At 59.5% G+C, this 41,788-nt stretch carries 40 protein-coding genes; 29 read left to right on the forward strand and 11 right to left on the reverse strand.

Going from position 1 to position 41,788, the window contains the following annotated elements:
* The first annotated feature begins 198 nt into the window (after positions 1-198).
* The 20 genes from ACUTJJ_RS12230 (at position 199) to trmB (ending at position 22,773) form a co-directional block, all read left to right on the forward strand.
* Positions 199-1,080 carry a GNAT family N-acetyltransferase gene (locus ACUTJJ_RS12230; protein WP_063949535.1) on the forward strand — a complete coding sequence of 294 codons (882 nt, stop codon included), beginning with the start codon at positions 199-201 and terminating at the stop codon, positions 1,078-1,080.
* Between the two features lie 190 nt (positions 1,081-1,270).
* Positions 1,271-3,922, forward strand: coding sequence for a DNA mismatch repair protein MutS (mutS, locus tag ACUTJJ_RS12235; RefSeq protein WP_445542367.1), 2,652 nt, complete (start codon positions 1,271-1,273; stop codon positions 3,920-3,922).
* Positions 3,923-4,018: 96 nt separating this feature from the next.
* Positions 4,019-6,847: a [protein-PII] uridylyltransferase gene (locus tag ACUTJJ_RS12240; protein WP_063949537.1), complete on the forward strand. Its 2,829-nt coding sequence runs from the start codon at positions 4,019-4,021 to the stop codon at positions 6,845-6,847.
* 7 nt (positions 6,848-6,854) lie between these two features.
* On the forward strand, positions 6,855-8,444 hold the full coding sequence (gene murJ / locus ACUTJJ_RS12245) for a murein biosynthesis integral membrane protein MurJ (RefSeq protein WP_445542347.1): 1,590 nt from the start codon (positions 6,855-6,857) through the stop codon (positions 8,442-8,444).
* A complete protein-coding gene (locus ACUTJJ_RS12250; protein ID WP_445542348.1) occupies positions 8,444-8,851 on the forward strand; it encodes a VOC family protein in 408 nt (135 codons plus the stop codon). The genes murJ and ACUTJJ_RS12250 overlap by 1 nt, the downstream gene beginning before the upstream one ends.
* Before the next feature lie 99 nt (positions 8,852-8,950).
* A complete protein-coding gene (gene trpS, locus ACUTJJ_RS12255) occupies positions 8,951-10,015 on the forward strand; it encodes a tryptophan--tRNA ligase (RefSeq protein ID WP_445542349.1) in 1,065 nt (354 codons plus the stop codon).
* A 114-nt stretch (positions 10,016-10,129) separates the two neighbouring features.
* Positions 10,130-10,621: a universal stress protein gene (locus tag ACUTJJ_RS12260; RefSeq protein ID WP_063949541.1), complete on the forward strand. Its 492-nt coding sequence runs from the start codon at positions 10,130-10,132 to the stop codon at positions 10,619-10,621.
* A gap of 142 nt (positions 10,622-10,763) precedes the next feature.
* Positions 10,764-11,327 carry a NifU family protein gene (locus ACUTJJ_RS12265; RefSeq protein ID WP_063949542.1) on the forward strand — a complete coding sequence of 188 codons (564 nt, stop codon included), beginning with the start codon at positions 10,764-10,766 and terminating at the stop codon, positions 11,325-11,327.
* Between the two features lie 21 nt (positions 11,328-11,348).
* Positions 11,349-12,017 carry a tRNA (adenosine(37)-N6)-threonylcarbamoyltransferase complex dimerization subunit type 1 TsaB gene (gene tsaB, locus ACUTJJ_RS12270; protein ID WP_445542350.1) on the forward strand — a complete coding sequence of 223 codons (669 nt, stop codon included), beginning with the start codon at positions 11,349-11,351 and terminating at the stop codon, positions 12,015-12,017.
* Between the two features lie 43 nt (positions 12,018-12,060).
* Positions 12,061-12,555, forward strand: a complete 495-nt coding sequence (locus ACUTJJ_RS12275) for a GNAT family N-acetyltransferase (RefSeq protein ID WP_209085771.1) — start codon at positions 12,061-12,063, stop codon at positions 12,553-12,555.
* A 64-nt stretch (positions 12,556-12,619) separates the two neighbouring features.
* Complete coding sequence (locus tag ACUTJJ_RS12280; protein ID WP_063949545.1) at positions 12,620-13,048, forward strand: Fur family transcriptional regulator; 429 nt, start codon at positions 12,620-12,622, stop codon at positions 13,046-13,048.
* Positions 13,049-13,078: 30 nt separating this feature from the next.
* Complete coding sequence (locus tag ACUTJJ_RS12285) at positions 13,079-13,873, forward strand: lysophospholipid acyltransferase family protein (protein WP_445542351.1); 795 nt, start codon at positions 13,079-13,081, stop codon at positions 13,871-13,873.
* A 66-nt stretch (positions 13,874-13,939) separates the two neighbouring features.
* Complete coding sequence (miaB, locus tag ACUTJJ_RS12290; RefSeq protein WP_445542352.1) at positions 13,940-15,343, forward strand: tRNA (N6-isopentenyl adenosine(37)-C2)-methylthiotransferase MiaB; 1,404 nt, start codon at positions 13,940-13,942, stop codon at positions 15,341-15,343.
* Positions 15,344-15,383: 40 nt separating this feature from the next.
* Complete coding sequence (locus ACUTJJ_RS12295) at positions 15,384-16,439, forward strand: PhoH family protein (RefSeq protein ID WP_063949548.1); 1,056 nt, start codon at positions 15,384-15,386, stop codon at positions 16,437-16,439.
* A 10-nt stretch (positions 16,440-16,449) separates the two neighbouring features.
* On the forward strand, positions 16,450-16,956 hold the full coding sequence (gene ybeY, locus ACUTJJ_RS12300) for an rRNA maturation RNase YbeY (protein ID WP_144576060.1): 507 nt from the start codon (positions 16,450-16,452) through the stop codon (positions 16,954-16,956).
* 15 nt (positions 16,957-16,971) lie between these two features.
* Positions 16,972-18,111 (forward strand): hemolysin family protein, encoded by a 1,140-nt coding sequence (locus tag ACUTJJ_RS12305; RefSeq protein ID WP_445542353.1) that lies wholly within the window; start codon positions 16,972-16,974, stop codon positions 18,109-18,111.
* A gap of 201 nt (positions 18,112-18,312) precedes the next feature.
* On the forward strand, positions 18,313-19,902 hold the full coding sequence (lnt, locus tag ACUTJJ_RS12310) for an apolipoprotein N-acyltransferase (RefSeq protein ID WP_445542354.1): 1,590 nt from the start codon (positions 18,313-18,315) through the stop codon (positions 19,900-19,902).
* Positions 19,903-20,036: 134 nt separating this feature from the next.
* Positions 20,037-20,456 carry a helix-turn-helix domain-containing protein gene (locus ACUTJJ_RS12315; RefSeq protein ID WP_063949808.1) on the forward strand — a complete coding sequence of 140 codons (420 nt, stop codon included), beginning with the start codon at positions 20,037-20,039 and terminating at the stop codon, positions 20,454-20,456.
* 186 nt (positions 20,457-20,642) lie between these two features.
* Positions 20,643-21,905, forward strand: coding sequence for a methionine adenosyltransferase (metK, locus tag ACUTJJ_RS12320; RefSeq protein ID WP_445542355.1), 1,263 nt, complete (start codon positions 20,643-20,645; stop codon positions 21,903-21,905).
* 169 nt (positions 21,906-22,074) lie between these two features.
* Complete coding sequence (trmB, locus tag ACUTJJ_RS12325) at positions 22,075-22,773, forward strand: tRNA (guanosine(46)-N7)-methyltransferase TrmB (RefSeq protein ID WP_445542356.1); 699 nt, start codon at positions 22,075-22,077, stop codon at positions 22,771-22,773.
* A 63-nt stretch (positions 22,774-22,836) separates the two neighbouring features.
* Here the strand turns inward: trmB and ACUTJJ_RS12330 are convergent, their stop codons facing one another.
* Together ACUTJJ_RS12330 and ACUTJJ_RS12335 are read right to left on the reverse strand one after the other, a co-directional pair.
* Positions 22,837-23,736: a ribokinase gene (locus ACUTJJ_RS12330; protein ID WP_445542357.1), complete on the reverse strand. Its 900-nt coding sequence runs from the start codon at positions 23,734-23,736 to the stop codon at positions 22,837-22,839.
* Positions 23,737-23,790: 54 nt separating this feature from the next.
* Positions 23,791-24,984 (reverse strand): DNA recombination protein RmuC, encoded by a 1,194-nt coding sequence (locus ACUTJJ_RS12335; protein WP_445542358.1) that lies wholly within the window; start codon positions 24,982-24,984, stop codon positions 23,791-23,793.
* Positions 24,985-25,133: 149 nt separating this feature from the next.
* Between ACUTJJ_RS12335 and def the strand changes: the two genes are divergently transcribed.
* From def to truA, 3 genes are read left to right on the forward strand one after another with little or no spacing between them, the layout of a single operon-like run.
* Positions 25,134-25,646 carry a peptide deformylase gene (gene def / locus ACUTJJ_RS12340; RefSeq protein WP_063949556.1) on the forward strand — a complete coding sequence of 171 codons (513 nt, stop codon included), beginning with the start codon at positions 25,134-25,136 and terminating at the stop codon, positions 25,644-25,646.
* A gap of 45 nt (positions 25,647-25,691) precedes the next feature.
* Positions 25,692-26,627, forward strand: coding sequence for a methionyl-tRNA formyltransferase (gene fmt / locus ACUTJJ_RS12345; protein WP_445542359.1), 936 nt, complete (start codon positions 25,692-25,694; stop codon positions 26,625-26,627).
* Complete coding sequence (gene truA / locus ACUTJJ_RS12350; protein ID WP_445542360.1) at positions 26,627-27,427, forward strand: tRNA pseudouridine(38-40) synthase TruA; 801 nt, start codon at positions 26,627-26,629, stop codon at positions 27,425-27,427. The genes fmt and truA overlap by 1 nt, the downstream gene beginning before the upstream one ends.
* A 17-nt stretch (positions 27,428-27,444) precedes the next feature.
* Here the strand turns inward: truA and ACUTJJ_RS12355 are convergent, their stop codons facing one another.
* The 3 genes from ACUTJJ_RS12355 to dapD are packed head-to-tail and all read right to left on the reverse strand — an operon-like array spanning position 27,445 to position 30,090.
* Positions 27,445-28,041 carry a hypothetical protein gene (locus ACUTJJ_RS12355; RefSeq protein WP_063949559.1) on the reverse strand — a complete coding sequence of 199 codons (597 nt, stop codon included), beginning with the start codon at positions 28,039-28,041 and terminating at the stop codon, positions 27,445-27,447.
* Positions 28,025-29,221, reverse strand: coding sequence for a succinyl-diaminopimelate desuccinylase (dapE, locus tag ACUTJJ_RS12360; protein ID WP_445542361.1), 1,197 nt, complete (start codon positions 29,219-29,221; stop codon positions 28,025-28,027). Before dapE ends, ACUTJJ_RS12355 begins: the two co-directional genes overlap by 17 nt.
* 14 nt (positions 29,222-29,235) lie before the next feature.
* Entirely contained in the window at positions 29,236-30,090 is an 855-nt protein-coding gene (gene dapD / locus ACUTJJ_RS12365; protein ID WP_063949809.1) for a 2,3,4,5-tetrahydropyridine-2,6-dicarboxylate N-succinyltransferase, read from the reverse strand.
* A gap of 142 nt (positions 30,091-30,232) precedes the next feature.
* Here dapD and ACUTJJ_RS12370 point away from each other — a divergent pair, with 142 nt between their 5' ends.
* Both ACUTJJ_RS12370 and ACUTJJ_RS12375 read left to right on the forward strand, forming a co-directional pair.
* On the forward strand, positions 30,233-31,093 hold the full coding sequence (locus ACUTJJ_RS12370; protein ID WP_445542362.1) for an LOG family protein: 861 nt from the start codon (positions 30,233-30,235) through the stop codon (positions 31,091-31,093).
* 167 nt (positions 31,094-31,260) lie between these two features.
* Positions 31,261-33,591 (forward strand): methyl-accepting chemotaxis protein, encoded by a 2,331-nt coding sequence (locus ACUTJJ_RS12375; RefSeq protein WP_445542363.1) that lies wholly within the window; start codon positions 31,261-31,263, stop codon positions 33,589-33,591.
* A 63-nt stretch (positions 33,592-33,654) separates the two neighbouring features.
* Here ACUTJJ_RS12375 and ACUTJJ_RS12380 read toward each other — a convergent pair whose 3' ends face one another.
* Positions 33,655-34,599, reverse strand: coding sequence for a nucleoside hydrolase (locus ACUTJJ_RS12380; RefSeq protein ID WP_445542364.1), 945 nt, complete (start codon positions 34,597-34,599; stop codon positions 33,655-33,657).
* A gap of 205 nt (positions 34,600-34,804) precedes the next feature.
* Here ACUTJJ_RS12380 and ACUTJJ_RS12385 point away from each other — a divergent pair, with 205 nt between their 5' ends.
* Together ACUTJJ_RS12385 and ACUTJJ_RS12390 are read left to right on the forward strand one after the other, a co-directional pair.
* Positions 34,805-35,230, forward strand: coding sequence for an Hsp20 family protein (locus ACUTJJ_RS12385; protein WP_063949562.1), 426 nt, complete (start codon positions 34,805-34,807; stop codon positions 35,228-35,230).
* A gap of 56 nt (positions 35,231-35,286) precedes the next feature.
* On the forward strand, positions 35,287-35,544 hold the full coding sequence (locus ACUTJJ_RS12390; RefSeq protein WP_003503706.1) for a BQ00720 family protein: 258 nt from the start codon (positions 35,287-35,289) through the stop codon (positions 35,542-35,544).
* Positions 35,545-35,585: 41 nt separating this feature from the next.
* Here the strand turns inward: ACUTJJ_RS12390 and ACUTJJ_RS12395 are convergent, their stop codons facing one another.
* Both ACUTJJ_RS12395 and ACUTJJ_RS12400 read right to left on the reverse strand, forming a co-directional pair.
* Positions 35,586-36,182 carry an EF-hand domain-containing protein gene (locus ACUTJJ_RS12395; protein ID WP_445542365.1) on the reverse strand — a complete coding sequence of 199 codons (597 nt, stop codon included), beginning with the start codon at positions 36,180-36,182 and terminating at the stop codon, positions 35,586-35,588.
* Between the two features lie 100 nt (positions 36,183-36,282).
* Positions 36,283-36,996 carry a pyrimidine 5'-nucleotidase gene (locus tag ACUTJJ_RS12400; protein WP_144576036.1) on the reverse strand — a complete coding sequence of 238 codons (714 nt, stop codon included), beginning with the start codon at positions 36,994-36,996 and terminating at the stop codon, positions 36,283-36,285.
* Positions 36,997-37,103: 107 nt separating this feature from the next.
* On the opposite strand from ACUTJJ_RS12400, the gene ACUTJJ_RS12405 reads away from it, so the two are divergent.
* Complete coding sequence (locus ACUTJJ_RS12405; RefSeq protein WP_445542368.1) at positions 37,104-38,021, forward strand: EamA family transporter; 918 nt, start codon at positions 37,104-37,106, stop codon at positions 38,019-38,021.
* A 45-nt stretch (positions 38,022-38,066) separates the two neighbouring features.
* On the opposite strand, the gene argB is transcribed toward ACUTJJ_RS12405, so the two are convergent.
* The gene (argB, locus tag ACUTJJ_RS12410) at positions 38,067-38,951 is read right to left on the reverse strand and encodes an acetylglutamate kinase (RefSeq protein WP_004439672.1); all 885 of its coding nucleotides are present in this window, start codon (positions 38,949-38,951) and stop codon (positions 38,067-38,069) included.
* Between the two features lie 250 nt (positions 38,952-39,201).
* Here argB and ACUTJJ_RS12415 point away from each other — a divergent pair, with 250 nt between their 5' ends.
* Positions 39,202-39,579 (forward strand): hypothetical protein, encoded by a 378-nt coding sequence (locus tag ACUTJJ_RS12415; RefSeq protein WP_063949565.1) that lies wholly within the window; start codon positions 39,202-39,204, stop codon positions 39,577-39,579.
* Positions 39,580-39,591: 12 nt separating this feature from the next.
* Here the strand turns inward: ACUTJJ_RS12415 and yihA are convergent, their stop codons facing one another.
* Positions 39,592-40,245 carry a ribosome biogenesis GTP-binding protein YihA/YsxC gene (gene yihA / locus ACUTJJ_RS12420; protein ID WP_063949566.1) on the reverse strand — a complete coding sequence of 218 codons (654 nt, stop codon included), beginning with the start codon at positions 40,243-40,245 and terminating at the stop codon, positions 39,592-39,594.
* Positions 40,242-41,788 (reverse strand): membrane protein insertase YidC (gene yidC / locus ACUTJJ_RS12425; RefSeq protein WP_445542366.1); only part of this gene is annotated, 1,547 nt, incomplete at its 5' end. The genes yidC and yihA, both read right to left, overlap by 4 nt.

The following is a 41,788-nucleotide window of genomic DNA, read 5'->3' on the forward strand; positions in this document are numbered from 1 at the left end:
TGACAGCCGGCGCCGGCGCCGTGCTTGCCAAGCCTGCCGATCCAGGCGGGCTGGTTGAGGAAATTCACCGGCTACTGAAGGCAAAACGTCCGTCGCTAATATGAAACGGCGGACTCGCGCTGGTCGCATTTTGTCACTATTCTGTCGTCAAATAGTGATTTATGACAGGAAAATTCTTTGGTGGCGGAGCGATTCCCCATGGTTGCCGAAATCCTCAATCATGACATTTGCGAGAACAATGTCGTCATTCCTGCTCGTCCGGACATAGCTCAGGACAATGAGGGTCTTTTCGGGCGTATCGGCAAGCTGGAAACACGGCTGGCAAGAAACGAGCGAGAGATCGATGCCGCGCAATCCGTGCGTTACCGGGTCTTTGTGGACGAGATGAAGGCGCGCCTTCCCGCAGAAGCGATGCGGCGCCAGCGCGACTTCGACGCCTGGGACAGCGTTTGCGATCATCTGCTTGTTCTCGACAAGTCGATCGAAGGCGACAGCGAGGACCAGATCGTCGGTACCTATCGCCTGCTGCGGCAGGATATCGCGATGGCAAATAACGGCTTTTATTCAGCCAGCGAATTCGACATCGCTGGCCTCGTCGCACGTCATCCCGGCAAGCGCTTCATGGAACTTGGCCGCTCCTGCGTGCTGCCGGAATATCGCACCAAACGCACCGTCGAGCTTCTGTGGCAGGGCAACTGGTCTTACGCGGTCAAACACCGCATGGACGCGATGATCGGCTGCGCCTCATTCCCCGGCGTGCAGCCGGAAGCGCACGCGCTCGCCTTGTCCTTCCTGCACCATAATTGCCTGGCAAAGGGAGAGTGGGAAGCGGTCGCGCTCCCCGAACTCTACCACGAAATGGACCTCGTCCCGGCAGAGGCGCTCAACGCCCGCAAGGCGCTGAATGCCATGCCGCCGCTGATCAAGGGTTACATGCGTCTCGGGGCCATGTTTGGCGCTGGCGCGGTCGTTGATCATGCTTTCAACACGACCGATGTCCTGGTGGTTCTGCCGGTATCATCCATCGCCGGCCGTTACATCAGCTATTATGGCGGCGAGGCCGAACGCATCAACGGTTGATCGGTTTTTGATCTGCGCCATCAGGATGTTCCTGTGGGCAGCGCATCCGCGTCTGTTGTCTTGGGGCGGCCATTCCCGCTAGTGTCGGCGCTCATTTTCCGCAACACGATATGACATCGGCAGGCCATTGACGGACGTTCTGACAACCGCTTCCCTGATCTCGGAAGAAAGCCGCGCGACGGCCACTCCGATGATGGAGCAATATATCGAGATCAAGGCGAACAATCCCGGTTCGCTGCTGTTCTACCGCATGGGCGATTTTTACGAATTGTTTTTTGACGATGCGGTGGAAGCCTCCCGCGCTCTCGGTATCACCCTGACGAAACGCGGCCAGCATATGGGTCACGATATTCCCATGTGTGGCGTTCCCGTTCACGCGGCGGATGACTATCTCCAGAAGCTTATCATGCGCGGTTATCGCGTGGCGGTCTGCGAACAGGTCGAGGATCCGGCAGAAGCCAAGAAGCGCGGCTCGAAATCCGTGGTCAAGCGCGATGTGGTGCGGCTCGTCACACCAGGCACGCTGACGGAAGAAAAACTGCTGTCGCCGACGGAATCCAACTATCTGATGGCGCTGGCGCGTATTCGCGGCAGTGTAGAAGCACAGTTCGCGCTCGCCTGGATCGATATTTCCACCGGCGTTTTCCGTCTGGCGGAGACGACGCTTACCCGGCTTCTCGCCGATATCTGGCGCATCGATCCGCGCGAGTTGATCGTCGCTGACAGCCTGTTCCACGATGATGAACTTCGGCCGGTTTTCGATATGCTGGGCCGCGTGGCGGTGCCGCAGCCGGCCATTCTCTTCGATAGCGCGACAGCGGAAGGGCGCATCGCGCGTTATTTCAACGTCTCCACGCTCGACGGATTCGGCACGTTTTCACGCGTGGAAATGGCCGCTGCCGCTGCTGCGGTTGCCTATGTCGAAAAGACGCAGATTGCCGAGCGCCCGCCACTTGGCGCACCTGAGCGGGAAAGTGCCGCCTCCACGCTGTTCATCGATCCCGCCACCCGCGCCAACTTGGAGCTCGTAAAAACGCTGTCGGGTGACAGGGACGGCTCGTTGCTGCATGCGCTGAACCGAACGGTCACCGGCGGCGGCGCGCGGCTTCTCGCCGAGCGGCTGATGTCACCCTTGACCGATCCGGAGAGGATCAATGCCCGTCTCGACGCGGTCGCTTATCTCATCGACGATGTCTCTCTCTGCGACGGCCTGCGCGATGCGCTGAAGCAGGTTGCCGATATGCCGCGTGCGCTCTCTCGTCTTGCGCTGGAGCGCGGCGGCCCACGCGATCTCGGCGCGATTAGACAGGGTTTGGCGTCGGCCGAGAGAATTGCCGCCGTTCTTGATCAGGGGCTGTTGCCGGAGGAGCTTGCCTCGGCCCTTGCCGATCTGAAAGCCTTGCCGCGCGGACTGGAAGCCATGCTCGGCTCGATGCTGGCCGACGATCTGCCGCTTCTGAAGCGCGATGGCGGCTTCCTGCGTGAGGGCGCCAATCCCGAACTCGATGAGGTGCGGGCGCTGCGCGATCAGTCGCGCCGGGTGATCGCGGGGTTGCAGCTGCAATATGCCGAGGAAACCGGGATCAAGTCCCTCAAGATCAAGCACAACAACGTGCTTGGTTATTTCATCGAGGTGACGGCAGGCAATGCCGATGTGATGACGGCGACCGATGAGGCGAAGGCGCGCTTCATTCACCGCCAGACCATGGCCGGAGCCATGCGCTTTACCACCACCGAACTTGCCGATCTCGAAAGCCGCATCGCCAATGCCGCGGCTGAAGCTCTGACCATGGAGCTGGAAGCCTTCGAGCGGATGGTTGAGGCAGTGGTAAAGCAGGCGGAGGCGATCAAGGAGGGTGCGCTGGCACTAGCGGTCATCGATGTCGCCTCAAGCCTTGCTTATCTCGCGACCGAACAGGCCTATTGCCGGCCGATTGTTGATGCCTCCATGACCTTTGCGATCACAGGCGGGCGCCACCCGGTTGTAGAACAGGCGCTGCGGCGGCAGTCCGCCGGGCCGTTCATTGCAAATAATTGCGATCTATCGGCAGTCAATGGTGGCAAGAATGGTGCGATCTGGCTGCTGACCGGCCCCAACATGGGCGGTAAATCCACGTTCCTGCGCCAGAATGCTCTGATCGCCATCCTCGCGCAGATCGGTTCTTTCGTGCCGGCGGAAGCCGCCCATATCGGCGTCGTTGACCGGCTGTTTTCGCGTGTCGGCGCGTCTGACGATCTGGCGCGTGGCCGCTCGACCTTCATGGTGGAGATGGTGGAAACTGCCGCCATTCTCAATCAGGCGACGGATCGCTCGCTGGTCATCCTGGACGAGATCGGCCGGGGTACGGCGACCTTCGACGGACTTTCCATCGCCTGGGCGTCGGTGGAGCACCTGCATGAGGTCAACCGCTGCCGCGGCCTTTTTGCCACCCATTTCCATGAGCTCACCGTCCTGTCGGAAAAGCTAGGCCGCCTTTCCAATGCCACGATGCGGGTAAAAGAGTGGGAAGGCGATGTTATCTTCCTGCACGAAGTCGGACCCGGTGCTGCGGATCGTTCCTACGGCATTCAGGTGGCGCGGCTTGCGGGCTTACCGGCATCGGTGGTGGAGCGGGCCCGCGAGGTACTGACGAAGCTGGAGGATGCCGATCGCAAGAACCCGGCAAGCCAGCTGATCGATGATCTGCCGCTGTTCCAGATCGCGGTTCGCCGCGAGGAAACGCGCAAGGCAGGACCATCAAAGGTGGAGGAAGCCCTGAAAAGCTTCAACCCGGACGAAATGACCCCGCGTGAGGCATTGGACGCGCTCTATGCGCTAAAGAAAGAACTTGGCAAGGCTTGAAGGGATAGAGTGCCTGTCCATAGCCTCTGAAACTCTTTATAGGACACTCCCAACGCAAGCGGTGGGATCTCCCACAGGACATGGATACCGGCATAGATGGCCATCAAGGACCTGGATTTTTCCGACATTCTCGATGTATCGGCGCTGAAGCGAGACTGCGACGTCATCTTCAGGGAAGACGGCAAGCGCATCGCCGACATCAGGTCCGATCTGCTGCCGATCTTCCGCAAGGCCAGCACGGAAGGTCGGGAGAAGGTGCGGGAGCTTTTGAAGGCGGATGGCAGTGGCATCGATTGCGCCCGACGCATCTCCTGGCTGCAGGACCGGCTGATCGAAACCCTCTATGATCTCGCCTGCCAATATGTCTATCCGAAGGATGCGCCGCAGATCGCGGTCGCCGCGGTTGGCGGTTATGGACGCGGCACACTGGCGCCGGGATCGGATATCGACCTCCTGTTCCTGCTTCCTCCGAAGAACACGCCTGACATGCACAAGGCCGTGGAGTTCGTGCTCTATCTCCTCTGGGATCTCGGCTTCAAGGTCGGCCACGCCACCCGCACCGTGGATGAGTGCATTCGGCTTTCAAAATCCGACATGACGATCCGCACCGCCATTCTGGAAGTGCGGGCGATCTGCGGCAAAAAATCCCTGACTGACGATCTCGAAAAACGTTTCGAGTCGGAGGTCGTCACCGGAACCGGCCCGGAATTCATCGCCGCCAAGCTCGCCGAGCGTGACCAGCGCCACCGCAAGGCCGGCGATACGCGTTATCTGGTGGAGCCCAACGTCAAGGAAGGCAAGGGCGGGTTGCGCGACCTGCACACACTGTTCTGGATCGCCAAATATTATTACCACGTCCGCGACACGGCCGATCTCGTCAAACTCGGCGTTTTGTCAAGGTCGGAACTGAAGCTGTTCGAAAAGGCCGATGATTTTCTCTGGGCCGTCCGTTGCCAGATGCATTTCATCACCGGCAAGGCGGAAGAACGCCTTTCCTTCGATATTCAGCGCGAAATTGCCGATGCGCTGAACTATCAGCCGCGCCCCGGCCTCTCTGCCGTCGAGCGCTTCATGAAGCACTATTTCCTTGTCGCAAAAGATGTCGGTGATCTCACCCGCATCGTCTGCGCCGGTCTGGAGGACAGGCAGGCGAAGGACGTGCCTGGCCTTTCCGGCGTGCTCAGCCGCTTCGCCCACCGCGTTCGCAAGATTCCGGGTTCCGTGGAGTTCGTGGAAGACCGGGGCCGCATCGCGCTCGCCAAACCCGATGTGTTCAAGAACGATCCGGTCAATCTCATCCGGCTCTTCCATATCGCCGATATCAACAATCTCGAACTGCACCCCGATGCCTTGCGCGTCGTCACTCGTTCGCTTTCGCTCATCAATGACGAGCTGCGGGAAAACGAGGAGGCAAATCGGCTTTTCCTGTCGATCCTGACCTCGCGGCGCGATCCGGCGCTGACGCTGCGGCGCATGAATGAGGCCGGTGTGCTCGGCAAATTCATCCCCGAATTTGGCAAGATCGTCGCGATGATGCAGTTCAACATGTATCATCATTACACGGTGGACGAGCATCTGATCCGCTCCGTCGGCGTGCTGTCGGAAGTGGACAAGGGAACAGCGGTCGATGCCCACCCGCTCGCCAATCAGCTGATGCCCGGCGTCGAGGAACGCGAGGCGCTTTATGTGGCGGTACTGCTGCACGATGTCGCCAAGGGCCGGCAGGAAGATCACTCCATTGCCGGCGCGCGTGTGGCGCGCAAGCTCTGCCAGCGCTTCCGTCTCACCGGCAAGCAGACTGAAACGGTTGTCTGGCTGATCGAGCAGCATCTTCTGATGTCCATGGTCGCCCAGACGCGAGACCTGCACGACCGCAAGACCATCACCGATTTCGCCGACAAGGTGCAATCCATGGAGCGGCTGAAGATGCTGCTCATCCTGACCGTCTGCGATATCAGGGCTGTCGGTCCGGGTGTGTGGAACGGCTGGAAGGGACAGTTACTGCGCTCGCTGTATTATGAGACCGAACTGCTTCTGTCAGGCGGCTTCTCGGAAGTCTCCCGCAAGGAGCGCGCGCAGATTGCCCGCCAAGCGCTCTACGATGCCCTTGACGACTGGGGCCAGAAGGCGCGGCGCAAATATACAAAGCTGCATTACGAGCCCTACCTGCTGACTGTGGCGCTGGAAGACCAGGTGCGCCACACCCGCTTCATCCGCGAGGCCGACAAGCAGGAGAAGGCGCTCTCGACCATGGTGCGCACCCATTCCTTCCACGCCATCACGGAAATCACCGTTTTGGCGCCCGACCACCCGCGCCTGCTTTCGATCATAACCGGCGCATGCGCCGCGGCTGGCGCCAACATTGCCGACGCGCAGATTTTCACCACCTCCGATGGGCGGGCGCTCGATACGATCCTCATCAACCGCGAATTTCCGATCGACGAGGACGAGACGCGGCGCGGCAACAATGTCGGCAAGCTCATCGAAGAAGTTCTCTCCGGCAAGCAGCGCCTGCCGGAAATGATCGCCACCCGCACCAAGAGCCGGAAGAAAAAGAGCGCCTTCACCATTCCGCCTTCGGTGACGATCTCGAATGGTCTGTCCAACAAGTTCACCGTGATCGAGGTCGAGTGCCTCGACCGGCCGGGGCTTCTGGCCGACATGACGGCGGTCATCGCCGACCTGTCACTCGACATTCACTCCGCCCGCATAACCACCTTCGGCGAGAAAGTCATCGACACCTTCTACGTGACCGACCTGTTCGGCCAGAAGGTGACGACGGACAACCGGCAGGCCAGCATCGCGCAACGCCTGAAGGCTGTGATGAGCGAGCAGGAAGACGAATTGCGCGACCGCATGCCGAACGGCATCATCGCCCACCCAGACGTGGCGGCCCTGCCGGCCGCGCGCACGGCAAAGGCTTGATAGTCCCATGAGTCTGATCGGCAAGTTCGCCACCGTCGGCACCGCCACGCTCGGCAGCCGCATTTTCGGCTTTCTGCGCGAAACGCTGATGGCAGCCGCCGTCGGCACCGGACCGGTAGCCGATGCCTTCAACGCCGCATTCCGATTTCCCAATACCTTTCGGCGGCTTTTTGCCGAGGGTGCATTCAACTCTGCCTTCGTGCCGCTTTTCGCCAAGGAAATCGAAGCGAATGGCATGGAGGGTGCAAGGCGCTTTTCCGAGGAGGTCTTCGGCGTCCTGTTCACGGTGCTCCTGGCCCTGACAATTTTGATGGAATTGTCGATGCCGTTCATCGTCCGCACCGTCATCGCGCCGGGCTTCCTCGAAGATCCGGTGAAGTTTGATAACACTGTCCGCCTTGCGACGATCATGTTTCCCTATCTGGCCTGCATGTCGCTCGCGGCGATGATGGGCGGCATGCTGAACTCGCTGCACCGTTATTTCGCGGCGGCGATCGCACCGGTTTTCCTCAATATCATTCTCATCGGCGTGCTGGCGCTGGCCTGGTGGAAAAATTACGATCCGCTTCAAGTCGGTTACGCGCTCTCATGGGGCGTGATGGCGGCAGGTCTCGTGCAGCTCGCCATCGTCTGGATTGCAGTGCGCAATGCCGGCATGCGCATTGGTTTCCGCAGACCACGGCTGACGAAGAATGTGCAGCGCCTTCTGGTCCTTGCCCTGCCGGCAGCAATCACCGGGGGCATCACCCAGATCAATCTGCTCATCAACACCAACATCGCGTCCGGCGGCGAAGGTGTCATATCCTCCCTTGCCTATGCGGACCGCATCTATCAACTGCCGCTCGGTGTCGTCGGCATCGCTGTTGCCACGGTGCTCCTGCCGGAACTGGCGCGCGCGCTGCGCGGCGGCCATATGGTGGAGGCCGGAAGCCTGCAGAACCGCTCGGTCGAGTTCGTGCTGTTCCTGACCCTGCCCGCTGCCGCGGCACTTCTCGTCATGGCCGAACCCATCGTTCGTTTCCTGTACGAGCGCGGCAATTTCGCGCCGTCCGCAACGATCACCGTTTCACAAATCCTCGGCATCTACGGTTTGGGCCTTCCCGCTTTCGTGCTGATCAAGGCCTTCATTCCCGGTTTCTTCGCGCGCGAGGACACCCGCACGCCAATGATCTTCGCGGCGATTTCCGTTGTCGTGAATGTCTCGCTGGCGCTTACGCTTTTCCCGCGCCTCGGCGGTCCCGGCATCGCGATCGCGGAAATCACCGCAGGCTGGGTCAACGCCGCGCTGCTGTTTGGCATGCTCCTGTGGCGTGGTCACTGGCATCTGGATATTCCGCTGCTCACCCGTATCCCGCGCCTGCTCTTGGCCGCGGCGCTGATGGCCGTATTTGTGCATTATGCGCTGACGTGGCTGACCTTCGAGCTGTCTTCCGCCTCGTCCATCTTCGTGCGTGCCGGCACGATCATGGGCCTCGTCTTTGCCGCCATGCTGGTTTATTTCGTCCTGGCTTTCCTATCTGGAGGTGCCGACATCGGGATGGTGAAGCGGGCCGTCCGCAAGCGCGGTAAAAAGACTGCCGAAACGGAGGCTGGCTGATGTCCTTTGCTGAAAACCGCCGCATCGCCATGGTTACCCTCGTGGTCGATGACTACGATCGGGCGAAGGCGTTTTATTGCGATGTTCTCGGCTTCGAGTGCCTCTCCGATGAGCCACTTGACGACGGCAAAAGGTGGCTGGTGGTCAAGCCGCAGGGCGCTGACGGTGGCGCCCTTCTGCTTGCCGAGGCGGATGGCGAAGAGCAGCGACGTTCCATCGGCAACCAGACCGGCGGCCGTGTTGGATTTTTCCTGCATACCGACGATTTCGCCCGCGACCATGAAACCATGATTGCACGCGGCGTGCGCTTTCTGGAAGAGCCGCACCATGAGGCTTATGGTTACGTCGCGGTCTTTGCCGACCCTTACGGAAATCGCTGGGACCTTCTTCAGCCGCGCCGTGGATAGCCTTGAAACCGCTTGATTGCAAGGGGCTGCGGGTGCATAAGCGCGCGTGCAATTGCAAACACGGGGCGGGGACCTCCACAAGCCTTTTCGAGGACGACAATGAACGCATTCAAGCCGCTGGTTTTCTCGGGCGTCCAGCCGACCGGCAATCTGCATCTCGGCAATTATCTGGGCGCGATCCGCAAATTCGTGGCGTTGCAGGAAGATAATGACTGCATCTATTGCGTCGTTGATATGCACGCCATCACCGCCCAGCTCGTTCACTCGGACCTGAAGGCGCAGACCCGTTCGATCGCGGCCGCCTTCATCGCTTCGGGCATCGATCCGGTGAAGCACATCGTCTTTAACCAGTCGGCCGTGCCGCAGCATGCGGAACTGGCATGGGTGTTCAACTGCGTGGCGCGCATCGGCTGGATGGAGCGCATGACGCAGTTCAAGGACAAGTCCGGCAAGAATACCGAACAGGTCTCGCTCGGCCTGCTCGCCTATCCGAGCCTGATGGCTGCCGACATTCTCGTCTATCGCGCCACCCACGTTCCTGTCGGCGATGATCAGAAACAGCATCTGGAGCTTGCCCGCGACATTGCCCAGAAATTCAATATCGATTTCGGAGACCATATCCGCAAGACGGGCCTTGGGCTCGACATTACGGTTGGCGATGAGCCGGTGCACGCTTATTTCCCAATGGTGGAACCGCTGATCGGCGGGCCGGCACCGCGCGTCATGTCCTTGAAGGACGGCACCAAAAAGATGTCGAAGTCCGATCCTTCCGATCTGTCGCGCATCAACCTTATGGATGACGTCGACGCGATCTCGAAGAAGATCAAGAAGGCAAAGACCGATCCCGACGCGCTGCCGAGCGAACTGGAAGGTCTGAAAGGCCGTCCGGAGGCCGAAAACCTCGTCGGCATCTATGCAGCCCTGTCAGACAAGACCAAGGCGGATGTCCTTGCCGAGTTCGGTGGCCAGCAGTTCTCAACATTCAAGCCGGCTCTCGTCGAGCTTGCCGTCAATGTGCTGGCGCCCGTCAATAACGAGATGCGTCGTCTTCTCGATGACCCGACCCATATCGATGCCATCCTCAGCCAAGGTGGTGAGCGGGCGCGTGCCACCGCGGAAAAGACGATGAACGAGGTGCGCGATATCATCGGCTTCCTGCGCTGACAGGTCGCTGCCACGCGAGTGCGGCGGGCGGTTTGCGCCTGCCGTGATTTGATATAATCTCCGCTCGAACCGTCGGGCGGTTTTTCGGATCACGGCGGATTTTGGGAGTACAGAATGGTTTCAACACGGCTGTCGCGTCTGGAAGGGCATCGCCGCAAGTTTCTCGCTGTAATCGATGACACACCGGAATGCGAAAGGGCCGTGCATTATGCCGGTCGTCGCGCCAAGAATTCCAATGGCGGTCTGGTACTGCTTTACATGATCCCGGAAGGCGATTTCCAGCAATGGCTGGGTGTCGAGCAGATCATGCGGGCCGAAGCGCGTGAGGAAGCGGAAGCCACGCTCGCCAAGATCGCCCAGAAGGTACGCGAAACGATCGGCATAGAGCCGGAATCCGTCATTCGGGAAGGCAGCGCGACCGAGCAGATTCACGGGTTGATCGAGGAAGATCGCGATATCGCCATTCTCGTATTGGCTGCCGGATCAACGAAAGAAGGGCCGGGACCGCTGGTTTCCTCCATCGCCGGACGTGGTGCGGCCTTCCCGATCCCAGTCACCGTTCTACCCGACACCTTGTCGGATGAGGAAATCGACGCACTTTGCTGACCCTCCAAGGGTTGGATTGAAGAGTTGGCGATTTCTTGAATGTAATTATCATGTCAGGGCTTGAAGTGTAGCGTCGCCGGGCGTATTTTTGGAAGAATTCTAAATTGCGGGGCGTGAACGGCGACCTCGAAGGAGACAGACAATGTTCATTCAGACGGAAGCGACGCCGAATCCCGCTACGCTCAAGTTCCTGCCTGGCAAGGTGGTGCTGGAAAGCGGGACCGCTGAGTTTCTCAACCCCTCGCAGGCGCAGGCCTCGCCGCTCGCTGAAAGGCTCTTCACCATTCCGGGTGTGACCGGCGTCTATTTCGGTTTCGACTTCATCACCGTTACCAAGGATGATGCCGAGTGGCAGCATCTGAAGCCTGCCATTCTCGGCTCGATCATGGAACATTTCATGTCCGGCCGGCCGATCATGGGCACGGCGATTGCGGCCGAAGTTTCGGACGAGGAAGGTGAGTTCTTCGAAGAGGGTGACGAAACCATCGTCGCCACCATCAAGGAACTGCTGGAAACTCGCGTGCGCCCTGCCGTGGCGCAGGATGGCGGCGACATCACCTTCCGCGGTTTCCGTGATGGCACGGTGTTCCTGAACATGAAGGGCGCCTGCTCGGGTTGCCCATCCTCCACCGCCACGCTGAAGCACGGCGTTCAGAACCTGCTCCGCCATTTCGTGCCGGAAGTGCTCGAAGTCGAAGCGGTATGACGTTCTAAGCCAGGCCCCGCCATGATTGTTCTCGCACTCGACACGTCAGGTGTTGATTGTTCCGCCTGCGTTTATGACAGTGCCTCCGACAAGGTGCTCGGCGACGTGTGCGAAACGATCGGCAAGGGCCATGCCGAAAGGTTGATGGCCGTCATCGACGGTGCCCTGCAGCAGGCGCAATTGCCGCTGCAGCAAATCGAGCGCATTGCTGTGACCATCGGTCCGGGGTCCTTTACGGGCATCCGGGTCGGTGTCGCGGCAGCGCGAGGTTTTGCTCTGTCGCTTGGCGTCGATGCGGTTGGTGTCACCACGCTCGAGACGATCGCTTTGCATCATCTCCTCGAAAACCCGGGCCACCCCGTGGCGGTAGGGCTCGATGCGAAACGTGGCGAGGCCTATCTCCAGACATTTGCAGCCGATGGATCGCCGCTCCGTGAAGCGGTCCTGCTTTCTCTCGATGATGCAAAAGCGGCTCTTTCGGGTTTCGATGGCGCCGTCATCGGCTCGGCCGCACCGCTCTTTGCAGGGCAGGAAAACGGCGCGGGCCCGGATCATTTTCCGATTGCCGCTGTCGCTCGAGCCGGTGCCCGCAAACCGGCTGGCCAGCCCAAACCCGCGCCGCTTTACCTGCGTGGACCGGATGCCCGGCCACAGACAGGTTTTGCGCTGGCACGCCGGGACGTTGCCTGATACGGCATGCGTCAGTGCATGTTTCTGATTCCCGATATTGGCGATGTTTGACGATTACCTGAGCTGGAAACCCTATTTCGAGATCGTGCCGATGCAGCACGAGGATTGCGCTGCCGTGGCGGACTTGCATGCCCTGCGCTTCCCGCGTCCCTGGAATGATGGAGAGTTCTCAGGCCTGCTGACTCAGGGCTCGGTTTTCGGCGCTGTCGCCCGCCAGACTAACGCTTTTTTCAGCAAGCCGCTGGGTGGTTTCATATTGGCGCGTGAAGTGGCCGGCGAGGCGGAAATCCTCACCGTTGCGGTGTCGGAAAAATTCGCGCGCGCCGGTCTTGGCTGGCGGCTGATGCAGTCGGCCATCCGCGAGGCGATGATGCGTGGCGCCGAAACCATGTTCCTCGAGGTGGATAATAACAACGCCTCTGCCGTCGGACTTTACAGGAAGCTGGGCTTCAAGACGGTTGCGGAACGGAAGGCCTATTATACGGCCAAGGATGGATCGAAGTCGACGGCGCTTGTCATGCGCCGCGATCTTCGCTAGTTCCCTGCGACAGGCATTTTTTCGGCGAAAGCCGCAAACCGGAATTCTCAAAAGGCCAGAAGACGTGACAGACCTTTCGAAAACGCTGGAGGAGCTCTGCGCCGAGCGCGGCATGCGCATGACGGACCAGCGCCGCGTCATCGCCCGTGTTCTTCAGGAATCGGCGGATCATCCCGATGTCGAGGAGCTCTATCGCCGTTCCTCCGCCGTCGATCCGCGCATCTCGATTTCCACGGTCTATCGAACGGTCAAGCTGTTCGAAGATGCAGGGATTATCGAGCGGCACGATTTTCGCGACGGTCGCTCGCGTTACGAGACGGTTCCAGAAGAACATCATGATCATCTGATCGACCTCAAGAACAGCGTCGTGATCGAATTTCACTCGCCCGAAATCGAGGCGCTTCAGGAAAAGATCGCCCGCGAGCATGGCTTCAAGCTGGTGGATCACCGTCTGGAACTTTACGGCGTGCCTCTGAAACCAGAAGAACGCTGAGGCCCATGTGAGCAGGCGGGCGTTCTCATTATGATGTGGTTGCGCACGGCCTATATTGCGGTCGTTCTCCTGGTCGTCACGCTGGTCCTGCTGCCGCTGCAACTCCTGGGGCTTGCGTTCAACTGGCATCTGCGCCGCCGCATCCCACGCATCTGGCACCGCATCGCCTGCCACGTCCTCGGCATTCGTGTCCATGTCCACGGCGACGTCGAGCGCGCAAAGCCGCTCATGCTGGCAGTGAACCACGCCTCGTGGAAGGATATCCTCGTTCTGGGCAGCATCGCCGACGTGGTGTTCATTGCCAAAACCGAGGTGCGGGACTGGCCGGTCTTCGGCTGGCTCGCTCGGTTGCAGAAAAGCATTTTCGTTCAGCGGGAGCAGAAGCGCAGCACCGGCGCCCAGGTCAGCGAGATTGCCAGCCGCATGGCGGACGGGGAAATCGTCGTCCTGTTTCCGGAAGGCACGACGTCGGACGGAAACCGCGTGCTCCCCGTCAAATCTTCGCTGTTCGGCGCAGCTTCCACCGCAGCCGATCAGGTTCCCGGAAAGCTGGTATACGTCCAGCCCGTGGCGATTGCCTATACCCGGGTGCAGGGCATGTCCATGGGACGCTACCACCGCGTCATTGCCGCCTGGCCGGGCAGCATCACGCTCGTGCCGCATCTGCTCGGTATCATCAAGGCGGGCAACATCGATGTCGACGTGACATTCGGCGACAGTATCCCCTTTCACAACACGGATAACCGCAAGCGCCTCACAACCGATATCACGGCTACAATCCGCTCCATGCTGGCATTCAGCCTGCGCGGCGGCTGGCGCGATTAGCAGATGTGTTCGCCTTTCCGGCATTTTTCTGTTTAATCTGGCCGGGAAAAACACTAGATAGCCGCCATGACCCAGGAAACGCTTGGCCTCGAAGCCCTACCCGTAAACGCCAGTGAAGGCGCAAACAGCCGCAAGGTTTTCATCAAGACCTATGGCTGCCAGATGAACGTCTACGATTCCGTCCGCATGAGCGATGCGTTGGCGAAGGATGGGTACGTTCAGACGGAGGATATGGGCGAGGCGGATCTGGTTCTCTTGAACACCTGTCACATCCGCGAAAAGGCAGCAGAGAAGGTTTACTCCGCGCTCGGCCGTCTGCGAGATATGAAAAAGTCGCGCGAAGAGCAGGGCCGCGAATTCATGATCGGTGTTGCCGGCTGTGTGGCGCAGGCGGAAGGCGAGGAAATCCTGCGCCGTGCCCCCGCCGTCGACGTCGTCATCGGACCGCAGACCTATCACCGCCTGCCGGACGCTTTGAAGCGCGTGCGCGGTGGCGAGCGTGTCATCGAGACGGAGTATGCGGTCGAGGATAAGTTCGAGCACCTGCCAGTTGCTGAGAAAGCGACATTGCGCACACGCGGCGTCACCGCGTTCCTGACGGTGCAGGAAGGCTGCGACAAATTCTGCACTTTCTGTGTCGTGCCGTACACCCGCGGTTCGGAGGTTTCCCGTCCCGTGCGCCAGATCGTCGATGAGGCGATGAAGCTTGTCGATGCCGGCGTGCGTGAGATCACGCTGCTCGGCCAGAACGTCAACGCCTGGCAGGGCGAAGGCGCGAAGGGCGAAAAATGGGGCCTTGCCGAACTGCTTTACCGTCTGGCGGAGATTCCCGGGCTCGCGCGGCTTCGTTACACCACCAGTCACCCGCGTGACATGGATGATCGCCTGATCGGCGCGCATCGCGATCTGCGCATTCTCATGCCCTATCTGCACCTGCCGGTACAGTCGGGCTCTGACCGCATCCTGAAGGCGATGAACCGCCGTCACACCGGTGAGGAATATATCAGGCTGATCGACAAGATTCGCTCCGCCCGCCCTGATATCGCCATGTCCGGGGACTTTATTGTGGGTTTCCCCGGTGAGACCGCTCGCGATTTCGAAGACACGATGGCGATGGTCGAAACGGTCAAATACGCGCAGGCCTTCTCGTTCAAATATTCGACCCGCCCCGGCACGCCGGGCGCCGATCTGAGCGATCAGGTCGATGAGGACGTCAAGGCCGAGCGGTTGGAAAGATTGCAGGCTCTGTTGCTGCGGCAGCAGAAGGAATTTGCGGAGTCGCTCGTCGGAAAAACGATGGATGTGCTGCTGGAAAAGCCCGGTCGCATGCCTGAACAGTTGATAGGTCGCTCTCCGTGGCTGCAATCCGTGAATCTTGATGCAAAGACTTTGAAAATCGGTGACATTGTTAATGTACGAATCACCGCAACGGGTCCAAACAGCTTGTTTGCCGAGGTGGCAGGGAGTTAGAGTGGGGAGCCGACACTGATTGGGACAGGAGCCTGACCGCTTGAACGCACACGAATTGGTATCAAATTCATCGCGCCAGCCACGCCCAGCCGCGACCGACGCCAATCACTTCGTCCTCACGTTCGAGAATAACAGGATAGCGGGAGAGCTATTCGGTCAGTTCGATCAGAACCTGAAGCTCCTGGAGCAGCGCCTCAATATTGACGCCCGCCCCCGCGGCAACTCCGTCGCCATCACCGGCGATGTGGTTTCCACCAACCAGGCCCGTCGCGCGCTTGATTTCCTTTATGAGCGTTTGCTTAAAGGTGGCGCCGTCGAGCTTTCTGACGTGGAGGGGGCAATCCGCATGGCCGTCGCAGCTGACGACCAGCTGACGCTGCCGACCATGGAGCGCAAGGCGAAAATTTCCATGGCGCAGATTTCAACGCGTAAGAAGACCATTTCGGCACGGACGCCCACGCAGGACGTCTATATGCGAGCGTTGGAACAATCAGAACTCGTATTTGGTGTTGGCCCCGCTGGCACGGGCAAGACCTATCTGGCTGTGGCGCACGCGGCGCAGCTTCTGGAGCGCGGCGCGGTCGATCGCATCATCCTTTCGCGTCCGGCCGTCGAAGCGGGCGAGCGTCTGGGCTTCCTGCCCGGCGACATGAAGGAAAAGGTCGATCCGTATCTCCGCCCGCTTTACGACGCGCTGTATGACATGATGCCGGGTGACAAGGTGGAGCGCGCCATCCAGGCGGGTGTCATCGAAATTGCGCCGCTCGCCTTCATGCGTGGTCGCACACTCGCCAACGCCGCGGTCATTCTGGACGAAGCCCAGAACACGACAACGATGCAGATGAAAATGTTCCTGACACGCCTTGGCGAAAACGGCCGCATGATTGTGACCGGTGACCCAAGCCAGGTGGACTTGCCGCGCGGCGTGAAGTCCGGCCTCGTGGAAGCCCTGCAGATCCTGACGGAGGTGGAAGGCGTGTCCGTTGTGCGGTTCAAGGATGTGGATGTTGTCCGTCACCCGATGGTGGCGCGCATTGTCCGGGCCTATGAATCCCATACGGCCGTCCCGGATGAGAGCCTGCTGAAGGGCGACTGACGAAAAGACAATGACAGCTCTGGATATTCAAATCAGCGTCGAGGCCGAAGGCTGGTCCTCGGAAGAGGACCTGTCTGCCTTTGCGTCAAAGGTGCTGGATGCGGCGGTCGATTTTCTGAAGCGAGAAGAGGATCAACCCTTTCCGAAAATGCCCGTCGAACTCTCGCTGGTCTTCACCGACGATGAAAATATCCGGGAAATCAACGCCGAATGGCGTGACAAGGACAAGGCGACCAACGTCTTGTCTTTCCCTGCTTTTCCGCTGGAACCGGGCGGAATGCCGGGCCCGATGCTGGGCGATATCGTCATCGCACGTGAGACGGTTGAGCGCGAGGCTCTTGAACTTGACAAGAGTTTCGAGGATCATCTGACCCATCTGCTCGTTCATGGGTTCCTGCATTTGTTCGGTTATGACCACATGGACGAGGAAGAAGCGGAAGAAATGGAGTCGCTTGAGACTCGCATTTTGGCGGTGCTTGGCCTATCTGATCCCTACGCGGGTCAAGAACCGCTTTAAATATTGTCTGGAGCCATGAACGAACATTCTGCACGACCTGCCAATGAGGGCAGAGAAAACGGCGAGCAGTCCTCTTCGGAGGAGGGCAGTAGTCACTTACGTCAGGACTACAATGCCAAACCGAGATCGACCATCTGGTCACGCATCGCGCGGTTGCTGAAACCATCCCAGGGCGAACGCCTGCGCGAGGATTTGACCGACGCACTGATGGACGACACCGAAATCGGTGCGGCCTTCACGCCCGAAGAACGGGCGATGCTGCACAATATCCTCCGTTTCCGGGAAGTCCGCGTTGAAGATATCATGATCCCTCGGGTAGATATCGACGGTCTGGACCAGAACATGACGATCGGCGATGCGCTGATCCTCTTCGAGGAAACCGGGCGCTCCCGCATGCCCGTCTATGACGAGACGCTGGATGACCCCAAGGGCATGATCCATATCCGCGACCTCCTGGCCTACGTCGCCAAGCAGGCACGCAACAAGCGTCGGGCCGGATCGCGCAGCGTCACCTACACAGAAGTGAAGTCGCCCCGTTCGCCGCGTCCCAATTTCGATCTGGCGCGGGTTGATCTCGAAAAAACGGTTGCCGATGCGGGTCTCGTGCGCAAGATCCTCTTCGCACCGCCGTCCATGCTTGCCTCTGATCTCCTGAAAACCATGCAGGCGCAGAGAACGCAGCTCGCTCTCGTCATCGATGAGTATGGTGGCACCGACGGTCTCGTCAGCCACGAAGACATCGTTGAGATGGTCATCGGTGACATCGATGACGAGCACGACAAGGATGAGGCGATGTTTTCGCGCCTTTCCGCCGATGTGCTTGTTGCCGATGCCCGCGCGGAGCTTACCGAACTTGCCGATGCCATCGGCCCGGATTTCGACGTGCGGGAACATCTGGAAGAAATCGATACACTGGGCGGGCTCATCTTCTTCGCGCTTGGCCGTATCCCGACCAAGGGTGAGGTCGTCAGGGCCGTCCCGGGCTTCGAGTTCCAGATCCTCGACGCAGACAGCCGGCGCATCAAGGGCGTCCGTATCGTCCGCAATCACGGGTCCGAGGGTGAGGATGATCGAGCTCCGGAAGATGCAGGCGCCGTCATTGCGCTGCCGGCTCCTGATGTGCGTCTGATCACACATCAACAGAACGCGGAATAATGGGGCGACGGGATATCCCGTCACCTTCCGATTGTTCGACATCGGTGGGGTGATGCGCGAAAGGCCTGAGAAAGTGGCTGGCGTCATCCCTTGTGTGGACTGCGAATCTTTTTTCCTTTACGTCGATTCCAGGGGAATTTTCGCGGGCGCAGCAGCCTTGCCGCGAGCGGGCGCTGCCGAATTGGCATTAACGGAGTTGGCATGGAGCGTCTTGCAGGCAGGTTAATGCTGGCCAGCGGCATGAGCCGCGCGTTGATCGCGATCGCCGCCGGCGCGATCGGGGCGCTCGCCCTACCACCATTCGGTTTTTTTGCCGCACTGTTCCTGTCTTTCACACTGCTTGTCTGGCTTATCGATGGTTGCACCGCAAAGCCTGGTGGTGGCCTCTTCAATCGCGCCCTGCCGGCCTTCTGTATAGGCTGGTGCTTCGGCCTTGGTTATTTCGTGGCCGGGCTGTGGTGGCTGGGCAATGCGCTGCTTCTCGAAGCAGATGAATTCGCCTGGGCTCTGCCGCTTGCCATCCTCGGCCTGCCGGCATTTCTGGCGCTGTTTTACGGTTTTGCGGTTGCGGCTGCCAATCTCCTCTGGTCCGATGGCTTGGGCCGCATTGCGGCGCTGGCGGCTGCCTTTGGTCTGACGGAATGGTTGCGTAGTTTTCTGGCGACCGGCTTTCCCTGGAACGCCATCGGCTACGGCATCATGCCTATTCCTGTCATGATGCAATCTGTGCACTTGCTGGGGCTTTTCAGCATAACGACGCTTGCCGTCTTCATTTTTGCCTCGCCGGCGTTGATTGCGACGAAAAAAGGCATGGCGCCGGGTCTCGCAATTGCTGGCCTCTTATTGGCGGGTCATGTTGGTTACGGCCTTTACCGCCTACAGACACCGGCCGAGACGCCGGCGGATGCGCTGACCGTCCGCATTGTCCAGCCGTCCATCGATCAATCGCGCAAGATGCTGAATGGTGACCGCGCGGAAATTTTCGCAGAGCACCTGCGACTATCCGCGCTGCCACCGGGAGACGGCAAGAAGCGCCCCGACATCATCGTCTGGCCGGAAACCTCTGTCCCGTTCATCTTGACGCAGAATCCAGACGCGCTGACGGAAATCGCCAAAACGCTTGATGATGGCCAAGTGCTGTTTACCGGCGCCGTCCGAATGGAGGATCAGGGCGCCGGGCGACCGCCGCGCTATTACAATTCGGTCTATGCGATCGATAGTCAGGGGGAGATCATCGGAGCGGCCGACAAGGTGCATCTGACCCCCTTTGGTGAATATGTTCCCTTTGAGAATGTGCTGCGCGAATTCGGCATCGATAACGTCATTGCCCTGCCGGGTGGCTTTTCCGCTGCGTCATCCCGCACGTCGCTGACCCTGCCATCTGGCAAGAGGTTCTACCCGCTGATCTGCTACGAGATCATTTTTCCCGGCGAGATGACAGCCGAGCTTCAAGGGGCAACAGCTATCCTGAATGTGACCAATGATGGCTGGTTTGGCGATACGCCTGGGCCCTATCAACATTTTCTACAGGCACGCATACGGGCTGTTGAAACGGGCGTACCGGTGATTCGCGGTGCCAATACCGGCATCTCGGCCGTCATTGACCCCTATGGCCGCATCGTTGCTGGTCTTGACTATGGTCAAGTCGGCACTATTGACGCCACCTTGAGTGGTGGGTCTCGTGATGCTATCGGTTACGACACACATCGGACGTATTTCTGGTTGATTTTTTCTTTGATGATCATTGTTGCGGCGGGCGGTGCGTGGAGTTTTGCGCGCGGCCGGAATTGACCGCGCACCCCCCACAATTGCATAGTGAATAGGTCAGTCGTAAAACAAGTTTGGCCGTTGTCCCAATACCGGCTTATTTCTTAGAATATTAGTGAAGCACTATATCAACCCTTTCCGAGTGTCAGGACCGCATGATGACCGAAAATAAGAAAAAGCCTAACCCCATCGACATTCATGTCGGCAGCCGAATTCGCCTTCGCCGGACCATGCTCGGCATGAGCCAGGAAAAGCTCGGTGAGAGTCTTGGAATTACCTTTCAGCAAATCCAGAAATACGAAAAGGGCACGAACCGTGTTGGCGCCAGCCGCCTGCAGAATATTTCGGCAATCCTGAACGTACCCGTTTCCTTTTTCTTCGAAGATGCACCCGGCGATCAGCCTGGCGGAACGCCCGGAATGGCGGAAGCGTCCAGCTCCAACTACGTGGTAGACTTCCTGTCGTCTGCCGAAGGTCTGCAACTGAACCGGGCTTTCGTGAAGATCGCCGATCCAAAGGTTCGTCGCCGCCTTGTCGATCTTGTCAAGGCGCTCGCCGCCGAGGGTGACGCGGAGTAATCTGCGCTTTCGCCATAATATTTCCGGCACGGGATGCCGGGCACTCAACGGTCCGCGAGGACCGTTTTTTTGTGTCGAATTAGAAAGGAATTCTCACATAAAGATATATTTATGTGGTTGTGTCCTTGTTTTTCGTGGCCGAAATGACTAACAAATCTGGAGACCGTTCTTTGAGGGGAATCCCGCATGCGTGCCAATTACCTGTTCACCAGCGAGTCCGTGGCCGAGGGTCATCCGGACAAGGTTTGTGATCGTATTTCCGATGAAATCGTGGATCTCGTTTATCGTGAAGCGGCCAAGACGGGCGTTGACCCGTGGACCGTGCGCATCGCTTGTGAAACGCTTGCCACGACCAATCGCGTCATTATCGCGGGTGAGGTTCGCGTTCCCGACACGCTGCTGAAGAAGGACAAGGACGGCAAGATCGTCAAGGATGCTTCCGGGCATCCGGTCATCAACCCTTCCAAGTTTAAGTCCGCCGCCCGCAAAGCGATCCGCGACATCGGATATGAACAGGACGGTTTCCACTGGAAGACCGCCAAGATCGACGTTCTCCTGCATCCGCAGTCTGCCGATATCGCACAGGGCGTGGACAACGCTTCCGATAAACAGGGTGACGAGGGTGCGGGCGACCAGGGCATCATGTTCGGCTACGCCTGCAAGGAAACACCGGATTTGATGCCGGCGCCGATCTATTATTCCCACCGCATCCTGCAACTGCTCGCCACGGCCCGTAAGAGCGGCGAGGGTGAGGCAGCAAAGCTCGGCCCCGATGCCAAGAGCCAGGTAACCGTGCGCTACGTCGACGGCAAGCCTGCCGAAGCGGTGTCCATCGTTCTCTCCACGCAGCATCTGGATGCCAACTGGGATTCCAAGAAGGTTCGTGCCGTCGTCGAGCCCTATATCCGTGACGCTCTCGGCGACCTGAAGATCGCCGACGATTGCCAGTGGTATATCAACCCGACGGGCAAGTTCGTTATTGGTGGTCCGGACGGTGACGCCGGCCTGACGGGCCGCAAGATCATCGTCGACACCTATGGTGGTGCGGCCCCCCATGGTGGCGGTGCATTCTCCGGCAAGGATACGACCAAGGTCGACCGTTCCGCAGCCTATGCGGCGCGCTACCTCGCAAAGAACGTCGTTGCTGCCGGCTTTGCTGATCGCTGCACGATCCAGATTTCTTACGCCATCGGCATCGCCCAGCCGCTGTCGATCTATGTCGATCTGCACGGAACGGGCAAGGTCAGCGAAGATCAGGTCGAGGCTGCGATCCGCAAGGTCATGGACCTTTCGCCGTCGGGCATTCGCCGCCATCTCGATCTCAACAAGCCAATATACGCCAAGACGTCTTCCTACGGCCATTTCGGCCGCAAGGCCGGTCGTGATGGCTCCTTCTCCTGGGAGAAGCTCGATCTGGTGAAGCCGCTCAAGGAAGCTTTGAGCGCTTAAGCATTTCCAGTAAAAGTGCGTAGCGGTTTTACGTCTGGAAAATGCGTCAACTAGATATCGCGCTTGTTATTTGGCGGCGATTGAGAGATACCGTCTGCAACTTTGTAACCCGCACAGTGCCTCACGGGGTGCTGTGCGGGTTAAGTCTATTTGGTCTTGAGAGTATGAGATGACGGAAGAACGGCGTTCGCGCGCGACGGAAGCGTTTTTTGGCAGGCGCAAGGGCAAGCCCCTGCGCCATCAGCAGGTCGATACGATTGAGAACCTGCTGCCTTTGCTGAAACTCGATCTGGAAAGCGTGCCCCCGTCAAATCTCGTCACTCTTTTTCCGGCTGACGTCCGATCGATCCGGCTGGAGATCGGTTTTGGCGGCGGTGAGCATCTCGCCCATCGCGCCGTCGAAAACCCCGAAACGGGTTTTATCGGCGTCGAGCCCTTCGTGAACTCCATGGCCAAGCTGCTTGCCACCGTGCGTGAGCGTGAGCTCATGAACATCAGGCTCTACGACGATGATGCGACGCAATTGCTGGATTGGTTGCCGGAAGGGTCGATCGATCACATCGATCTGCTTTATCCCGATCCCTGGCCGAAGAAGAAGCACTGGAAGCGTCGCTTCGTGTCAGACGTCAATTTCACCCGCTTTCACCGCGTGTTGAAACCCGGCGGCAAGTTCTGCTTTGCCTCTGACATCGATACTTACGTCAACTGGACGCTGCAGCATTGCGCCCGGCATGGCGGCTTTCAATGGACGGCGACAAGCGCTGATGACTGGCGCACGCCCTATGCCAACTGGCCAGGCACGCGTTACGAGAACAAGGCAAAACGAGAAGGCCGCAGCTCGGCCTATCTCACCTTCATCCGTCGATAAAGCATTTCCAGAAAATGCGCGCCGCGGATTTACGTCCGGTAAATGCGCAGGCGGTAAGCCCCCTCAGAGCGCCGCGTCCACTTCCGCCGCCAGCGGAATGGAAGGCTGGGCGCCGGCGCGCGTGCAGGCGAGCGAGCCTGCGACTGCAGCCCGCTTCAATGCACGTTCGAAGTCGATGCCCTGATCGAGGCTGGCGGCAAGGTAACCACAGAAGGTATCACCCGCGCCAACCGTGTCGAGCGGCTCGATCTTGAGGCCCGACGACCTGTAGACCTTGCCATTACGAATGGCGATCACGCCGTCGGCTCCAAGCGTGACGATCAATGTCTGGCCGGTCGTCTCGTGAAGGGCCTTGAGTTCGGTTTCCCGCCCGTCGCTGGAGAGGCCATTCTTGCCGATCAGCAGCTCGAACTCAGTTTCATTGGCAATGACGATATCGGCAAGAGCGCTAAGGCGCGGTGCGTCTGCGGTCAGCGGCGCGGTGTTGATGATTGTGGTGATGCGTTTCGCCTTGGCAGCCGTCAGCGCCGCTTCGATCGCTGCAGCCGGAATTTCGAACTGCAGCATCAGAATATCGCCCGCAGCCATTTCGGATATGGTTCTTGTGGCATCGGATGCGGAAACCTCGCCATTGGCGGCAGGGATGACAGAGATCATGTTCTCTCCGCCTTCACCGATCAGGATCACCGCCGTACCCGTGGGGCCAGGCGCGGTTTTGACCAATGACAGATCGGTCCCTGCGTCACGCAGCAAGGTCAGTGCCGGAGCGGCAAAGGTGTCATCGCCCGCAGCGCCCGCCATCTTGACCGTGGCGCCCGCGCGCCGCGCAGCCAGAGCCTGATTGGCTCCCTTGCCGCCGGCGGCCGTGGAGAATGTCTCTCCCGTCACGGTTTCACCGGGCTTGGGCAGGCGTTTGGCGGTCGCGACGAGGTCCATGTTGATGGAGCCGAAAACAGTAATCATGGGGCGCTGGGTCCGTATGAAATTTAAGCAAGGCGGCGACTTTGCCCGAGACGATCACTCGTCGTCAACTACCCGCAATTTCGCCGCACCGGCTCGGTTTTCCGCAAAGCGCCGGGCCTGGTCGATTTCTCCATGCGGCGCGTCTTTTTCCGTTGATGAGAAATCGAGGCCCTCGATTTTCTGTCCGCGCGCCAATACCTTGTCAGAGGAGATGAGCATCATGTCGACGTCTTTCTGCGCAAGCCCGAAATGGGCCTGCAACTTGCGCGTCCGATCGTCCAGACGCCGCACATCATCCATCAGCAACGCCACTTCACCCTGAATGAGATGCGCCTGTTCGCGCATGCGCTGATCTTTGAGCACGGACTGGATGACCTGCACCGACAGCATCAAAAGCGATGGCGAAACGATGACGACGCGGGCGCGGTGGGCGCGCTGCACCAGATATTCGAAATGCTGGTGAATATCGGCGAAGATCGATTCCGACGGCACGAAGATGAAAGCGGTATCCTGGGTCTCGCCGCGAATGAGATATTTCTCGGCGACATCGCGAATATGCACCTCCATGTCCCGGCGGAACTGCTGCACGGCGGCGCGTTTGGTTTCAGGCGTCTCGTCCGCCTTGATGGCGTTCCAGGCTTCCAGCGGGAACTTCGCGTCGATGACGAGCGGCGGCGCATTGTTCGGCATCTTGATGGTGCAGTCGGGCCGATAACCGTTCGAAAGCGTCGGCTGCAGCTGGAAGGCGCCCGGCGGCAGGGCGTCGGCGATCAGCGTCTCCATCCGTGCCTGTCCGAAGGCTCCGCGCGTCTGCTTGTTGGAAAGTATCGCCTGAAGCCCCACCACGTCCTTGGCCAGATCCTGAATATTGCCCTGCGCGGCATCGATGACCGCGAGGCGCTCCTGCAGGCGGCTTAGATTCTCATGGGTCGACCGGGTCTGCTCCGTCAGCGTTTCGCCAAGACGCTGCGACATGCCATCAAGCCGCTGGTTGAGCGTCTGGCTCATCTCGCTCTGGCGCGTGCCAAGCGTTTCCGCCATAGCCGCGATGCGTCCATGCAATTCGGACTGGGTTTTCAGGAGATCAGAGATTTCACCATCGGCTCCCGCCTTATTCGACCGGTTTGTGGTCACAAGCCATGTCACCGCGAGGCCGAAAACCACCGCAGCAAGCAGCGCGCCGAAGCTGATATCGACGGAGCCGGCCCGAAGCGCGGGCTCAAGGAGAACGGAGAAGTCTATGCTCATGACTAAATCTAGCAGATTTCCGATGATTCGTAAGATCAAACCAAGAACATTCCTGCGGCGGAAATGAGTCCGGCAGAGCGGATGCCGCCCGCCCTTTTCATCGTCGTGTTTTTTATTTCCTCTGCGCGAGAGATACGTTATGGGAAGCCATGACCATCAAACCGCTTATCATTTTGCCCGATCCCGTGCTGCGCCAGCAATCCAAGCCCATCGAACAGGTGGATGCCGAGGTGCTGCGTCTTGCCGACGACATGCTTGAAACCATGTATGATGCACCGGGGATCGGGCTTGCTGCCATCCAGATCGGCGTGCCGCGCCGGATGCTGGTGATCGATGTTGCGCGTGAAGGCGAAGAAAAGAACCCGATCGTCTTCATCAATCCGGAAATCCTCAAGGTTTCGGACGATATCTCCACCTATGAGGAAGGCTGTCTCTCGATTCCCGATTATTACGCTGAAGTGGAGCGCCCTGCGTCCCTCACCGTGCAATATGTCGGGCGTGACGGCAAGCAGCAGACGGTCGAGGCGGACGGCCTGCTCGCAACCTGTCTCCAGCACGAGATCGATCACCTGAATGGTGTTCTGTTCATCGACCATATTTCGCGATTGAAGCGTGACATGGTCATCAAGAAATTCACGAAAGCAGCCCGCGCAAAAGTCTGATCCGGCACACAGCTGACCGGGCGGAAGACAGGGCAGGGGGCGATCATGGCTCTTCGCATCATATTCATGGGCACGCCGGAATTTTCCGTTCCGACGTTGCGTGCACTGGTGGAAGCCGGTCACGAGATCGCCGCCGTCTACACCCAGCCGCCGCGTCCCGGCGGTCGTCGCGGCCTTGATCTGCAGAAATCGCCGGTACACCAGACTGCGGAACTGCTGGGTTTGTCTGTGTTCACACCCGTAAATTTCAAAGCCGAAGAGGATCGCCAGCAGTTCCGGGATTTCAACGCCGATGTAGCTGTTGTCGTGGCTTACGGACTGCTGCTACCTGAAGCGATTCTCTCCGGCACGCGTCTTGGCTGCTACAATGGTCACGCTTCGCTGCTTCCGCGCTGGCGCGGAGCTGCCCCCATCCAGCGGGCGATCATGGCTGGCGACACCGAAACCGGCATGATGGTCATGAAGATGGAAAAGGGGCTCGATACCGGCCCCGTCGCGCTTACCGCAAAGGTGGCGATCGACGAAAATATGACGGCCGGCGCGCTGCATGACAGCCTGATGCTGGCAGGTGCGCGGTTGATGCGGCAGGCGATGGGCAAGCTGGAAGCAGATGAGCTGCCCCTCGTCGAGCAGGCGGAAGAAGGCGTTCTCTACGCCGCGAAAATCGACAAAGGCGAGACCCGCATCGATTTTTCAAGACCGGCGCAGGATGTGCATAATCATATTCGTGGCCTCTCGCCGTTCCCCGGCGCATGGCTGGAGATGGAGATCGGCGGCAAGCCCGAGCGCGTCAAGGTACTGGCGTCCGAGCTGGCGAGCGGTATGGGCGAGGCAGGCAGCGCATTGGATGACGTTCTCACCATTGCCTGCGGCAGCGGCGCCGTGCGGCTCACCCGTTTGCAGAAGGCGGGCGGCAAGCCGATGTCGGCCGCCGATTTCGTGCGCGGCACGCCGGTTCCCGCCACCACGAGGCTTGGCTGATGCCACGGTTTCGCATGACCGTCGAATATGACGGCACGCCCTATTATGGCTGGCAGAGACAGGAAAACGGCCCCTCGGTTCAGGGTGCGCTGGAGGCTGCGGTTCGGTCGCTGACCGGCGAGAGCGTTTCCATTCGCGGCGCTGGCCGCACCGATTCCGGCGTGCATGCCGTTGGCCAGGTCGTTCACGTCGATCTCTCGCGAGACTGGGAGCCCTACAAGCTACGCAATGCCCTCAATGCGCACCTCGCCATGGCGGGTGAGGCCGTGGCCGTGCTCGATGCTGCCGCTGTGACCGAGGATTTTGACGCCCGTTTCTCCGCCCTTCGTCGGCACTATCTCTACCGCATCATTTGCCGCAAGGCCCGACTGGCGCTGGAGCACAAGCGGGCTTGGTGGGTGTCGAAGGACCTGGACCACGAGCGCATGCATGAGGCCGCGCAGATGCTGGTCGGCCGGCATGATTTCACGACCTTTCGCTCAGTCCATTGTCAGGCGAACAGCCCCGTGCGCACGCTCGACCGGCTGGACGTGACGCGCAACGGCGATCTCATTGAGATTCGTGCCACCGCGCAAAGCTTCCTGCATAACCAGATCCGCTCTTTCGCCGGCACGTTGAAGCTGGCGGGCGAAGGCGGCATGACCCCTGACGACGTGCGTGCTGCACTTGAGGCGCGGGATCGCAAGGCCTGCGGCCCGGTGGCGCCGCCTGACGGTCTTTATTTCATGCAGGTCGATTATCCCGACGTCATTCCCCCGCGCCGTCGTCTCGACGCTGACGTTGTGGAAGATGAGGGCTGAGGCGAGCGTGTCGCCGCTCAGGCGGGGTAGACGCCTAGAAAACGCTGCAATGCTTCCGACAGCAGCATGGCGGGCACCAGCAACGTCATGACGATTGCCGAGACGAGCAGCATCTGGTCGCGGATGAAGAATCTGACGATCCGTGAAAAGGCGAAGACCAGCGACAGAAGCAGCGCCAGCCACAAAATCGCGATCAACCCCTGCAACGGCGGTAGGAAGAACGCAATCAGGATCAGAACGGCGTAAGCGTATGAAAAGGGCAGGGACAACCAGTTCATGGTCGTTACGAGCGGCGCGAATTTCTCGCGTGCACCGAAAACATATAGCAACATGCCCGTCAGAAGCAGCGGCACGATCCAGCAGATCGCTTCGACCATGGCCAGCCGGAAGAAGAAGATGAGGCCAGTTCCGGTTCCCGGCGGGTAGCTCGCGAGAAACGCTGCCCGCAGCCATAGCCAGGAAACCAGCATGGCTGGCAGGCACCAGAGCGCGGAATAAAAGGATCGCCACATGCCGCGATCGCTGAGGTCAAGATATCGCGCGCCATTGTGGTCGCCGATGAGCAGCAGCCACAGGCCCGTCAGATAAAGCCTGACTTCACTTACCGTCGGCATGGGCGAACCAGCGTTCGATAAAGGTCTCGTAGATGCGCGTCAGCGTTTCGAGATCGGCAACGGCCACGCGCTCATCGACCATATGCATGGTCTGCCCGACGAGACCGAACTCCACGACAGGGCAATAATCCTTGATGAAGCGCGCATCCGAAGTGCCGCCGGTGGTCGAAAGCTTCGGCTCTTTGCCGGTGACGGTTTCAACCGCGCCTGACAGCGATGAGATGAGGGCGTTGTTCCGTGTCAGGAACACATGGCTCGGACGATCTGCCCAGACGAGTTCGTATTTGACCGGGGCGCGGTCGGGACGGAGCTCGCCTTCCGCTGCGGCGGCATCGAGGCGGCGGATGATTTCCGCCCGAAGGGTCTCTGCGGTCCAGGTGTCGTTAAAACGGATGTTAAAGGCCGCCGTCGCCCGCGCCGGGATGACATTGGTCGCGGCATTGCCGGTGTCAACAGTCGTCACTTCGAGATTGGAAGGCTGGAAATCATCCGTGCCGTGGTCAAAGGGCGGATGCATCAGCGCATGCGTCAACTGCAGAAGACCACGGATGGGGTTGTCGGCAAGATGCGGATAGGCAGCATGGCCCTGCACACCATGGACCGTGATGCGGCCGGAAAGCGAGCCGCGGCGGCCGATCTTGATCATGTCGCCCAACTGGTCGGGGTTGGTGGGTTCGCCCACAACGCAGGCATCCCACGTCTCGCCCCTTGCAGCAGCCCATTCCAGAAGTTTGGACGTGCCGTTGATCGACGGGCCCTCTTCGTCACCGGTGATCAGGAAGGAAACGGAGCCCCCAGGTTTGCCATGCTTTTCGATATGGCGGGCGATGGCGGCCACGAAACAGGCGATGCCGCCTTTCATGTCTACCGCGCCGCGGCCGTACATTTCGCCACTGACAATTGCCGCCGAGAAGGGCGGATGGCTCCATGCGGCCTCGTCGCCCACAGGCACGACATCCGTATGGCCCGCAAACATCAGATGCGGACCTTCAGTGCCGAGCCGGGCATAAAGGTTTTCCACGTCGGGCGTTCCCGCCTCGCTGGCCACCATCCTGTCCACCTTAAAGCCAAGCGGCGAAAGCAAGGAGTCGAGCAAGGAAAGCGCACCGCCTTCCGCAGGCGTCACCGAAGGGCAACGGATAAGGGCGGCGAGATTGGCAACGGGATCGGTCGTGGTCATGGTATCAGCTTTTATCAGTCGCGCAGCAGCTCGTTGATGCCCGTCTTGGAGCGGGTCTTCTCATCGACGCGCTTGACGATCACGGCGCAATAGAGGCTGGGACCCGGCTCGCCATTAGGGAACGGCTTGCCCGGCATGGTGCCGGCGACGACGACGGAATAGGGCGGAACCTCGCCATAGGTGATTTCGCCGGTGGCGCGGTCAACGATCTTGGTGGACTTGCCGATGAATACGCCCATGCCGAGAACAGCGCCCTCGCGCACGATGCAGCCTTCAACGACTTCCGAACGGGCGCCGATGAAGCAATTGTCCTCGATGATCGTCGGGCCCGCCTGCAGCGGCTCCAGAACGCCGCCGATCCCGACGCCGCCGGAGAGGTGCACATTCTTGCCGATCTGCGCGCAGGAGCCGACCGTTGCCCAGGTATCGACCATGGTGCCTTCATCGACGTAGGCGCCGAGATTGACGAAGGAGGGCATCAGCACGACGTTCTTGGCGACGTAAGCCGAGCGGCGGACGACGGCGTTCGGCACCGCACGGAAGCCGGCGGCGCGGAACTGGTTTTCACCCCAGTTTTCGAACTTCGACGGCACCTTGTCCCACCAGGTGGCTTCGCCCGGCCCACCGGTCACGATTTCCATGTCGTTCAGGCGGAAGGAGAGAAGAACGGCCTTTTTCAGCCACTGGTTCACCTTCCAGCTTCCGTCAGCCTGCTTCTCGGCCACGCGCGCCTCACCGCTGTCGAGAAGTTGAAGAGATGTGTCCACGGCGTCGCGAACCTCGCCCTTCGTCGATACATTCACGCCATCGCGGTTGTCGAAGGCGGTTTCGATGATGGTTTCGAGGGAAGAGAGATCCGTAAGGCTCATGGAAAATTCCTTGAATGTCGCGTGTGGTCTGGTCACGGAAGGCCCGCGCCGCTGGAAGGCTTTGGCCATTTGATCTAAGGGAGTGTTGGAAAGGCGTCAATGTGATTTGGGTGATTTGGCGCTTCAGACGAAAGGCATGGAAATGGCACGACTGAAAAATGGCAAGTTGCGGCGCAAGGACGGGGTCTGGGATCCTTTGAAGCGCAGCGCTGTAGACAAGCAGCAGGCCGAGGTCGTGCCGAAAACACCGCAGTCGGATTCCCCCTCCTATCGCCTCGCTTACGTGGACACGGATTTCCTATGCCGTGAGGAGTTGCGCCCCGTCAGACTCCAGCTTGAGCTTTTGAAGACCGAAATGGCGCTCAGCGAGCGCGGCATCAAATCCACGGTCGTGATGTTCGGCGGCGCGCGCATTCCAGAACCCGGCGGTGCGGCCTGGGCGGCGCGCAACGAAACGCAGAAGCGCAATCTGGAGCAATCCTCGGTCTATTATGATGAGGCGCGGAAATTTGCTCACCTCTGCACGGATTATGCGGCGAAATCCGATCACCTGGAATATGTCGTGGTCACCGGTGGCGGTCCCGGCGTCATGGAGGCGGGCAATCGCGGCGCCGTGGATGCAGGTGGCCCCTCCATCGGGCTGAATATCGTTTTGCCGCATGAGCAGGCACCCAACGCCTATGTAACGCCGGAGCTGAGCTTCAACTTCCATTATTTCGCCATCCGGAAAATGCATTTCCTCATGCGGGCAAAGGCCGTTGTGGTGTTCCCCGGCGGGTTCGGCACGCTTGATGAGCTTTTCGAAGCCTTGACGCTGATCCAGACAAAGCGCATGGCGCCCATTCCGCTCATTCTTTTTGGTGAAAAATTCTGGCGTTCCGTCGTCAATTTCGAGTTCCTGGCGGATTTCGGCACCATTGCTCCAGAAGATATGGATCTCCTGCATTTTGCCGAAACGGCGGATGACGCCTGGAAGATCATCGCTGACTACTACGAGCACTGAAGAAGGCTGGGCGCGACGAAGTAATATTAGGTCTTAATTAGCAATCATATTCTAATTTTGCCTCGTCGCGCTGCAGCGCACTGTCCCTTGCGGACGGGCCTCCATGACGGAGATTGTCATCCGTTTACGTCAGCTCTTTCGGGTTGACGATCTCCATTGGGGCCGAAATGTTCAATCTCAAAGTGAAGTCGCTTGCGACCAAACTCATCCTCGTGACCGGCTGTGCCATTACCACGGTTCTCGTTGCATCCAATTCCTTCCTCATCTTCCAGACAAGCGAGCGCGTCCATGCGCTGACCATGGATCAGGCCAATACGGAAGCCCGGGCCATCGCCAATGTCATCGCCGCGGATGTCGGCGAACTCGGCAGCGCGGCGCGCTCCATGGCGGGTGTGATCGGCCGGGCGCATCAGGCAAAATCGATGGATCGACCCGGCATCGTCAACATCCTCAAGGCGAATGTCGAACAGAACGCCTTCGCCTTCGGTAGCTGGTTCTGCGAGCAGCTCGGCCTTTTCGATGGCCAGTCGACGGAGATTGCGGGCAGGCTGGATCTCGGAACCAATGCGAAAGGCGCGTTTGCCCCTTACTGGTCCAAGACACAGAAGGGCGATATTCAGTACTCGACTTTTGATAATGACTATGCTGCGGAATGGTATGCGCTCGCAGCCAAAACCGGTAAGGGCGCGATCACGCAGCCTTATCTTGCGCAAGGCACGGAAGTCCCGACCACGATGACGTCGCTTGCCTATCCCGTCATGTCTGATGGAAAGATGATCGGCGTGGCAGGTGTCGATATTTCGCTCGCATCGCTTACCCAGAAGCTGCAGGCCCTGCATCCTTTCGAAACCGGCCGGGTCACGCTCGTTTCTCAGGGCGGCCAGTGGCTGGTTCCGCCGACGCCCGAGCAGAATATGAAAGCCTATGACGGAGAAGGCGCAACAACGGTCCAGACCGCGATTGCCTCCGGCAAGCAGGGTCTCATCGAAAATCTCGGGCTAGATACCGACGCGCCTTACAACCGTCTCGTTTACCCATTCTCCGTTCCGGGTCTTAACGCCACCTGGGTCGTTCTTATCGATATTCCCCATCAGGCCTTGAATGCACCGGTTCAGGAGCAGACGTATCTGATGATCATCGGCGCGATCGTCATTCTTGCCGCCGTCATCGCAGCGCTTTATTTTGCCGTCCGCTATTTCGTTCGTAACCCGCTTGCGTCCCTCGTCGCAGACGTCAGGACGCTGAGCGACGGTCGCTACGATGTGCCTGTTTCCGGTCAGGACCGTCAGGATGAAACGGGTTCGGTTGCGACTGCGCTTGAAGGTTTCCGCGCCAAGCTTGCGGGCATTCGTGAGATGGAGGCCGAGGCCGACGCCCAGCGTGGTCACGCCGAGACGGAACGCCAGCGCTCTGAATTCGAGCGCAATGAAAACAGCCGCATGCAGCAGCACATCGTCAGCGTTCTCGGCTCCGGTCTGAATGCTTTGTCGCAGGGCAATCTGACCTACCGCATCCAAGAGGAGTTCCCCGGCGAATATGCGAAGCTGCGGGAGGATTTCAACTCGGCGCTCGCTAGCCTCGAGGAAACGGTTTCCACGGTCAACGCCACCGTCGTCAGCATTGGCAACGGCACGGGCGAAATCACCCGCGCCGCCAGCGATCTTTCTCACCGCACGGAGCAGCAGGCCGCAAGCCTCGAGGAAACCGCCGCCGCACTTAACGAGCTGACCGCACAGGTCAATTCCAGCGCGGAGAATGCCGCAGAGGCAGCCGGCGCCGTCAGCCATGCCTGTGACGATGCGGGCAAGTCTGGGGAGGTCGTGCAGCAGGCCGTGAACTCCATGCAGGGCATTGCCCAATCTTCCGCGGAAATCTCGCGCATTATCGGCGTCATCGACGAGATCGCCTTCCAGACAAACCTTCTCGCGCTGAATGCCGGTGTGGAGGCAGCACGCGCCGGGGATGCCGGCAAAGGCTTTGCGGTCGTGGCGCAGGAAGTGCGTGAACTGGCGCAACGTTCTGCAACTGCCGCCAAGGAGATCAAGGGGCTCATCAACACGTCGGCCACGCAGGTTGGCGAGGGTGTTCAACTGGTCGGCAAGGCTGGTGAGACGATGAAGAGGATCGCCGATCAGGTCCTGCAGATCAACCAGCTGATACGCCAGATCTCCGCCTCCGCCAGCGAGCAGGCTGTCGGTCTGAAGGAGATCAACTCTGCCGTTACCCAGATGGACCAGGTCACACAGCAGAACGCTGCGATGGTGGAAGAAACCACGGCGGCCAGCGTGACGCTGAACAGCGAGGCCGAAACGCTGAAGTCGCTCGTCGCTGGTTTTGTGGTTTCAGGCGGTCAGCCCAGCCAGCAATTGCGCGCCGCCGCTGCAGCGATGCGCGCGCCGACCGCTACCCAGACGTCTGCCCGTCCGGCCGCGCCCCGTGCCCGCCCCAGAACGAGCGGCGCGAATGCACTAGCGCAGGATGACTGGACGGAGTTCTGATCGGCAGTTGCCGCTCGAACTGAAACGGGCCGCTGGTATCGCCAGCGGCCCTTTTTGATTCCGTCAAAGACGGGCGAAACGTTCGGTCAGCAACTCGAAGAAGCCGTCGGCATCCACATTGCGCATCACGCGGGCATTGGCGGGACGGTCAGTCACCCGCCACCAGTCCACCACGGTCATGCCCATGGTGAGTTCAGAAAGGACCTCGATCTCGACATTGCACTCGCGGCCTTCAAACAGTTCGGGCTTGAGGAGATAGGCAATGACGCTCGGATCATGCAGCGGGCCGCCATCCGAACCATATTTCTCGATGTCGAAACGCTCGAAAAACTCCAGCATTTCCGCCATGGCGATCGCTGGCTTCGTGCCGATTTCGCGAATGCGATTGACCCGCGCCTTGGTCGTCAGCAACTGATGCGTGACATCGAGCGGCATCATGACGATGGGCATGCCGGAGCGGAAGACGATATCTGCGGCCTGCGGATCCACATAGATGTTGAATTCCGCCGCGGGTGTGATGTTGCCGCCTTCGAAGAAGCCGCCGCCCATCATCACCAGTTCCTTGACGCGATCAGCGATCTCCGGCGCCTTGAGGAGCGCCAGCGCCACGTTGGTCAAGGCTCCGAGAGTGCAGAGCGTCACGGTGCCCTCGGGCTCCCGCATCACGGTTTCGATGATGAAATCGACCGCATGCTGCTTCTGTGCCTCCATGGTCGGTTCGTCGAGGACCGGCCCATTGAGGCCGGTGCTGCCGTGCACATGTTCGGCGGTGATGGGCTTGCGCACCAGCGGCTTTTCCGCGCCCTCGTAAACGGGAATGTCGGTGCGGCCGCACAATTCGCAGATGATGCGAATGTTACGGCTGGTCAGCTTCAAGGGAACATTGCCGGCAACGGCGCACAGTCCGAGAATGTCTATTTCGTCAGGGCTGCCGAAGGCCAGCATGATCGCCGCTGCGTCGTCCTGTCCCGGATCGGTGTCGATGATGATTTTTCTGCGTTCTGCCATGTCTTGCCCGCCGTTGAGATGAGCGCTTTTTTCGAGCGGCGGGTGCTTACTTGTCAAGCCTCATTCCGCCCGCGGGCCGCTGCCGCCCCTTGTGACTTGCGCAAGGCGGGGCGGCTTCCCATATTGCTGGAGCCGGTGCGATTGACCGGCGGGCCGCCGGAAGCGGGGCCGCGAAACGTCGCTTGGTTGCAAGGACAGAAGAGATATGAGCCGCATGACGCCATTCACGCACCCGCTTTTGCTGGGTTTTGATGCCATGGAAAAAACGCTGGAGCGCATGGCGAAGGCCAATGACGGTTATCCTCCCTATAACATAGAGCGTCTGCCCGGCAGCGACGATATCCCCGAGCGCCTGCGGATCACCATCGCGGTGGCCGGCTTTTCGCAGGATGATCTTGATGTGACGACGGCGGACAACCAGCTCGTCATCCGGGGTCGCCAGCAGGAACAGGAAAAGCGGGATTTTCTCTATCGGGGCATTGCAGCGCGGCAATTCCAGCGGGTCTTCGTGCTTGCCGACGGCATGCAGGTGCGGGAAGCGCGGCTGCGCAACGGTCTTCTTTCCATCGATCTGGTCCGGCCCGAAATTTCAAACGTGGTAAAGAAAATTAATATTTCCGTCTCAGAGTAGACCATGAACGCCGGAATCGGACACGAATCGCTCGGCGTGAAGAAGGAGGCTGAAATATGCTTTTAAAAGAAGCGCATGCGCGTCTCACGCAGTCCCAGCTCGCTCATATTGGCGAAGGAGAAGTGGGATATATTCGCAAGATCCGTGCAGAAGACGTTAGCCGCTGTTTTCCCGAAGCGCCCGATCTTGATCCGCAACTCGATCTCTGGGCCTTGTTCGGGGCGGATGGGACGCCCATTCTCCTCACAGACAATCGCTCGAGCACCTTTTTCAAGGCGGCGGAAGACGATCTTAAAACAGTCAGTCTGCATTAGGAAAAAGCCCGCCTGTTGAGCGGGCTTTCTGCTCTTTTGGATTAGAGGAAGGGGCGGTCCGGCATGTCATCGATGGAGATGACGCCATCCTTGTTCCGGTCGAGCCGCTCGAACATCTTTTCGCCGGCTGCGGTGAATTCCGCTTTGCTGACCTGACCGTTCTCGTCGGTATCGGCCCAGCGGATCATTCCCAAGCCGCCACCCTTGCCGCCGTGCCGGCCCCAGCCCTGATGACCGGAAAGGCCGCCGTGATCGCGCTCGGCGCGTTTACCCTCGCGGGCGTTGGCCTCATCCGCCTTGGCGTCTTCCCGCTCAGGGCGCGGGTTGGCGGCGCGGAAAGCTTCCATCTTCGCCTTGCGATATTCGCGCATTTCCTTTGGCGTAATCGAGCCGTCCTTGTCCTTGTCGATCTCAGCGAAAAGCGCATCCTGGCGGGCGACGAACTCTTCCTTCGTGATCTTGCCGTCCTTATTGGTATCGGCCACCTTCAAGAGGTGCACGAATGCCGCTTCCGGCCGGATCGGCATGCGATCCTTGTGGCCCTTGCCGGGCGCAGCAAAACTGGCCGTTGCGGCAGTGCTCAGCAAAAGGGCTGCGCCAAGAGCAGACAGGGCGATTTTGCGTGTGGTCATCGTCATTACCTTTCTTTGGTGTCCCTGAAGAAAAGATAATGACGTGCGGCAGGCCCCACCACTTAAACATCCGTAAGGTGGATGAAGCTTCGGTAATGTTGAAGGTTCAGCGAGCAATCGCCCTCATCAGGAAACCGGTAAGGTCGTCGGTAATGTAGTCGATATGCTCATCCGTCACGGCAGGAATTTCCCAGCGTTCCATGATGACGCCCTCGAGATTGGAGGGTACGAGCAGCACGGTCTTCATGCCGAGCGCCTTCGGAGCCGCCAGATTGCGCGGCAAATCCTCGAACATCGCAGCCTTTTTTGTATCCAGTTTCGTAAGCGCTGCGAATTTCTCATAGGTCGCACTTGCCGGCTTCGGCAGGTAGTCCGCGGCGACGATATCGAAGATGTCCTCGAAATGGTCGAGAATGCCGAGCGCACCGGCGGCGGCCTGCGCATGTTTGACGCTGCCATTGGTGAGGATGAACTTTCGGCCTGGCAGAGCCTTGATGGCTTCACCCAGTTCCGGATGTGGTTTCAGCGCCGAATAGTCGATGGCATGGGCACGTTCCAGAAACTCGTCGGGGCTGATACCATAATTGATCATCAAGCCCTGCAACGTCGTGCCATGGTCGTGATAATAACGCTTCTGCAAGACGCGGGCTTCTTCGGGGTCGAGCTTCAGGAGCTCGGCCACATAGGCCGTCATGTTGCGGTCGATCTGGGAAAACAGATTGACGTGATGCGGATAGAGCGTGTTGTCGAGATCGAAGACCCATTCGCTGACGTGGGCGAAATCGGCGGCGTCGGGCAGGTTTTTCGGCTTTGTATCCATGCGCTGCTTTATGCCTGTTTCAAATGCCGAAGAAAATCGAAAAAGGCGACGATTGCGCAGATAATCGCACTTGGCTGCGCGCTTGCGCGCATGGTACCGCCAAATCCATGGAACTCTGGATAGGCATTACATTCGCGAGCGCGTTCCTGCAGAACCTGCGCTCGACATTGCAAAAGCACCTGAAGGGCATGATGGGCACGACGGGCGCGACCTTTGTGCGCTTCGTGTTCGGCATGCCTTTCGCTCTCGCCTATCTTGCATTCCTGCATCTCGGGCTTGGCCGCCCGCTGCCGATGCCCAACATGTCGTTTGCCCTCTGGGCGACGGTCGGGGCCATGGCGCAGATCGCCGCCACATTCCTGCTGGTGCACCTGTTCTCTTTCCGCAATTTCGCAGTGGGAACGGCTTATTCACGCACGGAGCCGGCACAGGCGGCGCTGTTTGCTCTCATCTTCATCGGTGAAAGCGTCACGGGCGCTACATTGGCGGCGATAGCGATTTCGGTCGCCGGCGTCATGCTGATTTCCGTGGCGCGCACGGAAGTAACGCCAACATCTTTCCTCACCTCGATTTTTAGCCGAACGGCGGGTATTGGTCTTGCCTCGGGTGCCTTCTTCGGCCTGTCATCGGTCGCCTACCGATCGGCATCGCTGGCGCTTGCGCCGAGCCTGCCTGCCCCGGATGCGATGATGCAGGCGGGTTTCACCCTCGTCGTCGTCATCGTCATGCAAACGCTGTCGATGTTTCTCTGGATTCTCTGGCGAGAGCGGGAAGAATTGCGGAGCATCGTTAAGGTGTGGAAACCGTCGCTTGCGGTCGGTTTCGTGGGGGCCACGGCCTCATTCGGCTGGTTCACGGCGATGACCCTGCAGCAGGCTGCCGTGGTGAAGGCCCTGGCGCAGGTGGAGATGCTGTTCGCCTTCGCCTCTACCGTGCTGTTCTTCAAGGAGAAGATCAACCGGCTCGAACTCTCTGGCTGCCTGCTGATCGTGGTCGGGGTGCTTTCGCTTCTGGCATTCGGATGAATGCCTGTGTGGCGGACAGGTCAGCCATCCGCCACCTGAAGCACATCAGGGCACGATGAGCGTGCCGGCACCTTCGGTGAAGATTTCCAGAAGAACGGAGTGGGGCGTCTTGCCGTTCAGGATCACCACACCCTGAACGCCGGCCTTGATGGCGTCGATGCAGGTCTCGACCTTCGGGATCATGCCGCCGGAAATCGTGCCGTCCTTGATGAGGGCGCGTGCCTGCGAAACGGTGAGTTCCTTGATGAGTTCCTTGTTCTTGTCGAGAACGCCGGGAACATCCGTGAGAAACAACAGACGCGAGGCGTGAAGCGCACCGGCAATGGCGCCGGCAAATGTATCGGCGTTGATGTTGTAGGTTGCGCCATCGCGGCCGGGCGCGACGGGGGCGATGACCGGAATCATCTCCGATTTGGCAAGCAGATCGAGCAGGGTGCGGTCGACTTCCACGACTTCGCCGACAAAACCGAGGTCGAGCACGCGCTCAATGTTGCTGTCGGGGTCGATCACGGTCTTTTTTGCCTTTTCGGCGAAGACCATGTTGCCATCCTTACCGCACAGGCCGATAGCCCATTCGCCGGTCTGGTTGATGAGGGCGACGATTTCCTTGTTGATCGAGCCGGCCAGAACCATTTCAACGATCTCGACCGTCTTGGCGTCGGTAACGCGCAAGCCGCCCTCGAACTTCGATTCAATGCCCATCTTGCTCAGCATCGCACCGATCTGCGGACCGCCGCCATGCACGACGATGGGGTTGATGCCGGATTGCTTCAAAAGGGCGATGTCTTCCGCGAAAGCCTTTCCGAGCGTGGAATCACCCATGGCGTGACCGCCATATTTTACCACGATGGTCTTGTTTTCGTATTTCTGCATGAAAGGCAGAGCCTGTGCGAGCAGCCGCGCCTGAGTTTCGCTTTCGGAAGACGTCATCTAAAAACCTCGGTCTGTGGTTGCGGCCGTTGAAGCCTGTCACCGCTCTAAAGCAAGTTTTCAACGGATGAAATAACCTCCGGGCCTTATTGTGTCGCAGCGATCAAATTTCTTTTTTTAGTCTCCGAAGCATTGTTATGAGATTGACATAAACGGCCAATGGGACCAGCCTTGTAACGGAAGGGGAGGATCAATCAGGCCATGGTGCGTGCTTAACGTGCGGGTCTGAACGCGAGGAGATGTGAGCGACATGCCGGCACCCGATAAAGACAAGCAAAGCGGCTTACAGGACGAGGTTCTTGCCGGGAAATTTGTGTTGGGTGCCCTCCCGCCGGAAAATATGGCGGAACTGACCAAGCGGCTGAAGCGCGACCGTCAGTTCGCGGCAATGGTCAGGCGGTGGCGTGAAAATCTTGCGGAAACCGATCATCGTGAGAAGGCCGCGGTGGCAAGCCTGCTCCAGCGCAACCCGCTGGCCGAAGGTCTTCCCTTCAGGGGGCAGCCGCTGCGCACGGGGTCGCTGTTGGGAGCGATGCTCGTGGAAATCTGGAATTCTGTTCGCTTCTGGCGACTGCTGGCATTGACGGCGATGGTGTGGACCGCCGCTCTCCTTTTCACCATCGCCTGATCGCGACTGTTTCTAAAGGGAAATCGTTCTGACGATTTCCGCCCGCAGGCTGTCGAGGCCGACGGATTTTTCCGACGATGTGGCCAGAACCTCCGGATAGGCCGCCGGGCGCTTGCGGATTTTCTCCAGTGTCTCGTTGATCAGCCGAGGCACGCCAGCTTCCTTGATCTTGTCCGTCTTCGTCAGCACGATCTGGTAGGATACGGCCGCCTTGTCGAGGAGGGTCAGCACTTCCTCGTCATTTTTTTTCACGCCGTGGCGGGAATCGATCAGCACATAGACGCGCTTCAGTGTCGCCCGCCCGCGCAGATAATCGAAGACGAGCTTGGTCCAGGCATCGACCTGATCCTTGGGAGCCTGCGCGTAACCATAGCCGGGCATGTCGACCAGCGCCATTGGCGGCAGATCACCCGCTTCACCGGAATAACCGTCAGGAACGAAGTAGTTGAGTTCCTGAGTCCGTCCCGGCGTGTTGGAGGTGCGGGCAAGGCCCTTGTGACCCACCAGTGCGTTGATGAGCGAGGACTTGCCGACATTTGAACGACCGGCAAAAGCAATCTCCGGCGGCCCCTCGGGCGGCAGGAATTTCATCGCGGGAACGCCGCGAATGAAAATCCAGGGTCGCCCGAACAGGGGCTTTTCGGTTGCTGTGCCGGTGTCACTCATTTCGATTGCACCGGCTTTCGCTTGAACAGCCCCTTGAGATTGTCGAACAGTTCGATCTTGGCGCCGTGACGCTTCATGATGACGGCCTGCTGGCTGATGGAAAGCGTGTTGTTCCATGCCCAGTAGATGACCAGACCTGCCGGGAAGGAGGCCAGCATGAAGGTGAAGATCAGCGGCATCCAGGTGAAGATCATGGCCTGTGTCGGATCGGGCGGTGTCGGGTTCATGCGCATCTGCAGGAACATCGTGATGCCCATGATCAACGGCCAGACGCCGATCATCAGGAAGTGCGGCACGTCGTAGGGCAGAAGGCCGAACAGGTTGAACAGCGAGGTCGGATCCGGCGCGGAAAGGTCGTGGATCCAGCCGAAGAACGGTGCATGCCGCATTTCGATGGTGACGTAGATGACCTTGTAAAGCGCAAAGAAGACCGGGATCTGCAGCAGCATCGGCCAGCAGCCGGCAACCGGATTGATCTTCTCTTCCTTGTAGAGCTGCATCATCGCCTGTTGCATGGCCATGCGGTCATCGCCATGCTTGGCCTTCAGCTCTTCCATCTTCGGCTGCACGCGCTTCATGTTGGCCATGGAAGCGTATTGCTTGCTGGCAAGCGGGAAGAACAGCGCCTTGACGACGATGGTGGTGAGCAGGATGGCCACGCCGAAGTTGCCAAAATAACGGAAGAAGAAATCCATCAGTTTGAACATCGGCTTGGTGATGAAATAGAACCAGCCCCAGTCGATCAGAAGGTCGAACTTCGGAATGGCATAGGCCGTCTCGTAACCGTCAACCAGCGGAACTTCCTTGGCGCCGGCAAAGACCAGGCTTTTCAACTCGATGGACTGGCCCGGTTCAACCGTGAGCGCATCGCTCTTGAAGTCGGCCTGATAGCTCGGCTGATTGCCGGTAATGTGAGAATAACGCGTCTCGAACGGGGTCGTCTGCGGCGGAACGATGGCTGCGGCCCAGTATTTATCGGTGATGCCGAGCCAGCCGCCGGTGGCCTTCGCAACCGTCACCGGCGCTTCTTCGACGTCCTTGTATTTTTCTTCCGTCAGGCTGCCATCCTTGCCGGCCACGCCAAGGAAACCTTCATGGATGACGAAGACCGGGGGGACGGCAGGTTTGTTGTTGCGTGTCACACGACCGTAGCTGGCAAGCGAGATCGCAGCCTGTCCAGGGTTTTCCACCTTGTCGGCGACCGAGATCATGTAATGCTCGTCGATCGAAACCGTACGGGTGAAGATGACGCCCTTGGAATTGGTGTAGGTAAGCGTGACCGGCGTGGTCTCCGTCAGCTTGTCGCCGCTGGCGAGCGTCCAGACGGTGCTCGGACCGGGAACGCCGCCGACGTCCTGCGCCGCAACGTAACCGAGTTCGGTAAAGTAGCCGTCCTTGCTGTCCGCCGGCGAGAACAGCGTGATGATCGGGCTCGAGTCATCAACGGTCTCATGGTAATCCTTGAGCCGGATGTCATCGAAACGGGCGCCGGTGAGGTTGATGGAGCCGGCGATGGCATTGGTGTCGATCGCAACACGCTGGG

The organism is Agrobacterium sp. DKPNP3 (genome assembly GCF_052686535.1).

Excerpts from the sequence above, each read along its gene's own strand:
- ACUTJJ_RS12390 (WP_003503706.1), top strand. The coding sequence starts at position 35,287 with ATGCTTTTAAAAGAAGCGCATGCGCGTCTCACGCAGTCCCAGCTCGCT.
- fmt (WP_445542359.1), top strand. The coding sequence starts at position 25,692 with ATGGCTCTTCGCATCATATTCATGGGCACGCCGGAATTTTCCGTTCCG.
- miaB (WP_445542352.1), top strand. The coding sequence starts at position 13,940 with ATGACCCAGGAAACGCTTGGCCTCGAAGCCCTACCCGTAAACGCCAGT.
- ACUTJJ_RS12305 (WP_445542353.1), top strand. The coding sequence starts at position 16,972 with ATGAACGAACATTCTGCACGACCTGCCAATGAGGGCAGAGAAAACGGC.
- mutS (WP_445542367.1), top strand. The coding sequence starts at position 1,271 with ATGATGGAGCAATATATCGAGATCAAGGCGAACAATCCCGGTTCGCTG.
- ACUTJJ_RS12335 (WP_445542358.1), bottom strand. The coding sequence starts at position 24,984 with ATGAGCATAGACTTCTCCGTTCTCCTTGAGCCCGCGCTTCGGGCCGGC.
- ACUTJJ_RS12375 (WP_445542363.1), top strand. The coding sequence starts at position 31,261 with ATGTTCAATCTCAAAGTGAAGTCGCTTGCGACCAAACTCATCCTCGTG.
- ACUTJJ_RS12355 (WP_063949559.1), bottom strand. The coding sequence starts at position 28,041 with ATGCCGACGGTAAGTGAAGTCAGGCTTTATCTGACGGGCCTGTGGCTG.
- ybeY (WP_144576060.1), top strand. The coding sequence starts at position 16,450 with ATGACAGCTCTGGATATTCAAATCAGCGTCGAGGCCGAAGGCTGGTCC.
- dapE (WP_445542361.1), bottom strand. The coding sequence starts at position 29,221 with ATGACCACGACCGATCCCGTTGCCAATCTCGCCGCCCTTATCCGTTGC.
- ACUTJJ_RS12380 (WP_445542364.1), bottom strand. The coding sequence starts at position 34,599 with ATGGCAGAACGCAGAAAAATCATCATCGACACCGATCCGGGACAGGAC.
- ACUTJJ_RS12250 (WP_445542348.1), top strand. The coding sequence starts at position 8,444 with ATGTCCTTTGCTGAAAACCGCCGCATCGCCATGGTTACCCTCGTGGTC.
- ACUTJJ_RS12330 (WP_445542357.1), bottom strand. The coding sequence starts at position 23,736 with ATGATTACTGTTTTCGGCTCCATCAACATGGACCTCGTCGCGACCGCC.
- def (WP_063949556.1), top strand. The coding sequence starts at position 25,134 with ATGACCATCAAACCGCTTATCATTTTGCCCGATCCCGTGCTGCGCCAG.
- ACUTJJ_RS12395 (WP_445542365.1), bottom strand. The coding sequence starts at position 36,182 with ATGACGATGACCACACGCAAAATCGCCCTGTCTGCTCTTGGCGCAGCC.
- ACUTJJ_RS12405 (WP_445542368.1), top strand. The coding sequence starts at position 37,104 with ATGGAACTCTGGATAGGCATTACATTCGCGAGCGCGTTCCTGCAGAAC.
- tsaB (WP_445542350.1), top strand. The coding sequence starts at position 11,349 with ATGATTGTTCTCGCACTCGACACGTCAGGTGTTGATTGTTCCGCCTGC.
- dapD (WP_063949809.1), bottom strand. The coding sequence starts at position 30,090 with ATGAGCCTTACGGATCTCTCTTCCCTCGAAACCATCATCGAAACCGCC.
- ACUTJJ_RS12260 (WP_063949541.1), top strand. The coding sequence starts at position 10,130 with ATGGTTTCAACACGGCTGTCGCGTCTGGAAGGGCATCGCCGCAAGTTT.
- ACUTJJ_RS12415 (WP_063949565.1), top strand. The coding sequence starts at position 39,202 with ATGCCGGCACCCGATAAAGACAAGCAAAGCGGCTTACAGGACGAGGTT.
- murJ (WP_445542347.1), top strand. The coding sequence starts at position 6,855 with ATGAGTCTGATCGGCAAGTTCGCCACCGTCGGCACCGCCACGCTCGGC.
- ACUTJJ_RS12285 (WP_445542351.1), top strand. The coding sequence starts at position 13,079 with ATGATGTGGTTGCGCACGGCCTATATTGCGGTCGTTCTCCTGGTCGTC.
- metK (WP_445542355.1), top strand. The coding sequence starts at position 20,643 with ATGCGTGCCAATTACCTGTTCACCAGCGAGTCCGTGGCCGAGGGTCAT.
- yihA (WP_063949566.1), bottom strand. The coding sequence starts at position 40,245 with ATGAGTGACACCGGCACAGCAACCGAAAAGCCCCTGTTCGGGCGACCC.
- ACUTJJ_RS12230 (WP_063949535.1), top strand. The coding sequence starts at position 199 with ATGGTTGCCGAAATCCTCAATCATGACATTTGCGAGAACAATGTCGTC.
- truA (WP_445542360.1), top strand. The coding sequence starts at position 26,627 with ATGCCACGGTTTCGCATGACCGTCGAATATGACGGCACGCCCTATTAT.
- ACUTJJ_RS12265 (WP_063949542.1), top strand. The coding sequence starts at position 10,764 with ATGTTCATTCAGACGGAAGCGACGCCGAATCCCGCTACGCTCAAGTTC.
- ACUTJJ_RS12370 (WP_445542362.1), top strand. The coding sequence starts at position 30,233 with ATGGCACGACTGAAAAATGGCAAGTTGCGGCGCAAGGACGGGGTCTGG.
- ACUTJJ_RS12275 (WP_209085771.1), top strand. The coding sequence starts at position 12,061 with ATGTTTGACGATTACCTGAGCTGGAAACCCTATTTCGAGATCGTGCCG.
- argB (WP_004439672.1), bottom strand. The coding sequence starts at position 38,951 with ATGACGTCTTCCGAAAGCGAAACTCAGGCGCGGCTGCTCGCACAGGCT.
- ACUTJJ_RS12385 (WP_063949562.1), top strand. The coding sequence starts at position 34,805 with ATGAGCCGCATGACGCCATTCACGCACCCGCTTTTGCTGGGTTTTGAT.
- ACUTJJ_RS12315 (WP_063949808.1), top strand. The coding sequence starts at position 20,037 with ATGACCGAAAATAAGAAAAAGCCTAACCCCATCGACATTCATGTCGGC.
- ACUTJJ_RS12400 (WP_144576036.1), bottom strand. The coding sequence starts at position 36,996 with ATGGATACAAAGCCGAAAAACCTGCCCGACGCCGCCGATTTCGCCCAC.
- trpS (WP_445542349.1), top strand. The coding sequence starts at position 8,951 with ATGAACGCATTCAAGCCGCTGGTTTTCTCGGGCGTCCAGCCGACCGGC.
- trmB (WP_445542356.1), top strand. The coding sequence starts at position 22,075 with ATGACGGAAGAACGGCGTTCGCGCGCGACGGAAGCGTTTTTTGGCAGG.
- ACUTJJ_RS12240 (WP_063949537.1), top strand. The coding sequence starts at position 4,019 with ATGGCCATCAAGGACCTGGATTTTTCCGACATTCTCGATGTATCGGCG.
- lnt (WP_445542354.1), top strand. The coding sequence starts at position 18,313 with ATGGAGCGTCTTGCAGGCAGGTTAATGCTGGCCAGCGGCATGAGCCGC.